The following is a 56761-nucleotide window of genomic DNA, read 5'->3' on the forward strand; positions in this document are numbered from 1 at the left end:
GCTTGGGCGTAAGCCCAAACGCACCGGGCGGGTGGCAGATGTTTTCCAAAGGGAAACTTCGAGAACCCGCCCCCTCTCCAGTATAGACACCGTTGGGTGGCAGGCGATTGCGGAGCAATCACCGAGAACCCACCCAGGCGTTATGAATAACAAAGGCCGCTCCAGAAATGGGGCGGCCTTTTATATTGATGAATTGCGCGATGAGGCTGAATTTATTCAGTCAGAGTTTTAGAAAGTAAATGAAATGGATAGCATTCCTAATCGTTGCGGCTCTACTTGGCCAACAAAACTTGGAGAGAGCCAAGCTTGACCAATAAAATAATTGGCAAAATTGGTGCTATTTTGGAAGCCCACTCGTGATCGATATTGAATTTCTTCAAGTTCTACTGCCGAATGCGCGGGAAAATGGACTGATGTATTTACAGAGCGGACATCCCAGCCAGCGATGAAGCTCAGACCTTGTATTTCATTAACTTGCGGCGTCAGCAAACGACCGGTGACAACATCCCTGGTCCAAGTGTCAGCTGAAACCATTGGTCCAATGACAAGATCAGCTCCTACACTGGCCGCTTGATCCGCACCGAGTGTCACTTCTGTATAGGGCCTCAACATACTTTGCGCGGTGATATTGAAAGACCGCCCTACCTCTGCTTCAAACCGAAAAGCAACCCCGTTTCCAACACGCTCAAAGTCGCCTCTTGAGGGATCAAAACTTTCATCCATTCCCAAGCTATCATGAGTAGTGCGTTGGATCATTTCCATCCCACTAGCGTCGCCCATCAGTAAAACTTCGCCGCCGATCCGCGTGTCAAAACCTAAAATACTGTTGTGTGCAAACGCAGCAAAAGCTAATGATGTAGAATATGGAACATCACCCTCCGGCTGATTAGATGGTGTCCAAGGTGTTACAATTTCTGATCTGGCGCGCAATTCAAGGCCTTCGGCCCACTTCAATTTGGGACCTTCAGAGTAGTAAGATCGTTGATATGAGCCACTTCTCCAGCGATCGTGGCCATCCCCAAAAAAGTCATTTGTAAAACTACCCACTTCTCCTCGGTAGCTTTGAGCATTTTCTGCAGATACTTGACCGCTCAACGCAGTAGAAAGAGATAAAAATATCAGACCGAATACGGTGCATCGGCCGAATCCATTGTAAAGCACGATCAAACCCCCTAGCATTTTCGATAAAGTTATGGCGCTAGCTGCAGCTGATTTCTTAGTGATTGGTGGTTAATATTGAGTTTGACTACGTTTTTTTTTTAGTTGCCACGCTTGGCAATGGGTTGGTGTGCGATACTTCAATAATAAATCTGCTAGTAGTCGTGTCTGAAGACAGAGTACTGATGGGTGAATATCATACGACTAAGTTTTACAATGCTTGCGATTATAGGTACGTAAGAGAGTGTCAGAGACGTCCGCCAAAATTTAGCTGTACATGCTCTCTACCCTTTACACCCCATCCGACTCCCCCTATAGCACCCCAATCCAACTAGGGTGCGCATTGCCGCGCCCTTTATACGTTGGACCAAAGACGCGATGAGGGTGCCGGATGAGCCGGTATCATCCAATCCGATCTTCACCCCAGTATAAGGGGATGACTTATGGCCGCTCAGAGCCAAAACATCCGTATCCGCCTGAAGGCGTTTGATTACCGGGTGCTTGATGCAAGCACACAGGAAATCGTCAGCACAGCCAAGCGCACAGGCGCTTCTGTTCGTGGTCCGATCCCACTTCCAAACAAGATCGAAAAATTCACTGTTCTGCGTGGCCCCCACGTTGACAAAAAATCCCGCGACCAGTTCGAGATCCGCACGCATAAGCGTCTGCTCGACATCGTGGACCCCACACCGCAAACCGTGGACGCGCTGATGAAGCTCGACCTGGCTGCCGGTGTTGACGTCCAGATTTCGGTATAAGGAGGGTTCTTGATGCTCCGTACCGGACTTATCGCAAAGAAAGTCGGGATGACCCGGCTGTTCATGGAAGACGGCAAGCAGATCCCTGTGACCGTTCTTTCGCTCGAAAAACTGCAGGTCGTGGCACAGCGGACTGCGGACAAGGACGGCTATGTCGCCGTTCAGCTGGGTGCTGGCAACGCCAAAGCCAAGCGCACAAGCCAAGCCATGCGCGGCCATTTCGCTGCGGCCAAGGTCGAACCCAAGCGCAAGGTCGCTGAGTTCCGCGTCGCCCCTGAAAACCTGATCAATGTCGGCGAAGAAATCCTCGCCAACCATTACTTCGAAGGTCAGTATGTGGACGTGTCCGGCACATCCATCGGTAAAGGTTTTGCCGGTGCGATGAAGCGGCACAACTTTGGCGGTCTGCGCGCCACGCACGGTGTGTCGATCAGTCACCGTTCGCACGGTTCCACAGGCCAGTGTCAGGATCCAGGCAAAGTGTTCAAGGGTAAGAAAATGGCCGGCCATATGGGCGCTGCCAAAGTCACGACCCAGAACCTGCAGGTCATCAAGACCGACACCGACCGTGGCTTGATCATGGTCAAGGGCGCTGTTCCCGGTTCCAAAGGTGGCTGGGTGACGTTGAAGGATGCGGTCAAGAAACCGACCCCTGAAAACGTGATCTACCCTGCCGGTTTGCGGTCCATGAAAGAAGAAGCCGAGCGTCTGGCCGAAGAAGCCGCCGCCGCTGCCGCCGCTGAAGAGGAAGCCGCCGCAAAGGCCGCTGCCGAGGCAGAACAGGCTGCACTGGAGGCCGCTGAAGCCGAAACCGCCGCTGAAGAAGGAGGCGAGAACAATGAAGGCTGATGCAATCAAACTGGACGGTGCCAAAGCCGGTTCCGTCGAACTGAACGACGAAATCTTCGGTCTGGAGCCTCGCAAGGACATCCTGCACCGCGTCGTGCGCTGGCAGCGGAACAAGGCCATGGCGGGTACACACGATGTGCTTGGCCGGTCCGAAGTGTCCTATTCCACCAAGAAGATCTATCGCCAGAAGGGCACCGGCGGCGCACGCCACGGCTCCCGCGGGGCGCCGATCTTCCGTTCGGGTGGTATCTACAAGGGCCCAACGCCGCGCAGCCACGCCCACGACCTGACCAAGAAGTTCCGTAAGCTGGGACTGAAGCATGCGCTGTCCGCGAAAGTGGCCGCAGGCGAGCTGGTGATCGTCGACTCGATTGAGGTGAAGGACGCCAAAACCGGTGCTCTGGCTAAAATGGTCGGTGCATTGGGTTGGAAACGTGCGCTGATCATCGACGGGGCCGAAGTGAACGAAAACTTCAAGCAGGCCACCGCCAACATCACAACCATCGACGTGCTGCCCAGCCAGGGTGCCAACGTCTATGACATCCTGAAGTCGGACACGCTTGTCCTGACGAAGGCAGGTGTCGAAGCACTGGAGGCTCGTTTGTCATGAGCGCGAAAGCAGAACATTACGACGTGATCCGCAAGCCGATCATCACCGAGAAAGCGACAGTGGCGTCTGAAAACAACGCCGTCGTTTTCGAAGTGGCCATCGATGCGAACAAGCCGATGATCAAACATGCCGTCGAAGGCCTGTTTGGCGTCAAGGTGAAAGCGGTCAACACTACGATCACCAAAGGCAAAGTCAAACGCTTCCGCGGCCAGCTGGGCAAGCGGAACGACGTGAAAAAGGCCTATGTGACGCTCGAAGAGGGCAACACGATCGACGTCTCCACAGGTCTTTGATCGCATAGACTTGTAGGTTTCAGGGCCCCTGGCGTATGCTGGGGGCCTTTTTTGTTTGCCGGTATAGCTAGAGCAGTTGTGTGTGAACCCTTACGGACGGCCGCTTATTGCGATTGGCTGCCCGTCTGCCAGACGATGATCTTATCAAAATCTCGCCTCCTGTCCCACCCGGGGTGGGAATATCGTAGGTGTTGACAAGTTATGGTTGTTTTTCTGACAATGTGACAGCTTGTGGCTTGCATGGGGGGCATCAAGGTGCATGGAGATAGAATTTCTCAAAAAGACCAAGCGTTGACGCAGATACTACAAGGGAGCTCGGGGTTTTCCATTGAGTATCTGAAAACAAAAGTCGAACAACGAAAGGATCCAAATTTTGATGGATCGGATTGGTCGGACTGGGTCACGTATATTCACGAGCTCATTGATAAAGGCGAATTATTTTTAAATGAAGAAATGCAAATTATGATGGGAGATAATTTTGGGGGTAAATAGTAAGTATGATCGCAAGGGTTTTTTCGCACAATCAGATTACAGAAGCGGACCGGAGCGTGATCGCGACAGAATTCTGTTTTCGTCTGCGCTGCATAGGCTAGCGGGTGTCTCGCAAATTGTGAATGCGTCGGATCTGTCAAACTTTCACACCAGATATCAACATACAATAAAAGTTGCACAAGTTGGACGGCGGCTCGCGGAAGCGCTTTGCGCCAAAGACGAAGACAGATGCATGAAGCTTGATCTAAATGCCGATATTGTTGAAGCGGCCTGCCTCGCGCATGATTTGGGACACCCGCCTTTCGGCCATGTGGGTGAACATACGCTGAACGACCTTGCCCAACGGACGTCTTTCGATCCGTCAGGTCAGCTTAGGGTCGGTCCCATTCAAGAAAGCGGCACGGCGTTTTCAGTGACCAACTGTTTTGAAGGGAATGCACAGACCTTTCGCATATTAACCAAGCTGGCGGTCAGGTTTCCCGATCGAGGCATGAATTTGATGCGCGCGACGCTTGCCGCCTGTCTGAAATACCCGTGGTTGCGGGACGGAAACGATCATAAGAAAAAAGGTAAATGGGGTGCGTACCATTCGGAGAAAGAGCAGTTTGAATTTGCAAGAGAGCTCGAAACCGGGGAAGCGCAGACGATAGAGGCGCATGTCATGGATTGGGCCGATGACATTGCTTATTCTGTACATGATCTGGAAGAGTTTCACCGGTGCAATTTTTTCGACTGGCGTGAGATCTTTCATCCAAGGGGGCGGTCGCGCATCGTCGAGGCGGCAGAGCGCCGTTGGTTCAATAGCCCCGCAGATGCGCGTGACCGGCTCAGTCGCGCCTTTGACAGGGTGGAAAGCCTGTCTTTGCTATACCCAAGGGTTTTCTGCGAACGATATACGGGATCAAGATGGCAACGATATGAGCTTCGTAACCTGAATTCGCTTTTGGTTTCCAGATATATTGAAGGTGCTTACCTCGTCGACACGTCAGACTCCCCGACAGGTATGCTGGTTCCCGACAATCATCAGGAAGAGGTGCTGATACTGAAAGAATTGACCAAACAATTTGTTTTGACGGATGCATCAATCCTGTCCCAGCAGCGCGGGCACAAGCGCATCATTTCCAAGCTATATACGGCCATGGTTGAAGACGTTAACGCCTATTGGATCGGTCGGGATGAAAATGACAGCCTCGAAGACTATCGGATGCTGAACAGCATCGTTCCGGAGCGGCTGCGCTATCTGTGGGCCTTTTGTGATAACAACCCGGTGCGCTTTATTCTGGATTGTATTGCATCGCTGACAGAAGCCGAAGCCATGGAATGGCATCGACGGCTGGAAGGCACGTCTTCGAACTCGATTCTAGACCCGATAATGCAGTGACGCAAAGGCCGGTGATGATGGCCGATAGGATTTGCGTTACAGCCCATCCTCTTCGCTAAGCGAATCTTCTACTCCGACTAAACGGCCGTCGTGCTGTCCAGAACGACTGATATGCGAGCGGTATCCTAGATGCTTGTGCTTTATACAAAGGCGGCAAAATCCATTCTTAACCGACAAAGTTGCCAACTCTCGCTGGATAAGTTCCACTGTCACCGAATATCACACATTAGGAGAAATATGGCTGGGATGGTAGGATTCGAACCTACGGTACACTGTACCAAAAACAGTTGCCTTACCACTTGGCTACATCCCAGCAATGCAGCGCTGCATAATCGGATGATCGTCGGTGATCAAGGTCGGAATAGCAAAAATTTCATTCTTTTGGTGCGTCTTCTGACAACAGGTCGCCGCCGGTGTCTTGTTGGCGTTCCGCGTCGATCATGTTCTCGAGTTGTTCGTCCCCTGTTGCGGTCACATCGGCGGGCTGTGCGGTGGGTTTGGTTGGCGGGGATGGATGCGGGGCTCTGTCGCTTTCGGTCACCTGCGCAGTCGTCGCGCCAAGCATTTGGACACGGTATGTGGTATCTGGTACTTCGACGCCGGCGGCCTCGATCGCCTCTTTCACCAGCCGCAGGGTCTCGCCCCGCGCGCGTTGTAGGTCGGTGTCCCGCTGGTCAATCCAGCCGGTCACGGTGAGAAAGATTGCACCATCGCCGATCCGGTCGATCCATACGGCCGGGGCGGGGATTTCTAATGTGAAAGGCTGGCTTGTGACCGTCCGTTCTGCCAGATCGCGTACGGTGGAAAGGTCCGCATCCGAGGCAACGCCGATTTGGAAATCAAAGCGCCGTTCGGGGTTTCGGGAATAGTTGATGATTCGGCTTTTGAAGACGGTCGCATTGGGGATTCGGATATGGTTGCCGTCAAAGGACAGCAGCACGGTTGCCCGGCTGGTCAGTTTGATCACCTTGCCGGTGTCACCATTGATCTCTACCGCATCATTGGGGCTGAAGGGCTGCCGGATCGACAGCATCACCGACGCAATATAATTTTCCACCGTGTCCCGTACCGCAAAGCCAAGGGCAAGACCGATGATCCCTGCAGCCCCCAGAATGGTGCTGAGCAGCGCTGTCGCGTTCAGCACGTCCAATGCGATCACGATCCCGATGATCACAAAGACGATCCGGATCAGCTGCCGGTAAAGCTCTGCGATAAAGGCATTGGGCGCGAGCCTGTCCCACGGCTGCCGCATCCGGGCAAGGATGAAGCCGACAAAGACGATCAGCGCAAAGAGAGCGACGGCAATCAGGGCGAGCGGCAGGAAGGCGATCAATTGGTCCAGCCTTGCCTTGAACCGGGCGATTGCGGGGTCCAGCCGTGCGCTGATATCGGCGGTTTCCACCACAGAATTGCGGACAGCGACCACGCCTTCCAGTCGGTAGGCCAGCGGCTCTAGCGCGGCGGCCTCTATCGATGACGTCGCGGTACCGCGTAGGGTGACGACCCCTTCGTTCACGGTGACGGTGACGTCGTCGTAATTGCCTAGCTCATCAAGGATTTCGCGCAGTCGCACCGCGATATCGGCATCCTGCTGCGCAGAATTCACCGTTGCGATAGAGGCGGCGTTGTCCTGCGCGAAAACAGGCAGCGCTAGGTGCAAAACGAGAATCAGAAGGGCAATAAAACGCATGGGTCAGTCACTTTGGCTCGTTTCGTGGGACTGTAGGTCGGGCCGCCGCGTGATCCAAGGGTTAAACCCGCAGCGGATCTGCCTTGGCCAGCGCGTCGAACGCGATCAGGCTTTTCACCAGCGCGCCCATCCGATCCAGCGGGATCATATTCGGACCGTCAGAGGGGGCATTGTCCGGGTCCTCATGCGTTTCGATGAAGACCGCAGCAATCCCCAGCGACACCGCCGCCCGCGCCATGACCGGTGCGAATTCGCGCTGCCCGCCCGATGATCCGCCTTGGCCGCCGGGCTGTTGCACGGAATGGGTCGCGTCCATCACCACAGGGTAGCCGGTGCGCGCCATGGTCGGCAGCGACCGCATATCGGCGACCAGCGTGTTATAGCCAAAGCTCGCCCCGCGTTCGGTCAGCAGGATACGCTTGTTGCCGGTGCTTTCGATCTTTGCCACCACATTGGGCATATCCCACGGGGCAAGGAACTGCCCCTTTTTGACGTTGATGACAGCCCCGGTTTCACCAGCAGCCAGTAACAGGTCGGTTTGGCGACAGAGAAAGGCGGGGATCTGCATCACATCACAAACCTCTGCCACGGTAGCGCAGTGGTCGGGGGCATGAATGTCGGTGAGCACTGGACACCCGATGGCCTGTTTCACCGATTGAAGGACCTTTAGCCCCTCATCCATGCCAAGACCACGCTTGCCGCCCAGCGACGTACGGTTCGCTTTGTCATAGCTGCCCTTGAAGACAAACTGCGCCCCTGTGGCGGCACAGTCTTCGGCCATTCGGCCTGCGATCATCTGGGCGTGATCCACGCTTTCCAGCTGGCAGGGGCCAGCGATGACTAGAAGTGGGCGATCATTGCTGACTGTCAGTGATCCGATTGTAACGTCTTGCATCAAGAGCTTACCTGTTCGCGCAGGATCGAAGCGGTCAGCGAAATCATCAGGTAGATGCCTGAAAAGATCAAAAACGCCAGGATCGTGTTTTCAAATGCGCGTGGATAGGTCGCCTCGTCCGGGGCGATGGGCCGCACGCTTTGCGACAAGTAGCGTACCTGACGGTTGGCTTCAATCTGGGCTGTTTCCATTTGGGTCAGCGCCTGCTGCACCAAAAGCGTCTGGAAAGTATAGTTTTCTTCGGCAGTACGCAGAGCGGTATTTTGTGCGGCGAGCGATGTGACCGAGGTCGAACCTGCGGTCATCTGTTCGCGTAATTCGGCGATCAGCCCGTCGATATTGGAGATTTGGGCGCGCAGCGCCTGCACCTGCACCTCGCTGGGGCGCTGCGCGTTCAGGCGTGATTGCAGGATCAATTCTTGTCGCTGCTTTTCGCTTTCAAGCGAGGAAATCTGCCCCATGAGCGCGCCGACCTCACCTGCCGCGTCGATCTGTTGATATTCTTCCTGAATTTCCAGCCATGCCGCCAATGCCGCCGCGCGCCGCGCTTCTGCGGCCTCATAGCTGTCGCGCGCGCCGCTCATCTGGTCACTGCGCAACCGGCTGGTTAACTGATCCACCTGCTCTTCAGCGTAGCCGATCAGCGCCTCCGAAAAGGTGTGACTTGTTTGCGGATCGGCGGCGATGACTTCCATCCGAATGATCCCCTCGGTCGGGTCATAGCTGATCCGCACGTGGTCCGTGTAAAGGTTAAAGGCATCTTCATTGGTGGCACCCGTGGGTAGGCGCTGAATTTCGTCGATTGCAGGGTCACTGAAATGATCTTTGAAGCCGTAATCAGCGTCTAGCCGCAACATGGCTTCGCGCGAGGCAAGATAGGATTGCACCGAGATGCTATCCTGCTGCGTGGCCATAGATGTGCCCTGAAACAGGCTGGCAAAGCCGCCCCCGCCCTGCTGTGGTTGGGCCTGCTGGATCACGATTTCTGATTTCGTCGCATACATGGGCGTGGCGATTGTGTAGTAGTACCAGCCCACCAGCGCCGTTGGCAGAAACACAAAGAAGGCCAGCCGGGTGAACAGCAAAAATAGTTTGCGCCGCCTGCGCCGCGCGATATCGCGCTGGATCGCGGTAATTTCGGACACCCGTTGATCCAAGCCGTCAGTGGCGCGCCGAGCTGGCACATTCGTTGGTTGGCTTGGCTTATCGGGGAGCTGGACCATACCCGGTTTGCCCGCATGCTGGGCGTCGGGCGGGGTCATCACTTCAAGCACTGAACTGCGCTGGAACGGGTCGACGCCTGCGTTGCGCAGCTGGCGGACGGCGTCATAATCTGACGCAACGGTCAGACCCTGTTTTTGTGCGGTGCGCCGGGCGATGCGAAGCTGGCGGGCGGTCAGCCCTTCCTGCGTGATTGCAGCAATCTCGGCCTCGACCGTGGTCGCGGTGGTCGTGTCTTCTGCCTTAGGCGCAGCGCTTTCGCTGGCCTCTGGCTGTACAACGCCACCCCGGCGGATGCGGAACTTTTTAACCCTCGGTTTCGTAGTCATAGAGAACTTTCGCTTCTTCCAAGGTGTCGAACATATAAAGTTGGCCGTTGCGCAGCACGGCGGCGGAGCGGGCGAACCGTTCCAGCGTGGCAGGCTGGTGCGACACGATGATCACCGTGGTGCGTTCCAGCCGTTCGCGCAGCAGATCCCCGGCCTTGCGGTTGAATTCGGCGTCTGTGGCGCTGGGCATGCCTTCGTCGATCAGGTAGATATCGAAATCCAGCGCGAGCATCAGGGCAAAGGTAAACCGTGCTTTCATCCCGCTGGAATAAGTACCAACAGGCATATCGAAATATTCTTCCAACCCGCAAAGCCAGCGGCAAAACGCTTCAACATAATCGGGGTCGATTCCATAGAGCCGCGCGATGTAGCGGCAGTTTTCCATCGCCGTGTGTTTCCCAACGACCCCGCCCATAAAGCCCAGTGGGAACGAGATTTTGCAGTTGCGCGTGATCGTCCCCTCATCCGGCTTTTCCAACCCGGCCATCATCCGGATCAGGGTGGTCTTGCCGGTCCCGTTTGGGGCAAGGATCCCCAGAGAATGGCCAACCTCCACCCGAAAGGACACGCGATCAAGGATCACCTTGCGCTGTGTGCCCGTCCAGAAGGACTTGCTGACATTTGCGAATTCCAGCATCTCGTTACCATTTACGCCCAAAGAGCGGGCACGCCTTTCATGACGTTGATTAGTTAACGGCCTGTCATGACAGGCCATTTTTACCCTATTATCGCGAAAATAGGACCTGAATACAGTCCCATCTGCGTGAGAACGACACAATTGCCACAGCGTGCGCCCTTTCCGGCCCGGCATAGCGGCACTATCTGACCGCCCATGCAGCTTCAGGACCGGATTTCAAAATGCCGTCTTTGTGCGCCGCGCTTTGCTGCGACGGCGACACGCCATGCGCCGCGTCCGGTCGTATGGTTCGAAGACGCGCCGCGGCTTTTGATCAGCGGTCAGGCACCGGGTTTGCGCGTTCATGAAGCGCAGACACCTTTCTGGGATAGGTCTGGCGACCGTCTGCGGGACTGGCTGGGCATTGATAAAGACAGATTTTACGACCGCGCGCAGGTCGCGATTGTGCCAATGGCGTTCTGTTTTCCCGGATATGACGCCAAAGGGTCCGACCTGCCGCCGCCCCGTATCTGCGCCGAAACCTGGCACGACAGCGTGATGGCGGCGATGGGGGATGTGCCCTTGACGGTCATAGTGGGCGGCTATGCGCATCGCTGGCATCTGGGGCGCCAATCCAGCGTGACCCAGACCGTGCGGGATTGGCGTAACCATGCCCCGCGCGTGTTTCCCTTGCCTCATCCGTCGTGGCGCAATACCGGGTGGCTGAAAAAGAACCCTTGGTTCGAAACCGATCTGCTGCCCGCATTGCGGGCCCGCGTGAAAGAGGTACTGCAATGACCGATCTGGATCAGGCCCATGCCGCGATGGAGGCCGCGCCAGAGGATGACGCCGCCCGCCTGCGTTTTTATGAACGGCTGGCGGATACGGAACTGTTCATGCTGCTTAGCGCAGAGGCCGCCGATGATCAGGTCTCGCCAGAGCTGTTCGAGATCGAGGATCAGCGCTTTACCCTTGTCTTTGACCGCGAGGAACGGCTGTCACAATTTGTTGGCCGTGTTGCCCCATATGCCGGTGTGTCGGGCCGCGCGCTTGCCGGGATGCTGGCAGGGCAGGGGATTGGGCTGGCCCTGAATCTAGAGGTGGCACCGTCTGCCATGTTGATCCCGGCAGAGGCGGTGGATTGGCTGGTGGCCACCCTGTCCAACGCCCCTAACGAAACAGAGGCGCGGCTGACAGAGGTTCTGCCCCCGCATGTGCCAGAGGCCGTGGTGACCGGGCTTGACCGCAAACTGGCGATTGCCGCAGGGCTGGCGCGCTCGGCCTATCTGACAGCGGCGCGCTATGATGACGGGGCCACAGGCCATGTGCTGGCCTTTGTTGATGCGGTCCCCGGTGCGGAAAAGGCGCTGGCCGCAGCAGCGGGCGAGGCGCTGACCTTTTCAGGGATCGAGGCAGGGGTGATGGATGTGCTTTTCCTGCGCGCCGCAGACCCGATGGCCGCTCGACTTGCGCGGGTCGGGCTACGCTTTGATTTGCCCGAACCCGTGGCCCCGCAAACCCCCGGCGCGCCGGGCATGGATCCGGCCAAACCGCCGAAGTTGCGCTAAAGCTTCGCGCCCATCCCTTCCAGCATATCCAGACAGCGCGCCAGTTGGGCGATCTCTAGGTATTCATCCGGCTTATGCGCCTGTTCGATAGAGCCGGGGCCGCAGACGACCACATCCATACCGATCTTCTGAAACAGCCCAGCCTCGGTCCCGAAGGCAACAAGGTCGCAGGCATTCGCGCCGGTCAGTTCCATGATGATGTCGCGCGCTTCGTTCGCATTGGTCGGGGTCAGGCCTGCGATCTCGCCGATGGTTTCGGTCACGATGGCCGCATCACTGGCGACAGACCGCATGGCGGGCAGCAGCACGTCTTCCACATGTCGCGTCATAGCGTCATGCACGAAATCGGCGTCACTGTTTTGTACGGGACGTATTTCCCACTGCACCTGCGCATGATCCGCGATCACATTATGAGCCACGCCACCATAAACAGAGCCGACGTTCAGCGTGGTCCACGACGGGGTAAAGCGCCCCTGCGCAGGCGCGCGGGCGATCAGATCATGGCGCAGTTCCAGCAGGCGCGACACATAGCGCACCGCGTATTCCACCGCATTCACCCCCTGCGCCGGGTCAGAGCCATGACCGGCCAGACCGGAAAAATGCGTGGTATATTCGTTGCATCCTTTATGGCCTTCGATGATCCGCATCTCAGTCGGTTCGCCGATGATCGCGACGGCTGGTTTCGCCTCGCGTGTGGCCAGCAGCGCGGCGAGCGCTTGACCGCCCATGCAGCCAACTTCCTCATCATAGGTAAAGGCCAGATGGATCGGACGGTTGCGGGCAGCCGCACCCAGAACCGGGGCCATTGTCGTGGCGGCGGCAATAAACCCCTTCATATCGCAGGTGCCACGTCCATAAAGCCGCCCGTCGCGCTGCACCATTTTGAACGGATCATCCGTCCAATCATCACCGGCTGCTGGCACGACATCGGAATGGCCTGATAGCAGGATGCCTCCGGGCCGTTCCGGGCCGAAAGTGGCAAAAAGATTTGCTTTTTGCCCGGTCGCATCTGACTGCAGTTCGATCTGCGCGCCGTGATCTTCCAGCCGGTTGGCAAGGCTTGCGATCATACCCAGATTGCTATCTGCCGAAACCGTGGGATAGGCGATCAATTCGTCCAGCAGGGTGATTGTGTCGGTCAGGTGGTCGGTCACACTTAGTCTTTCACAAAAAGCTGACGGGGCACTTTGCACAGCTCTTCGGGTGCGCCGTCACGGATCACGATGGATTCGGTTGTCTCTAACCCCCAGTTATCCATCCACAGGCCCGGCATAAAGTGGAAGGTCATCCCTTCCTCCAGCACGGTTTCGTCGCTGGGTCGGAGCGAAATCGTGCGCTCGCCCCAATCTGGCGGATAGCTCAGCCCGATGGGATAGCCGCAGCGGGCGGCGCGGGTCAGCCCGGCTTTTTCTATCACATCCCCCAGCGCATTGGCGATGTCACAAGCGCGGTTGCCAGCGCGGGCTTTTTCGATCCCGGCAGCCAGTCCGTCAAGGATGGCTGCGTTGGCGTCGATGATATGATCAGGCGGCGTGCCCAGAAACACGGTCCGGCATTGCGGCGCGTGGTAGCGGCGGTAGCAGCCTGAGATTTCAAAGAACGTGCCTTCGCCTTCTTGCAGCGTTTCGCCGTTCCAGGTCAGATGCGGTGCGGCAGCGTCAGAGCCAGAGGGCAACATCGGTACAATCGCCGGATAATCGCCCCAATCATCGCCCACGCCGGTGATCATTGCGCTGTAGATATCGGCGACCAGCTCATTCTTGCGCAGCCCCGGCTCGGCGCGATCAATGGCGGTCAAGATGACCTTGTCGGAAATGGCAGCGGCCTTGCGCATGAAACCCAGTTCTTCGTCAGATTTCACCGTACGCTGCCAATTGACTAATGCGGTGGCGTCCACCAGCGCCGCCTTGGGTAGTTGCGCTGTCAGCACCTGATGGGCGCGGGCGGTGTAATAGTAATTCTCCATTTCCACGCCCACACGGGCGGTCTCAAACCCGCGCGCGATGATCTGGACGGCCAGATCCTCCATCGGGTGGCACGTTGTGGACTGCACAAAGTGGTCAGCATAGCCGACGGTGTTGTCATCCCGCATCCACACGGTGCGCAGCGCGCCGTTGCGGTCCATGCTACGGCCCCACCAGACCGGTTCGCCCTCATGCCCCAATAGCACCGCCTGATGAGTGTAAAAGGACCAGCCGTCATAGCCGGTCAGCCAACTGATATTTGACGGGTCAGTGACAACAATCGCATCCAGCCCGGCCGTGTCCATCGCGCTGCGGGTTTTGGCCAGTCGGCGCGCATATTCCTGCGTTGAAAAGGGCGCGCGAAAATTTTCCACGTTAAAATTCTCCATTGATCAACAGGTCCACCATGCAGGGGAATGGCACGTGAACAGTTGTTAAAATCGTCATTGGGGGGCACAGAAACGACAGTCGATCCAGTGAAAAATGGGGGATGCGTTCCGGGCGCGAATCCGCGATGGTCACGGCAGAACACCAGCCCGGACTGGCCTGCACCCATTAGTCAAAAGAGGAAACGAGATGCTGCAAAACGATATGCTGGAAAGCTGGGATCGCGAGAATTTCTTTCACCCCTCCACCCATCTGGCGGCTTTTGCCCGGGGTGACGCCCCGCAGCGCGTCGTGACCGGCGGATCGGGCAGCTATATTGAAGACCGCGAAGGCAACCGCCTGCTGGATGCTTTTGCAGGGCTCTATTGTGTGAATGTCGGCTATGGTCGCACTGAAATCGCAGAGGCGATTTCCGCCCAAGCGCATGAGCTGTCTTATTACCACGCATATATGGGCCACGGGACCGAAGCCTCGATCACGCTGGCCAAGATGGTGCTGGACCGCGCCCCCGATCACATGTCCAAGGTCTATTTCGGGCTGGGCGGATCGGACGCCAATGAAACCAACGTCAAGATGATCTGGTATTACAACAATATCCTTGGCCGTGCTGAAAAGAAAAAGATCATCTCGCGCTGGCGCGGGTATCACGGGTCGGGGCTGGTATCAGGCTCGCTGACCGGGTTGGAGCTGTTCCACCGCAAATTTGATTTACCCCTAACGCAGGTGCTGCACACCACGGCCCCTTATTATTTCCGACGCGAAGATCGCAACCAGTCCGAAGCGCAGTTCGTCCAGCAATGTGTGGATGATCTGGAGGCGCTGATTGAGCGCGAAGGCGCAGATACCATTGCGGCGATGATTGGCGAGCCGGTGCTGGGTACAGGCGGTATTGTACCCCCGCCCGCAGGCTATTGGGCAGCAATACAGGCGGTGCTGGACAAGCACGATATCCTGCTGATCGCAGATGAGGTCGTGACCGGGTTTGGGCGTCTTGGCTCGATGTTCGGGTCCGATCACTATGGGATTAAACCTGACATCATGACCATCGCCAAGGGGCTAACCTCTGCCTATGCACCACTGTCGGGGTCGATCTTCTCTGACAAGATGTGGAAAGTACTGGAGCAAGGCACCGATGAATTCGGCCCAATCGGCCATGGCTGGACCTACTCCGCCCACCCGATCGGGGCAGCCGCCGGGGTCGCGAACCTGAATTTGGTCGACAGTATGGGGTTGGTCGAAAACGCGGGCAATATGGGCCAGTACCTGCGCGACGGTCTGACCGATGCGCTGGGTGGCCATATAAACGTGGGTGATATCCGGGGCGACGGGATGCTGGCCGCGGTCGAACTGATGGCCGATGTCGATGCGCATCGCTTCTTTGATGCGGATGACAAGATCACCTATCAGATCGTGGCAGCCATGGCCGAGGATGGCGTGATCGCTCGCGCGATGCCGCAGGGTGACATTCTAGGCTTTGCACCGCCCCTGTCGCTCAGCCGGGAAGAAGTCGATGAAATCGTTAGTAAAACTGCGAAAGCCGTGACGGAGGTGCTGGGCTGATCCCGGTGGGCAGCGCATATCCGCGCTGCCCCATAAACTGAGCCAATGGCTGTATTGACCCGGACACCCCGCTTGGGTGCAAATGCTGGGTAACAGCTTTGCAGAAACCATGCAGAGTGATCAGCGGCGCTTTTTCGTAACCGGTACAAAGCGCAAATAGGAACGCAAACGGAGCATCAGAATGAAACTGACAGGTAGCCGCACAATCAATGCTGACATTATCACCGTCTGGGCCGGGCTTCTGGATGCAGAGGTGCTCAAGGTTTGTGTGCCGGGCTGCACCGAAATGTCAGGATCGGCCGAGGACGGGTTCGAGGCGACGGTGGTGCAAAAGGTCGGCCCGGTAAAAGCGACCTTCAAAGGCCAAGTGACGATCAGCGATATGATCGCACATGAAAGCCTGACAATCACCGGTGAAGGCAAAGGCGGGCCCGCTGGTTTCGCCAAGGGCGGTGCGGATGTGCGGCTGAGACCCGAAGGTGACGGCACCCTGCTTGAATATGATGTAGAGGCAAAGGTCGGCGGCAAGCTCGCGCAGCTAGGATCGCGCATCATTGATGGCTTCGCCAAGAAAATGGCCGATCAGTTCTTTTCCAACTTCCAGGAAGCGGTAGAACCACCCAGCCCGGAAGACGCGGAAATCACTGACGCGGACGGCCCGAAAAAAGGCTGGTTCAGCAAGCTACGCGGTTGACCGTTTCATTTGAACTGCACTAGGTCCCACAGATTGCCATAAAGATCGGCAAAGACGGCGACCGTGCCGTAGGGGGCCTCTTTCGGGGGGCGGATAAATTCCACACACCGGTTTTTGTATAGCGCGTAATCCCGTTCGAAATCATCGGTTTGCAGGAACAGAAAAACCCGGCCACCAGTCTGGTTACCGATAAATCGTTCCTGTTCAGCGTCAGAGGCGCGGGCAAGCAGGACAGCGGTGGTGCCGTCACCTTGCGGCCTCACAACGACCCAACGTTTGTTCTGTTCCGGCTGATAGGTGTCTTCAACAAGGTCAAAACCCAGGGTTTCGGTGTAAAACGCGATTGCAGCGTCATAATCGCGCACGAGCAATGCGACATGGCACAGTGACTGTTTCATTCGTGATTCCTTTGTCCGTCCGGCGTTGAGGCTGCAAAGCCATATGGCATACTCTCTCGCTCGGCGGGTGCAAAATAGTATATTCAAGGGGGTGGTTCAGGGGGGGGCACATGAAAATGCCCCCGATATCGGCTCGTGACCAATCTCGGGGGCGATGCTTATAGCTATGTATTTTTAAAAAGTTCTGTCCTCGGGCCACTCACCCCCAAAGTCAGGTTCAAATTTTTTCGGACGAATGTTCCCCAAATATTTAAGCCGGAACGCAAGTGATTACAGGGCCATCATTGTGGTGAAAATTGCTGACAATCATGTTCTCCGTTCACGTTTCGGTTGTGCGGCAAGACGAGCGGGCCGCTGTTTCTACGATGAAGAAATATGCACATCGCACCACCAGATTGTGCTAAAAATTGCTAAACGTCCTGAAATCAATACGAAAAAAATCCGAAACCGAGATGGGTAATATTCAGAAAAATTTCAGAAAAAATATGAAAATTTATCGGAAGGATTTCAGGAATTTCAGATCTAGCTGATCTAGGGTATTCGCAGGGGAGTTCTGTCCATTATGAGTGCCTCGGTCGGGCATTCACGTGCGTACATGCCTTTTAGCACGGGCGCGACCAAACGGAGGTGAAGTACAGACATCGGCATTTTGGCCGGAACGCAAATCAAGGCGACAAGGTGAATGCATGTCATAAAAATTTTGAAACGATGAATATTACAGCGCCCGAAATATTTCTTCGGCACAGCTCGTCAGACCATCAACAGCTTCGTTTGTTTGGTGTAAATTCCGATTTTTTTGTTGAATACCCTCGTAATATTCTGAATGCTGAACTGGTAAGCGCTGAAGCTGACCGGGGAAGTGAATTCAGTGTGAGGGCGGAGACAAAAATCGAGAAAGCAGTTGCGTTAGGGCTTGCGCATTACTTGCCCGAGCAGGACCAATTATGTGGCGCTGACGGAGAAAGAATTTTTCTGCGTGCGCAATCGGCTCGCGTGCTGCGCTATATGGCCCGGCGATTGGGCGTATTGGTGACCCGCGACGAACTGATTGACGAAGTATGGCGGGATCTATCCGTCACCGATGATAGCCTCACGCAATGTATTTCGGATGTGCGCCGTGCAATCGGTGATAAAAAACGCGTCATTCTCAAGACAATTCCAAAGCGCGGATTCATCCTCTACGGCGAACCGCGTGCGGATGATCCGGCGCCCGCCCCCCACGCCGCATTGCAGCTACAAAAGACGCGCCATGCAGATCCTGCCGATCTTTCGCAAGAAGAGGTCGTCGCATATGTCCGCGATCCGAACGGGGCGCTGGACATGGATATTCATGCGCAGAACTCCGATGGCCATACGCAGACAGTCGATTCACACGGGGCAGTGGTTCAAAAACTGCGTTTTCCATCCGTTGCAGCTGCTGTGGATGCCTGTCTGCCTTTGGTGAGACATCCGGACGTTGCGGCGGCCATCGACACATCAGGGGCTGCGTGGCGCGGATTACTCGATGCGGCACGGTCGGGGGACATCCTCGCAAGCGTCGATGCGCGCGATTTGGCGCAGTCCTATCCACAGTTGCATTTCGAAGATTTAGGGCAGGCGGGCGATCAGAATATCACGCGTGCCTTCCGACTTTCGCGAAATGGGAGGGGCGGAGACGCCGTCATGCGGCTTTCCGATCAAACTTTACTGCCCACGATCTCTGTCTTGCCGTTGCAGAATATCAATCAGGACGGGTCGGATATCCTTGGTTCTGTCTTTGCTGATATCATGACGGCCGCACTAGGCAGCTCAGAAGAGATTAATGTCACCTCGCGCCTGTCAACTGCGGCCTTTGGCAGCGGCAATGCCAGTCTGATGGAAATCGGACGGCGGTTGAGTGCGGAATTCGTGCTATCGGGTTTCTTCGCCCGGCGCGACGACACTTTGCAGATTAATCTGGAATTCGCTGAGGTCGCCAATCAGCGTATGCTTTGGGCGCATAGGCTGACTGTACCAGTTGATGAATTGCTGGGTGATTTCGAACCGGCTTACGAAATCATGTCGCGGATTCGTCAGTCGATCCTGATCAGTGAAATTCGGCGCGCAAACACCACGCCACTGTCCGACATGCAAAATTACTCACTGATGTTCGCCTCCGTCGGGTTGATGCATCGGTTCTCGCCGAGCAATTTCGCTAGGGCGCACGACATGTTGGGTGTCTTGTCAGAGCGTATGCCCAATCATCCGGTGCCTCTTGCCTGGACGGCACGGTGGCACCTGCTGCGCGTGGTGCAGGGGTGGTCGGAAAACCCCGATGCGGATGCCCGCGCTGCGCTGGGCTGTACGGGGCGGGCGCTGGACCTTGATCCGGAAAACGTGCTGGCCTTGGCCTGCGAGGGGCATGTGCTGACCAACCTTCTGCACCGGCTCGACGACGCCGAAGACCGGTACGATCTGGCACTTCAAATCAACCCCAACGACGCAAATGCGCGATCTCTGCGCGGGATGATGCTGGGGTTTCAGGACCGAGGTAAGGAAGGAGTGCGCGATACGGAGCGGGCGTTGCATCTCTCGCCACTTGACCCGCACAGATTCTTTTACTTGGCCATGGCCGCCGGTGCGTGGCTCACACCCGAAGATAATGGTTATGAAAAGGCAGAGCATTATGCAAAGGCCTCTCTGCGACTGAACCGGGGGCATACATCATCGCTTCGGATGCTGGCGGTCGCACAGCAATTATCGGGGAAGGTGGAGGCAGCGCGCGAAACCGTGGCTGAACTGATGCAACTTCAGCCAGATCTCCGGGTGAGCAATTGGCTCAAATCCTCTCCCAGCGCAGATTACAATACCGGGCGTGTGTTTGCACAAGCCATGCGCGATGCAGGAGTCCCGCGCTAATTTTAAACAAACTATAAGGAGAATATTGTATGTCAGCAGAGAATTTTGGAGGCCCAGAGGGAGCATATGGTGCCTATGGGGCGTACGGTGCATATGGGGCGTATGGCGGTGCTGGGGCGTATGGCGCTTACGGGGCCTATGGCGCTTACGGGGCATATGGTATCCCTGCTGGCCCGGTATCCGCAGAGGCGCTCATCAGAAACCGCGATGGTATCGTGGGTGCGCCGCTCGGCAGCATGCCCTCGCCCAATCCGGGCGTTCCGAACGATGTCAGGAACCTTTCACGGCTTTCGCGGGAAGTGCGCGCAGCGATCTTCTCCTTCGCGCTGAACCAGGATATCTCCTTAACTGCGGACGGATCCGGGACCGGGAAGGCAATCCTCTGGCGGCGTAAGAGCGATAATCCCCATTCCGGCCCGCATGGCTATGAAAAACTGGTGAAGATGAAATCGCCTCATTTGTCGGTCTTCGAAGAACAGATGGGTTTTCTGGCCGGCTATGCCGACCTACGTCAGGACCGGGCGGCTGAAATCCTGTCCCAAATCGGTGCACCTGTACAATTCTACCAAACCATTGCTTTTATTGATCCGGCCCGTACGCCCTTCACGCTGGAACTGCTGGCCGTGGGACTGCGCTTTGCCAATTATTGCGAACAGCAGTTGAAATACGCGCTAGCGGTCAAACGGCCTATCGAGCTTTCGCCGCAGGTGCAGCCGATGATCCCGACACCGACCCATGGATCTCTTCCAAGCGGTCACGCTACAGAAGCTTTTGTCATGGCGCGGCTCATCTGGAAACTGCTGCGCGGGTCGGGCGCGCCGCAATATAGCAATGACGATTATTGGGGCGAAATGCTGATGCGGCTGGCTGCGCGTATCGCAATCAACAGAACGGTCGCCGGGGTGCACTATCCCGTGGACAGCGCTGCCGGGGCTATGCTGGGCCTCACACTTGCGGATTTCGTTGCCGAAAAGTGTACCGGCTGCGACTGGACACGGGCCAAGTTCAACGGCCACCACTACAGCGGGTCCAGCGATTTCAACTGGCATGACCTCTATACTGTCGACGATGACGAACAAAACGCAGTGTCGACCGGACCTGCTGGAGACTGGGCAAAGACCTCGCAACACTCCACTGTCCTGGGGGCGACACCCGCGCTCGAATGGCTTTGGAATAAGGCGGCTGCGGAGTGGGTGGATTTCAGCTGATGACAAAGAAATCGAAAATGGAATTCGAATGGGTTAAAATCCATGAAGACGGGTCTCTTAATGCGATCACCGCTGCGCGCAGGAAAGGGTTGCCTGGCGACAAATTGTGGTCGGTCATGATCGAACTGAACGAGCCGACCTCTATCAATGCTGTCTTAGAAAAACTCCCAGCTGAAGCTCAGGAAGCCCTGCTGTTTCCTGAAGTCTATGAAGCAGAGAACGCATACCAGTTTTTATCTGTTCACGCACCTCTTGCGCTCATCGAAGACCTGAACACTACAGGCGTGAGTCCACATATCGCCAATGTACACTTGGGATTGGAGTCATCTGAGCATCGGCTGGAAAACGTTGAAGATCTGCCGCCTATTGAAGTTTCTGAAGACACGGTCATCGTTGGGGTAATTGATGATGGCGTGGGTATCGCGCATGAACTGTTCCGCACGGAATGGAACAAATCGCGTGTCGAATATTGCGCGATTTTGCCTTATGATCCGATTGACGGGGGTAAGGCCCCTTCACTAGGGCGCATCTTACGAAAGAGCGAGATCGATGGCTATCTGAATGATCTAACTTGGTCCGGTCTGCTGGATGAAGATCTCTTTTACAAAGCAACCGGACAGGTGGACCTGCGCGATGGGTATTTCTCTCCGGTTAGTTTGCGAAAATCTCACGGGACCCATGTGTTGGGCCTAACTGCCGGCTTTTCGCAGGAGGAGAAGGTGGAAAACCGCCCCATTATCTGTACGGTGATGCCGCCACGTGTGGTGCATGACACCTCTGGTATCAGCCTGATCCCTTCGCTGGCCCTGTCGTTGGAACTGCTAAGGGTAGAAGCGTTGCGATATCAGTGTAACGGTAAACCCGTACCCTTCGTGCTGAATTTTTCTTATGGGAATTTTGCGGGTCCTCACGACGGGACCAGCGAGGTATCGCGTCTGATTGAGAATTTTATTCATTACGATCTCGATCATCCCACCAAGCAAAAACGCTGGGTGACCTTGCCATCTGGCAACGGCAATCTCGCTCAGGCGCACGCCGTGCTGAAGTTCCCCAAGCCCGAGCCAGCACCTATCGTTCTGGACCTACGTGTATTGCCCGATGACAGGACAGACAGCCATGTGGAAATGTGGATGCCGTACTCTGACGTCGAAACGCCGCCTGATTTTGTCTCGGTTACAGTAACGCCACCCTTCGGGCAGAAAAGCCCGCCTGTCAGCGCAGTGTACGGGGAGCACTATGAGTTAAGGAATACAAATGACCAAGTGATTGCGACCCTGCGGTACACATTCAACAAAGAAGTGCCCACGAAGCGTGGGGTGATTACGCTGGCGATTGAGCCGACCGCCAGTCACGATCCCGATATTCCATTAGCACCCTCAGGGCGGTGGGAAATCACGACGACGCCGAAGGACATCAAAGACGGCGAAGAGGTCGAGGTGTGGATTCGGCGGGACGAGACATTACCGGGGTATCGGCCGGGCGGGAGGCAGTCCTATTTTGACAATGCATGCTACCAGCCTTTTGATTCCTATGGTGGGCTCAGCCCAGTCGATCCGCCAAACGATAGCTGCCCGGTGCGCCGCGCGGGAATGATCAGCGGTTTTGCTGACGGGCCATCACCCATCGTGGTCGCAGCGTACACAAATAAATATAAAGACAAAGATGGGGAACAAGTGGCCAGACTGTCGAACTATTCCGCAGCTGGTCCGCTGACCCAAACACCGATGACACCTGAGCCCGCGCGAAACGGTCCGGATGTATCAGCCAAGGGCGACGATTCGATCGTCCGCCGGGGTGTCTTCAGTGCGGGATCCCGCTGCGGGACTTATGTGCGCATGAGCGGGACCAGTATGGCCGCACCCGCAGTGGCGCGCATGGCGGCTGATGGGATCAAGGCTTGGGACAAGACAGCGCGTGAGTGGGCGGTGAAGGCGGTGGAGGATTATCCGGTTGAGCTGGACCCAAAGCCGGGCCCGACACGCACCGGCGCTGGCGCGCTGAACGCACAGGTGGATTTTCACAAGAAACCCTGAGCGGGGCTGCTCAGCGGGGTTTCTGAATACCTCTGATGTCTCCCGCGGTCAAAACGGGGGAGGCGTCAAGCGCATCCGCATCCAGCATCGCCGCAACTCGTTCGAGCGAGGCGACAAGCTGCGCCTGCTCCCAAGCATCCATCTGGTCGAACGCCTGAACAAAGCGCTGTTGCAGGGCATCGGGGGCATCCTCGACGACGGCGCGTCCGTTGCTGGTAATCATGACATTGGTCTGGCGGCGGTCAACCTCTGACCGCTGGCGCATGATCAACCCTGATATCTGCAATTTGTCGATGATCGCGGTCACGGTCGCCTGCGTGATCCCCATCTGCGTGGCCAGCGCCTTGGGTGTCGCGCTACCATCAGACCGGCTCTCAAGGATTTGTAACACCCGAAACTGTGCTGATGTCACGCCAGCGGCCTGCGCCAGATCACGTTCGTAAAGCGCCGTGGCGCGCAGAATCCGCCGCAAGGCGATCAGGCTGTCATTGGCACGTATATTGTCAGGATGCATCATGGCTGCGGTATCGCATGAATGATCTCCTCGTATCAATCGCTCTTGGTAATCTCGCAATATCCTTCGTCTACCGAAGTATGAGCATCTCCAGATTGCCCTGCATTTTAAGGAAATTATCGCGAATATCACGCTATAAGCGGATTTTTGGCAAAAGTTAATTCAGGAGTTGAAGTTTTTTGGGGCTGGTTATAATTAGACACACGAAGCAAAAAGCGAGGTGGATATGCCCAGAGACATGACAGAGTCCCCAACGCCATTACCTCAACTGCGTAAACCTGATCCAACGGATGGGGCAGATATCTGGGCGCTCATCCAAAGCTGCAAGCCGCTGGACGAGAATTCCATGTACGCTAATGTGATTCAGGCGGACCATTTTCGCGAAACCTGCGTTCTGGCAGAGCGGGACGGTGAAGTGCTGGGCTGGATCTCGGGCCATATGATCCCGGATGAGGATACGCTCTTTGTCTGGCAGGTCGCTGTCAGCGAAAAGGCACGCGGCCTTGGCTTGGGCCGCCAGATGCTCTCCGAACTGATCGGGCGGGGCGCCTGCGCCGATGCGGCCAAGTTGAAGACCACCATCACCAAAGACAACAAAGCTTCCTGGGCGCTGTTTCGCAGCTTCGCCCGTGGTATCGGCGGCGCATTAAGCGATGCACCGCATTTCCAACGCGACGCACATTTTGACGGACAGCACGCGACCGAACATATGGTCACGATCACATTGCCCGCACGCGATACTTTGGCGCAAGCCGCCTGATCTAACCCACTTCCTGACAATCATCACCAGCGCACGACTGTGCGAAAGGATAGAGATATGCCTAAGGATATCACCCACACCCCCACGATTTTCGAACGCCGCGAAAGCGCTGCCCGCTCTTACTGCCGGGGCATGCCTGCCATTTTCGCGACGGCCACAGGCTCAGAGCTGACCGATACGGACGGTAAAACCTACATCGACTTTCTGGCAGGCTGTTCGTCGCTGAACTACGGCCATAATGATCCAGACATGAAGGCCGCACTGATCGACCATATTTCGTCAGATGGGATCGCCCACGGGCTGGATCTGCACACCGACACAAAGGCCGCCTTTCTACGCGCCTTTGACACCCATATTCTGGCCCCGCGCGGAATGGATCATCGGGTGATGTTCACCGGACCCACAGGTGCAAATGCGGTTGAGGCCGCGATGAAAATCGCGCGCAAGGTGACGGGGCGGACCAATATCATCGCCTTCACAAACGGGTTTCATGGCGTCACGAACGGGGCGCTTGCCGCCACTGGCAACGGCTATCACCGGGGCGGGGCGGCGATCCCACTGCAAGGCGTCACCCGGATGCCGTTTGACGGCTTCTTTGGTGCAGATACGGATACAGCGGCGCAGCTTGACGCGATGCTGTCGGATGCCTCTGGCGGTATCGACGCACCCGCCGCGATCATGCTGGAAACTGTGCAGGGCGAAGGCGGGTTGAACGCAGCCCGCGCTGACTGGGTGCGGCGCATTGCAAAGGTCGCAAAAGATCACGGCGCGCTGCTGATCATCGACGATATCCAAGCGGGCTGCGGCCGCTGCGGCACGTTCTTTTCGTTCGAGGATATGGGGATCACACCAGATATCGTGACAATGGCAAAATCGCTTTCAGGCTTCGGCTTGCCGATGGCCGCACTGCTGGTGCGCCCTGAATATGACGTCTTTGGCCCGGCCGAACATAACGGCACCTTCCGGGGCAATACCCATGCGTTTGTCACTGCCCGAGTCACGATCGAAAAATTCTGGGCCGATGATAGCTTCCAGAAGGGCCTGAACGAAAAGGCTAATCTAATCAATGATCGGCTGGGCACATTGGCCGCACTTATCCCCGGCAGCACACAAAAGGGTCGCGGCCTGATGCGCGGTGTCGATGTGGGCTCTGGCGCGCTGGCCGGTGCCATCTGCGCGCGCGCCTATCAAAACGGGCTGATTATCGAAACTTCGGGCAGCGAAGATCAAGTGGTCAAGGTGCTGGCACCGCTGACCACACCCACTGCTACTTTGCGCAAAGGGTTCGATATCCTGCTGTTCGCCGCCCGCGAAACGCTGGCCGCCCAACCCCAAAAAACCGTGGAGTAAAACCATGATCGTCAGAGATTTCAACAAGATCGTCGAAGACCAGCGCGACCGCGTGGTATCGGATGCAAATTGGACCAGTGTGCGGATGCTGCTGGCCGATGACGGGATGGGGTTTTCATTCCACATCACCTTTCTGGACGCCGGGTCGGAACACACGTTCGAGTATAAGAACCACTTCGAAAGCGTCTACTGCATGAAGGGCAAGGGGGCGATCACCGACCTCAAGACCGGCGAAACCCATGATATCGTCCCTGGCGTGATGTATGCGCTGAACGAACATGACCGGCACGTGCTGCGCGCAGACGAAGAACTGGTCATGGCTTGCTGCTTCAACCCGCCCGTCACCGGCAACGAAGTGCATCGCGAGGATGGATCCTACGCGCTTGCAGAAACGGCCTGATATGGCTCACACCGTAGAAAAAATCGGCGGTACCTCGATGGACCGCATTGATGAACTGCGGGATACGCTGATCATCGGGGACCGCAGCGGCGCTGCCCTTTATGGGCGGGTCTTTGTCGTATCGGCGTTCAGCGGGATCACCAATCTGCTGTTGGAGCATAAGAAAACCGGCGAGCCGGGGGCTTTTGCCGCCTTCACCAGTGAAGCAGACGGGCATGGCTGGCATGGGCGGCTTGATGATGTGGCGCAGGCGATGATCGTCGCGCACCGCCGTGTGCTGGACAATCCGGCGGATATTGAACGCGCCGATGCCTTTGTGCATGATCGGATTTCCGGGGCGCGTAATTGTCTGACCGATCTGCGGCGGTTGTGTGAATACAGCCACTTCCGCCTGACCGAAAACATGAGCCAGACCCGCGAATTACTGTCAGGACTGGGCGAGGCGCATTCCGCATTTGTCACTACGCTGATGTTGCAACGCGCCGGGGTGAATGCCCGTTTCGTCGATCTGTCCGGCTGGCGCGACGCTGGTGAGGCATGTTTGGACGAACGGATCAAAACGGCCATGGCGACTGTGGATCTGACATCTGAAATGCCCATCGTTACCGGCTACGCACAATGCGCCGAAGGGCTGATGTCCGAATTCGATCGGGGCTATTCCGAGGTGACCTTTTCCCGCATTGCCGCCCTGACCAGCGCACGCGAGGCGATCATCCACAAGGAATTCCACCTGTCATCGGCGGACCCGAACCTTGTCGGCGCGCAGAATGTGCACAAGCTGGGCCGCACCAACTACGATGTGGCCGATCAGCTGTCGAACTTAGGGATGGAAGCAATCCACCCCAAAGCCGCCAAAACTCTGCGACGCGCGGAGGTGCCTTTGCGTGTGGCGAATGCGTTTGAGCCGGAGAATCCGGGGACTTTGATCGATGAGCAACCGGTGGAAACGGCGGCGGTGGAGATTGTCACGGGGCTGGATCTCTACGCGCTGGAAGTGTTCGAACAGGACATGGTCGGCGTGAAAGGGTATGATGCGACGATCCTTGATGTGTTGACGCGCCACAAGGTGCGGATCGTGTCGAAAGTGTCGAACGCCAACACGATCACCCATTATGTGGACACCTCGATGAAGGTGCTGCGCCGGGTGGAAAAGGACCTGACCGCGCTATATGCGTCGGCGGAAATCTCTTTCCGGGCGATTGCAATGGCGTCGGTTGTTGGCCGTGATCTCAAGGGGTTATCGGTTTTGACACGCGGGTTGCAAGCCATGGCAGAGGCCGGTCTGGAATCCATCGGCGCCAGTCAGGGGCCGCGTAATGTAGACGTGCAGTTTATCTTGGAACGGGACGCGCTGAAACCCGCCATCGTGGCACTGCACGGCGCGCTGGTGGGGAACGCTAAAGTGAAATTATCGCGCGCCGCCTGAGGGCGCGCGCAACGTTTACTTTACCGGTGTACGCGTTCCAATCAGATCACGCGGCACAATGAAATCCACGATCCGACCCTGATACGGCTGAATCGCATTCCAGCGGTCTGCGTCAAAATCCAGCACCGTGGTCGCGCAGGTCGGATAATCGCCGAACCGGGCGTGATCGGGGGCCGTTTCCACCAACCCACGCGCGAGCATTCCAATGCCCGGATTATGCCCGACCACCGCGATGCTCGCTGCTTCTGAGCGACGGATCAGATCCAGGATAGTATCGGGTGCGGCATGATAGAGCGCTGATGATAGCTGTAATCTGGGCTGCGGATGCAAATGCGGTATAATTAGCGCAGCCGTCTCCTGCGTGCGGGTAGCGTCTGAGCATAAGATCAGTTCTGGCATATAGCCCTGTTTTGCCAGCCATTCGCCAATCGCTATTGCCGATTCATGCCCACGTTGGTTTAGCACACGTGCATGGTCATCTGCGCCGGGATCGTTCCAGCCTGATTTTGCGTGGCGGATCAGGATCAGGCGTAGACTCACAAAAATGCCTCCATATGAAACGCCGCCTGTTGGGGTTTTCGGCGGCCCTGACCCACGGGGCAGGCGCGGCGTGCGGCACAACCGTGCGTCATACAGCCGGTCCCCTTTGCGCCGCGCAAATAGGTTTTGCAGACCGCAACGTCATACTCATCGACCAGCGCATCGACGGGGCAGGCGGTCTGGCAGGGTTGTGTGACGCAGATGTCGCAGGGGGAGGGTGATCTCGCCGCATCGCCGCGACCCGGATGCCGGATCGCCGCACGAAAGGAGACGAACAGCCCCGCGTCGTCATGCACCAGAAATCCAACTGGTGACGTCCAGCAGCGGCCTGTGGCAAGCGCCCAACTGTAGAACGGTGCATAGGGTGGGCCGTCTGAGGGAAAGATCGCCTCACCGTCCATCGCAGCAGCGATGGGCGTGATGACTCGCACCGACCAGCGGTCCAGCGGATTGGGTAACCCGTCAACATATTCCGGGCTTGCCGTGAAATGAGACCAGAAACGGGGCTGATCCGGTCCAATCAGCGTGATGACCTGTCCCGCGTCCTGACATTGTCCCAGTTCGCGTAGGCCGCGCTGGTGCAGATGCTCTGCTAAAGGCATTCAAAGCACACGGCGCCAACTTGGTGGGATCGAACCTGGCTCTGTTGGTTCAAAGGTCAGCGTATCGTCCGTGCAACGATAGGTACCGCGCGATTCACCCCAGCCGGCCCCACCAGCGCTGGTCACGGGAATATCCATCCGCGTGCCCATCATTTCGGCAGAGCCCAGTAGTGCATAATCGGAGACCTCGGCCACGTAGTTTTCGCCATCGTCGGCTGTCAGAGACGCGCTGGACATGCCATTGATGGTGACAGGCATGGCTGGGGCACCGGGGATTTGTGTCGCGATGATCAGATCGTCAACGCGCATCAGCATCTCACCACTATCTGATATTTCAAGGCTGACAGAGCCACCTTGGTAGGTCGCAGTGCCCCCCATTTGTGCGCCCATTGTATCGGCTAGTTGTTGACCGTCGACGTCCCATGTACCGGGCAGGCAAGCGCCCATCGCCGCCGCAGAGGTCACTGAAAATGTTAGAATTAAGGTCGCAAAACGCAGCAAGCTCATCTTAATCTCCGGACAAGGAACAGATGATCTATAGCACAGCTTTGTGAGCGATGCAGCGTTTCAGTCGCGGGGTTCGCGGATGATCGACCCGGCGCCGTGCTCTGTAAAGAGTTCCAGCAGGCAGGCATTGGGCAGGCGGCCATCCAAGATGACCACGGCGCGCACACCTTTTTCCAGCGCGTAAAGCGCGGTTTCGGTCTTGGGGATCATGCCACCCGCAATGGTGCCATCCGCAATCATCGCGTGGACCTGATCCGGGGTGATCTGTGTGATAACTTCTCCGCTGGCGTCTTTCACACCGGCCACATCCGTAAGCAACAAGAGCCGGTCAGCTTTCAGCGCCCCGGCGATCGCGCCGGCAGCAGTGTCGCCATTCACATTAAACGTTTCCAGCATATCCATGCCGGTTGCCACCGGAGCCACCACAGGGATGATGCCCGCACTATACAGGTCGCGCAGCACCTGCACGTTCATTTCAACTGGTCTGCCCACGAAGCCCAGTTCTGGGTCGTCCACCTCGGCCACCATCAGATCGTCATCTTTGCCCGACAGCCCGACAGCGCGGCCGCCTTCATCCATGATTGCCTGTACAATGCGCTTGTTGACCAGCCCGGTCAGCACCATCTCGACCACTTCGACAGTGCGCTGATCGGTCACGCGCTTGCCGCGCACGAATTCAGATTTGATGCCTAGCTTATCCAGCATCTCGTTGATCATCGGACCGCCGCCATGCACGACAACGGGGTTCATGCCGACCTGTTTCATCAGCACGATATCACGGGCAAACGCGGCCATTGCATCGGCGTCACCCATGGCATTCCCACCGAATTTCACCACGACCACCGCGCCGGAATAGCGTTGCAGGTAAGGGAGTGCCTCGGACAGAGTGCGTGCGGTTACGATCCAGTCACGATTCATGTCGGGGGTCCTTTTCTTCATGAAATACCAGCGATGATGGCGCGCAGGGTTGGAATGCCCTCGGCCTTCTCTGACGATGTCAAAAGCAATTCGGGGAATGCTGCGGGGTGTTTGGCCAGTGCCGCGCGGGTGCGGGTCAGCGATTCTTCCAGTGCCGCGCCCTTCACCTTGTCGGTTTTGGTCATCACCACCTGAAATGTCACCGCGGATTTGTCCAAAAGCGACATGATCTCTTCATCTACCGCCTTGGCACCGTGGCGCGCGTCGATCAGCACAAAGACCCGGCGTAGTGTCTGGCGTCCGGACAGATACTGTTTCAACAGGCGCTGCCATTTTTCCACCACAGCGACGGGGGCATTGGCAAAGCCATAACCGGGCAGGTCGACCACGTAGATATCGCCTGCGGTGAAAAAGTTGATCTCTTGCGTCCGGCCCGGCGTGTTCGAGGCGCGGGCAAGACCCTTACGCCCAGTCAGCGCGTTGATGAGAGAGGATTTTCCCACATTCGACCGCCCGGCAAAGCAGATTTCTACCCGGTCAGCAGGGGGCAGGCCGTTCATGGCCACGACGCCTTTTAGGAATTCGGTTTCGCCCGCGAAAAGCTTGCGCCCTGCCTCGATTGCAATGTCATCCGGGGTCTCAGCTTCGGGAAAACGCAGTTCCATCATATTACCTCTACCAGGCTGTCTACAGAGATTTGCCCGCCTTGTGTCACCGTCGCATAGACGCCGAAATTCTGATGATCCCAACCATCGCGCAGCGCAGCGAGTGTATCGACATCACGGACACCGGTCTGTGGATTGACCATCGTATGTTTGCACCGCTTGATCGGTTCTTCGATATGCAGCACAGCGTCACCGATGCGCAGGTCACGACCGATCCACGCGCATTCTTCCCACGGCGCCGTGCCGTCCAGCCAGATATTGCCGCGCCACCGTTCAGGCTCCAGTGGTAGGCCCAGCTCGTCTTCGACCGCTTTGTGACTGGCGCGAGTCATAATCGACAGGCTGGGAAATTTGCTGTCCGTCATCCCGCGCGCGGGTACATGCGCGATGCCTGTAGGCTGAAAGCTGGCGTCGGCGCAAAGCGGACGCTGCCAGTCAAGGAAGCGTTCCACATCGGCGGGGTCATCGGGACGAAATTCTAGTGTGCCCAGGTCCTGATGGCGCAGCGTGACCGTGCGGGTCTCTTCATCCAGCTGTGCCCAAATCCCTGCCAATGCAGGGGTGCTGCTGCCGATGACAAAGTTACGGCAGCCGACCCATGCGGGATCCGCAGGATCGAATTTTGTCCGCTCATGCGTCACAGCCCAATGCCTGTCCCACGGCATTGTCTGGCCGGTGACAAGGGTCACCGTATCCAATGCTTCGCGCCCGTGGCTCTTGATCGGGTGACGCCAGAGAGCCGACACGCGGATCATCTACTTCCCTTTCGGCTTGTCGAGATCGACCGGTTTCTTGCGGGTCACGCTTCGCTTGATATTCCCGAACACATCCGGTTTCGCCCCATGGCTGCGCATGATCGCATATTGCTGGATGAAGGTGATCAGGTTGTTGGCAATCCAGTAGAGCACCAGACCGGATGCGAAATTGCCCAGCATGAACATGAAGATCCACGGCATCCACGCAAAGATCATCTGCTGTGTCGGATCGGTCGGGGCCGGGTTCAGCTTTTGCTGCAACCACATGGACACACCCAGCATCAGTGGCAGAATGCCGATGGCGATCAGGGCCAGCAACGTCCCTTGTTCAGGGGCCGCGAACGGAAGCAATCCGAACAGGTTCAGGATTGAAGACGGATCAGGCGCGCTCAGGTCGCGAATCCAGCCGATCCATGGCGCATGACGCAGTTCAATCGTGACAAAGATCACTTTGTAGAGCGAGAAAAAGATCGGGATTTGCAACAGGATCGGCAGGCAACCCGCTGCGGGGTTCACCTTGTTGTCCTTGTAAAGTTTCATCATGCCCTGCTGCATCGCTTGACGGTCATCGCCAGCACGCTCTTTCAGGGCCTCCATTTCAGGCTGCAATTCCTTCATCCGCGCCATGGAGACATAGGATTTATAGGCAAGCGGCAAAACGATAATTTTCAGGATCACGGTCAAGGCAAGAATGGACCAGCCCATATTGCCGATGGCTTTGTTCAGAAAATGCAGCAGCGCAAAGATCGGCTTTGTCAGAAAAAAGAACCAGCCCCAGTCAATAGAGTCCAAAAAGCCGGTCACGCCCTCTTCGTTCTGGTAGTGGCGGATCGCTTCCCATTCTTTGGCACCTGCGAACAGGCGGGTTGTGACGGTTGCTGTGTCGCCAGATGCAACCGTCGTGATCGGCATCACGGCCTCGGCCTGATACAGATCACGCGAGTCATAGTATTTCGACGTCGACCGGAACGGCGATGACTGGTCGGGGATCAGGGTCGTCATCCAGTAGTGGTCGGTGTATCCGATCCAACCGGATGTGGTTGCATCCAGCCGTTCGGCCTGCGTACGTTCGCGCGGATCAATCGGGTAATCCGTTATGTCGTCATAGCTGGTTTCTTCCAGCTCGGCATCGGTCATCCGCACCAGACCTTCGTGCAGGATAAAGAAGTTTTTTAGGTCTGCAGGCTCACCATGGCGGCGCAAAAGACCAAAGGGGCGGGTGGAAATCGCTGCGTCACCACTGTTGTCGACCGACTGGGTAAACGTGAACATAAAGCTGTCATCGACAGCAACGGTTTGGCGAAAGACCTGTCCTGCGCCGTTATCCCAGATCAGTGTTACGGGGGTTTCAGGCGTCAGCGTATCGCCATTTTCCAGCGACCAGATCGTATCGGGGCCTGGAACCTGATCTGCAGTTAGCCCATCGGTCGCGGTCCAGCCAAAGGTGGCGAAATAGGCATCAGGTTCGCCCACAGGTTTCAGCAGACGGACGATATCGGCGTCGGGTTCGTTTGTTTCGCGATATTGGGTCAGTGCCAGATCATCAATCCGGCCACCACGCAGCGACAGAGAGCCGACAAGCTGCGGCGTTTCAATCGCGATGCGCGCAACTTCCGCTTCAGGCTCTGCGGCCGGGGCATCGCCCGGCGCGGTGCTGCCTGTGCTGACCGGGTCGGTCGCAGGCAAAGCAGGGTCTTCGACGCTGATTGTGGTTTCCTGTGCGGGATCAACCAGCGGTTCTTCCTGCGGGAACAATACAGTCCATGCCATGATGACGGCAAAGCTTAGCACCGTCGCCAGGATGAGGTTCTTGTTCTGGTCGTCCATTTGACACCGCCCGTATCCAGCTAAAAATCTGAAGGTTCTTCAACCTGTCAGGCGGCGAAAGGTCAAGGCGTTTTCAGAAAATAAAGGGCTTTGGCCGCAGTTGTGATCCGGCCAGTGATCCCGTGGCGGCTTTGATGCTGAACTTGTTTGGGGCAGACAGATAAAAATGTCGCCAAATGGCCCACAATTATTCTAAGCTTTGCCAAGCAAAGGCTCAGTTCGCTGAACCGATGCATCAATATGGACATTGGGTCTAGTTGTCTTGGAGGACGGTACCGCCCGCGCAAATAGCGTGACGGTACTAAGAAGACAGCCCGCCAATGCCATCCGTAGCCAACGGTTACGGTGCGAAGGGGCTGACAATTGTCAGCCTTATGTCTGACAGCGGCGCTTTGGTCACGCGCCGTCATTAATTTATCGACCATCGGCCCCGCGGGGCCACAAGGGAGGAATATTATGAAGAAAACGCTGGTATCAGCTGCGTTCGGCGCTGCGGTCATTTCGACGCCTGCCGTCGCGCAGGAAACCTTTGAAATGACATCTGCATTCGGGAAAAACCTGCCCATTCTGGGTACTGCCGCCGTGACATTTGCCGAAAAGATTAACGGTATTTCGAACGATGTTGAATTTGAACATTTCGACCCCGGTGAGTTGGTGCCCACGCTCGAAGCGCTTGATGCGGTCTCCAATGGTTCGGTCGATGCGGCCTATACGACTTCGGGCTATTGGCAGGGTAAAATCCCTTCGGCATCTCTTTTTGCCGCGGTGCCATTCGGGCCAGAGGCGGGCGAATTCCTTGCATGGATTCTCTATGATGATGGCTGGGCGCTTTTCCAGCGCATGTATGACGAGGCAGGCTATGACGTGCACGTTATCCCCTGCGGGATCATCGCACCCGAAACCAGCGGTTGGTTCAAAAATGAAATCACCGCGATTGAAGATCTCGAAGGGCTGAATATGCGCTTCTTCGGTCTCGGGGCCGAGGTGATGCAAAGGCTGGGCGTCTCCACGTCATTGCTGGCATCGGGCGATATCTTTCCAGCGCTGGAACGCGGTGCAATTGATGCGACCGAATTTTCCATGCCTGCGATCGACCAGCGGCTGGGTTTCCACAACATCGCGTCGTTCAACTATTTCCCCGGATGGCACCAGCCCGCCACTATGTTTGAACTGCTGATCAACAAGGATCGCTGGGAAGACCTGGATGATGTCAGCCAACGGCAGATTGAGGTCGCCTGTCTGGCCAATATCACAGACAACTATGCCGAAGGCGAAGCGATCAATTATAGCGCGATGGTTCAGAACACCGAAGAGCACGGCGTAACCATCAAGCAGTGGCCGCCGGAAATGCTGGACGCGTTTGAGGCTGCTTGGAACGAAGTCGCTGCGGAACTGGCTGCCGAAGACCCGCTCTTCAACGAGGTCTGGGCCGATCTTCAGGAATTCCGCGCAGGGTACAAAGTCTGGTCTGACAACATCTACCTGCCACGCCCGCGCAACTGATCCAATACCCACTGGATAAATAAGCATCTGGGCGGCACTGCCGCCCGGATGCCCATGCACGACGCACAAGACCGCAGGAAGAGACCAGAATGGAAGAGATCAAAGAAATCGCCGCGATTTCCGACCCCGGAGAGATCGGCCGGAAAAATCATAACCGCGCCGACCGTTTCGTCATATTAGTCGCGAACATTGCGGCATGGCTCTTTCCGATCTTGATGCTGGCGATCTGCGCACAGGTGGTGCTGCGCGGCATTGGGATGAATCAGGCTTGGCTTGATGATTTGCAGTGGTGGCTTTACGGTGCTGCGGTGTTGGTCGGTGTCGGCTATGCGGTGACAACCAACAGCCATGTCAGGGTCGATATCCTGTACGATCACTTCCCGCAGGACAAGAAAAGCCGGATCGACATCTTTGCGCTGGGCTGGTTGTTTCTGCCCTTCATTATCCTGTGTTGGGACGTGACGCTGGGCTATGCAATTCAGTCAATCGGCGCGGATGAAGGCTCTTCCAGCCCTAACGGTCTGCATAATCTGTGGATCCTGAAAAGCTTTGTGAACATCAGCTTTATTTTCGTGGGTATCGCGTGTTGGGCTGCGATCTATCGGAGCCTTCGCACGCAAGGGCGCTCGGCGCTTTGGCAACAAATGCTTGCGGCGCTGCCCGCTACGTTCTTTCTGATCAACCTGACGATCTATTACTGTCTTTGGGTCATCATCTGGCTGACGAGCCCGGCGGGTACACGCGGTCGACAGATCGGGCGGCACGCGGTTTTCGATGAGGTCGAAATCGGCGTCTACGAATTCACATACACGGTTGTTGCGGCGCTTATCCTGACTCCCATCATTATCTTGACACTACGCGCGCTGGACCAGCGCCGACAGACGCTGCGCTAGGACCCACTGATGCTTACAATTTCCGGCCACGCTATCTCTCTCAATGAAATCGCCGTGCTTGCGATGTTCGGCACCTTCATCTGGATGCTTTTTCGAGGCATTCCTGTCGCTATGGCGCTGGTGGGCGTCAGCCTTGTATTCGTGCTGATTGCCGAACTGGCGCTGGACCCGTATCGCGGTTTCTTTCGCGATATCATCCCCTTCGACCGGACGGGGATCGACTATCAACGGCTGAATGTCCTGTCGAGCCGACTCTTCGGGAACACAGTTCAGAATCCTGTGCTTGTCGCCTTGCCCATGTTTATCTTTATGGGGCTGATGTTGGATCAGTCGGGCGTTGCCCAGCGGATGATGCATGCGATGCAGAAACTCTTTGGGGGGCTGCGGGGTGGGCTGTCGCTGACTGTGTTGCTGATCGGTATTATCCTTGCCGCCTCTACCGGGGTGATCGGGGCTTCGGTCACATTGCTGGGCGTTATGGCACTACCCGCGATGATGCAGCAGAATTATTCCAAGCCCATTGCCACAGGGACCATCGCCTCTGCCGGGACGCTGGGCATTCTGATCCCCCCGTCGATTATGCTGGTGATTATGTCTGACCAGCTGGCGATTTCGCTGGGTGATTTGTTCATGGGCGCGCTCTTTCCGGGGTTGATCCTCGGCGGGCTTTATATCGGCTTTATCGTGATTTATGGGTTGATCAATCCCGACGCGATGCCCGCGCCCGAACGGGCCGAACATGTGGGCTGGCATGAAATCAGCGAAGTTCTGATCGCGGTCATCCCGCCGATGATCTTGATCCTGCTCGTGCTGGGCTCGATTTTTGCGGGTTTCGCCACCCCGACAGAGGCATCGGGCTTGGGCGCTTTCGGTGCGACATTGCTGGCGTTCGCCAACCGGCGGCTGTCTTTCAAAGTCCTACGCGAAGTCAGCCGCTCCACCCTGAACACCACCGGCTATATCGTTGGTATCTTTCTGGCGGCTAACTTCTTTGCCTTGATCCTGCGGCGCTATGGCGGGGATGAAATCATCGAAGGTATGGTGCTGGCGGCATTTGATGATCCCTATGCGATCATCATCTTCATCCTGTTCATCGTATTCTTGCTTGGGTTCCTGCTCGACTGGATCGAGATCACGATCATCATCATGCCGCTGATGCTGCCAATCGTTCAAGGGCTGGGAATCGAAGGGGATATCAACGGCTATAACCAAGTGGCAGAGCCCGTGGTGACATGGTTTGCCATCCTCGTTGCAGTGACTTTGCAGACGTCGTTCCTGACGCCACCGGTGGGCTTTGCATTGTTCTATCTGAAAGGTGTCTGCCCACCCGGCGTGAACATCAGCCATATTTACCGGGGGGTTGTGCCCTTCGTGCTGCTGCAATTGCTGGGATTGTACATCGTGTTCGAATACCCGTCGCTGGTCACATGGTTGCCGTCGGTGGCATATGGCAACTAACGCGTTTGGCAACATCGCCGACCACCAAAGGCGAAAGGCAGCAATTGGTGATTCAGCTAGCAATCGAAATGCGTAAGATCATTTGGTATCTTCGGTCGGCACATCCAGTGCCTGCATCGGTGGGGCTTCGGGATCGCGGATCGCCTGAATTGCGGCCTTCGCCAAAAACGCGCCTGCGGTGCCGACCTGTTCGGACATTGTCAGCATATCGGCACGGAACAGCTTCATGAACGGAACCGCCTCCTTGGCGAAAACGTCGATCTGCTGTCCCACCTGCGCGCCCTCTTGTTCCAACGCGGCGACGGCGGCCATAGCGGACGATGTCGATGCGGTGATGATCGCATCAACGTCGGGATGGTTGCGCAGTGTCTCTCGGATAAATGCAACGACCTCTTCGCTGCTGCTGTCGCTGGTTACACCACCTGCGACATCCAGCGCTGCGGCGTAGCGAATCGCTGAATCACGGGCACCCGCGATCATGTGCTGGGCATAGTTATGGGCCTGCGGCGGCGCGATCAGCAGGATATGCTTGCGTCCGCGTTCGGCCAGTTGCTTGACCGCTAGCCGTCCGAAACATTCATTATCGAAATCATAATAGGGATGTTTATCCGCCCAATCCGTGCGACCGTGGGTGGCAAAGGGAAAGCCTCGTTCCATCAGATAGGCGACACGTGGATCCTGCGCCTGTATCTGGTTCATGATGATCGCATCTGCTGATCCGGTTTCAACGATATAGCGGACCGGCTCCATCGGGTCCTGATCAGGGAAAAACGGCGTGACGACCAGATGAAATGGCGTATTGCGTAACCCACCCGCGACCGAGGCGATCAGACGTGCGGTGTGACTCATCAGATCGTGCTGCGTTGACATGACAAGTGTAATCACATTGGTCCGCCCGGTGCGCAGGCGCACGCCAGCGCGATTCGGAACATATCCGATCTCGCTCGCGATTTTGCGGATCAGCTTTTTGGTTTCACTTCCAATATCAGGGGCATCATTCAACGCGCGCGATACGGTCGGAACGGCCAGACCGCTGATCCGGGCAATCGTCTTCAGCGTCGGTTTTGTGCGTGATGACGAGGGCGCCGCTGCGTTGTCATTGCCTTTTGTATGCGCCATTTGATCGTCTCTCCTGTTCCGGCCGCCGCACTGGCACAAATCTTGCGACTGTTCCAGTGTCAGATGCCGCGAAAAATATATACCAACATTGCGGTGAACCTATCGAAGACACGTTTGTCCTTACGACCCGAATAGTTCTTGCGAGGTTAATCTAAATCGTTATAGGATTTTCTACAACGATTTAGGTCAGGGAGGATAAAATCGTGAGACATATCGCAAAACTATTGTCCGCAACGGCATTTGTGAGCGCATCGGCGGTCTCGGCTGCTGAGCTGGAGGTCACGCATTGGTGGACATCCGGTGGCGAAGCCGCCGCTGTCGCAGAGTTCGCCAAAGCATTTGATGCAACCGGCAATACTTGGGTGGACGGTGCGATTGCAGGCTCCGGCGGCACGGCACGTCCAATCATCATCTCGCGCATTCTCGGCGGGGATCCGATGGCGGCAACCCAGCTTAACCACGGTCGTCAGGCCGAAGAGTTGATCGAAGCGGGGATGCTTCTTGATATTACCGATGTGGCTGAAGCCGAAGGTTGGAAAGATTCGGTTTTTCCATCCTCGCTTTTGGACGCTTGCACCCTTGATGGGCGTATCTATTGCGCGCCAGTCAATATCCACTCGTGGCAGTGGATGTGGCTGAGCCACAAAGCCTTTGACGACGCCGGTGTTGCTGTTCCGGCCAATTGGGATGAATTTGTCGATGCGCGTGACGCGCTCGAAGCGGCGGGTAAAATCCCCCTTGCCATGGGGCAGCAGCCTTGGCAGGCAAACGGCGCCTTTGGTGTTATGGCTGTGGCCATCGCCGGAACGGACGCATGGCGCGAAGTCACCGTGAATAAAAACGCCGAAGTCGCCGCCGGACCAGATTACGCACGCGTCTTCGAAGCCGCCGAAAGCGCGCGTTCTATGGCTGAAAATTCAAATGTGCAGGATTGGAACCAAGCGACAAACCTTGTGATTACCGGCCAAGCCGGTGCGCAGATCATGGGTGACTGGGCGCAGGGTGAATTCCAGGTTGCTGAACAAGTTGCCGGTCAGGACTACACCTGCCTGCCAGGTCTTGGCGCGAATGAAATCCTCGATACCGCCGGGGATGCGTTCTACTTCCCCAAACAGGATGATCCTGAAATCGAAGCGGCACAAAAAGAGCTTGCCGCGCTGCTGCTCTCTCCTGAGGTGCAGGTCGCGTTCAACCTGAAAAAAGGCTCTTTGCCTGTGCGGGGCGATGTCGATCTGGCCGCAGCAAATGACTGCATGCAAAAAGGTCTTGAGATCCTTGCATCCGGCAATGTGCTACCTTCGGGTGACATGTCGCTGAGCCCTGATACGCAAGGCCAGATCGAAGACCTGATGGTCGAATTCTGGAACGACCCGTCGATCACCGCTGCGGATGCGCAAGCCCGCTACGCCGACATCATCGCAGACGCTGACTAAGCAAGTTTCACGCCGAGGGTCCGGGGTGTGTTTCAGCCTCGGGCCTTCGGGCGAAACAGGATCGGCGCGCGATAGCTGCAAACTGCAGATATCCTGACGCATTGATCAAAATCAGCATAGCTTGGAAAGGCCGCGTGATGGCGATAACAGATGCCGGACAGGTAGCCGACAGACGCGTTGTGGAAAAACGCCCGTCGCGCTTGTTCAAAAACATGACCGCCAAGATCGCGTCCATACCGATGGTGTTCACTGCAGTGGTGGTGTTCATCGGTTGTACGTTGTGGACAGTCTATCATTCTTTCACCGGATCTCGGCTTTTGCCGGCGCCCGATAAATGGGTCGGGCTTGATCAATATGAACGGCTTTGGGGAACAAGCCGCTGGCTGATCAGCGTGGAAAACCTTGCGATCTATGGGTTCTGTTCCATGATCCTGTCGCTGGTGATCGGTTTCACGCTCGCCGCATTGCTTGATCGCAAAATTCGGTTTGAAAACACGATCCGGACTATCATCCTTTATCCGTTCGCTTTGTCCTTCATCGTGACCGGGCTGGCGTGGCAGTGGATTCTGAACCCCAGCCTCGGCCTTCAGAACGTTGTGCGCGAAGCTGGCTGGACAAGCTTTACCTTTGACCCGCTCAACAACCCCGATATCGTCATCTTTGGTATCCTGATTGCGGGGATCTGGCAGGGGTCAGGCTTTATCATGGTTGTCATGCTTGCCGGGCTGCGGGGCATTGATGAAGACATCTGGAAAGCCTCGCGCGTCGAAGGCATCCCGGCGTGGAAAACCTATATTTTCATCATCATACCAATGATGAAGCCAGTCTTTGTGACCGCGCTGGTGCTGATCGCATCCGGAATTATCAAGGTCTACGACCTTGTCGTCGCCCAGACATCCGGCGGACCTGGCATCGCGTCAGAAGTCCCCGCCAAATATGTGATCGAAAAAATGTTCCAGTCGCAAAACCTCGGACAAGGGTTTGCCGCATCCACCATGATGCTTGTCAGCGTGCTGATCGTGCTGATCCCTTGGGCCTATCTCGAATTCGGAGGCAAGAAACGTGACTGATGCGACAAGTGCAGGCGTCGGGTTGGACGCGGTCAACAAGGAACTGACCGGGCCACGCGGGCCAAAGCCGAAAAAGGCATTCTCGACCAATAATATCATCATCTACAGCGTATTATTCGTAGTCTGCCTTTACTACCTGCTGCCGCTTTACGTGATGATCGTCACTTCGCTGAAGGGCATGCCGGAAATCCGGCTGGGCAATATTTTTGCTCCCCCAGTAGAGGCGACATTCCAACCTTGGGTGAAAGCATGGGCAGAGGCATGCACTGGCATCAACTGCGAAGGGTTGAGCCGCGGCTTTTGGAACTCTGTCTGGATCCTAATTCCGTCTGTCTTTCTCTCTATCGCGATTGCTTCGGTAAATGGCTATGCGCTGGCCAACTGGCGGTTCAAAGGGTCCGAGGTGTTCTTTACCATCCTCATTTTCGGCGCCTTCATTCCGTATCAGGTGATGATCTATCCCATCGTGATCTTGCTGCGCGAAAGCGGCGACGGGATCACTAATGTCCTGCAACTGGCCAATCCAATGCTAGAGGCGATGGGTTTCGAAGGCTTTGGCAGGGTACGCCTGATGGGGTCGCTCGCGGGTCTGGTCATCGTGCACACGATCTTTGGTATGCCGATCCTGACGCTGCTGTTCCGGAATTACTTCACCTCGGTGCCGGAAGAGTTGTTCAAGGCGGCCCGTGTCGATGGTGCCGGGTTCTGGCGGATCTATTTCCAGATCATGCTGCCCATGTCGCTGCCGATCTTTGTGGTGGCAATGATCCTGCAAGTGACCGGTATCTGGAACGACTTCTTGTTTGGGGTGATCTACACCAAGCCCGATACATATCCGATGACAGTGCAGCTCAATAACATCGTGAATTCGGTGCAGGGGGTGCGGGAATATAACGTCAATATGGCGGCAACTCTGCTGACCGGGCTTGTGCCTCTCGTGATCTACTTTGCCTCTGGCAAACTCTTTGTGCGCGGCATCGCAGCCGGCGCCGTCAAAGGGTGATCCATGAGGCTGCGCAATAGAACGAAAGGCACCCAAGGTGCCTTTCCAAGACTAAATACAGCGGGCTGCGGCTCGCTGCCGAGGAGATAACACCAGTGAGCTATTCTGTCGAAATCAAAGACCTCGATCTCGCTTTCGGGTCGGTGAAGGTGCTGCAAGAGCTGAACCTGAACATCCATGAGGGCGAATTTCTGGTGCTTCTGGGCTCATCCGGATGCGGGAAATCCACGCTTTTGAACTGTATCGCCGGGCTACTAGAGGTCACGGACGGGCAAATCTACATCAAGGATAAGAACGTCACATGGGCCGAACCATCCGAGCGCGGGATCGGCATGGTGTTTCAATCCTACGCGCTCTATCCGCAGATGACGGTGCGCGGAAACTTGTCCTTTGGGTTGAAAAACGCGAAATTGCCAAAGGATGAGATCGAAAAGCGGGTCGCACGCGCCGCAGAGATTTTGCAGATCGAACAGCTGTTAGACCGCAAACCCGGTGCGCTGTCAGGTGGCCAGCGGCAGCGGGTCGCAATCGGGCGGGCGCTGGTGCGCGATGTGGATGTTTTTCTATTTGATGAACCGCTGTCGAACCTCGACGCGAAACTGCGGGTCGATCTGCGGGTGGAACTGAAACGGCTGCACCACCAGCTTAAGAACACCATTGTCTATGTGACCCACGATCAGGTGGAGGCGATGACCCTGGCCGACCGGATTGCGGTGATGAAGGGCGGCAAGATCATGCAGCTTGGCACGCCGAATGAAATCTATCATCAGCCGCGGAACCTTTATGTGGCCGATTTCATCGGTAGCCCTTCGATGAACTTTCTTGAGGGCACATTGGACGGTACGAATTTCAAGGTCGATGATATGGTGATGCCCATGTCGGGCTATGCGTTTGCAGCCCCGCAAACGGCGGGCCGTCCGGCGGTTATCGGGATCAGGCCGGAACATGTGGTGACCGGCGAATTGGTCAGCAAAGCGCCGCTGCAGTATGATGTCACCGTCGATCTGGTAGAGCCGATGGGCTCTGACACGCTGGTCTATGCCAAGCTTGGCAGACATCTGTTTCGCGTCCGGATGGATGGCAAAGCCCGCGTGGATGAGGGCGACATCCTGCAAATCGGGATTGACCCCTCGCACGCCTCGCTGTTCGACAAAAAGACCGAGGACCGTTTGTGACATATCTCGACTTGGCGGGAAAATGGACCCTTGCCGACGCGCAGGGCGAGTATACCTGCGACATGCATCTGCCGACAGACGGGATCACCGCGCTGCACGCGGCTGGTCTGATCCCGGATCCCTATTGGGGGCGGAAAGAATACGGACTGCGCTGGATTTCCGAACGCGACTGGGTGATCACCCGTGATGTCACATTGACGAACACAGACGTCGATCTGGTCTTGTCAGAGGTGGACTGCGTCGTAACCGTGCGCGTCAATGAACAGGTGGTGCTAACCGCCGAAAATGCTTTTCGTACGTATCGAGTGTCACTGCGTGACGTGGCACGGTCGGGGCAAAACACGATCAGCGTGACCTTTCATTCTGTCGTGGCCGCCGGTGCGGCGAAACAGGCGGCGCATCCATTTCCTTTGCCCAATAGCGACAATTGCCCGATCCCGAACGGCAACATGCTGCGCAAACCCGCCTGCGATTTCGGTTGGGACTGGAATATCGCACTTGCGCCATTTGGCATCTATGGGGCGATGCGGATCGAATCATCCGCCGCACCACGGATCGACTGGATCATAGTGGCACAGGACCATTCGGATCAGGGGGTGAAGCTAGATGTCACCGTGCATGTGGCGGGCGACTCGGGCGAGGTAAGCGCAACCATCGCCGGGCAGCATGCACAGGGCAACACCAAAGATGGCATTTGCACGCTGTCGCTGCTTATCCCGGATCCGGAGCTCTGGTGGCCCGCAGGGCAGGGGGCGCAGCCACTTTATGATCTTGAGGTGACCTTCGCCAAGGCAAAGACCACGCGACGGATCGGTTTGCGCCAGATGGAGCTGATCACAGAGCCTGATGAAGCCGGGTTGGGCTTCAAATTTCGGATCAATGGCCGGGATATCTTCTGCAAGGGTGCGAACTGGATCCCTGCTGATGCACTGCCGGGGCGCATTACCGATGCCAAAACCCGCGATCTACTGCAATCCGCTGTCGACGCAAACATGAACATGATCCGAGTCTGGGGCGGTGGGCGCTACGAACCTGATAGCTTTTACGATACCTGCGATGCGCTGGGGTTGCTGGTTTGGCAGGACTTTATGTTCGCATGCAACCTTTACCCCTCAGACGACGCTTTTTTGGACGAGGTGCGCGCGGAAGTGGCGGATAACGTGGCGCGGATTCAGCATCATGCAAGCGTCGCACTTTGGTGTGGCGATAACGAGTTGATCGGTGCGCTGGGCTGGTACGACTGTTCGCGGCAGGATCGGGACCGCTATCTTGTTAACTACGACCGGCTGAACCGCTGCATTGAAACGGCCCTGAAAGATACCGACCCACAAGCGATCTGGTGGCCGTCGTCCCCATCCCCTGGCCCGATGAATTTTGGCGATGCCTGGCATGACGACGGATCAGGCGACATGCATTTCTGGTCAGTCTGGCACGAAGGTCGGGACTTTGAGCATTACCGCGATGTCAGCCCGCGCTTTTGCTCTGAATTCGGTTTTCAAAGCTACCCGTCGATGCAGGAGATCAACCAATTTGCGGCGCCCGCCGATCACAACATCGCGGCGCCGGTGCTGGAAAGCCATCAAAAGAACGCAGGCGGAAATGCCCGGATCGCGGAAACCATGTTCCGCTATTTCCGCTGGCCGGAAAAATTCGCGGATTTTGTCTATCTTTCGCAAATCCAGCAGGGGCTGGCGATCAAGACCGCCGTCACCCATTGGCGCAGCCTGAAGCCACATTGCATGGGCACCCTGATCTGGCAGCTCAATGACACCTGGCCCGTCTGTAGCTGGGCCTCGCTGGATTATGGGGGCGGTTGGAAATTGATGCATCACATGGCGGCAGCGTTCTACGCGCCGCTTCTTGTGACCGCCGTACCTGTCGATGGGAAATATGTGCTGCGCGCAGTCAATGACGCGCCGACCCCCGTGGGCGTGACTGTGACTGCGCATGCGATCGGCATGGATGGCACGATGCGCGATCTGGGCCAGACCACGGGAGAGGTCGCTGACACCGCCGTAGACTTGCTAACTATTCCGGGCGACAGTCTGCACACGCAGGAAATGCTGCATTTTCGCTGGGAAGACGACGCGGGCAACAAGGGGAGCGATACATTTGCCCCGCTGCCCTACAAAAGCTATGACCTGCGACCCGCTGGTCTGCATATGCAAGTTTCTGGCACGGGTGAGATCACGATTAGCGCCACCGGCCTTGCCCATTTCGTCAGCGTAGAGGCTGACGTGCCCGGCCGGTTCGACAAGAACGTCCTGACCTTGCTACCGGGTGAGGAAATCACCCTGCGTTTCACGCCCGCTGACCCTGACGCCAACCCACAATTCACGCTGCGCGACCTGCACGGCGCCACACACACCTGAACAAAGGACAGTGCTATGACACATATTTCTTATCAGCTTTACTGTTCCCGCAATTTCCCGCCGCTGAATGATACGCTGAAAATGCTAGCGGACGCAGGTTACAACGAGGTCGAAGGCTTTGGCGGGTTGCTTGACGATCCTGATAGCCTGAAGTCAGGGCTTGCAGAAAACGGGCTGCGCATCACCAGTTGTCACATGGGGTTCGACATGGTCGAAGGCGATCCGTCGCAGGCGATCGCACTGGCGAAATCGATGAATATTCCCAAGGTCTTTGTGCCTTTCATAGCCTCTGACGCGCGCCCCACTGACAGCGCGGGTTGGTCGGCATTCGGGCAACGGCTCGCTGCGGCGGCAAAGCCATTGCAAGATGCGGGGTTGATTGTCGGCTGGCACAACCACGCGTTCGAATTTGATCCGACGCCTGAAAACGACCTGCCGCTTGATCTGATTGCTGCGGCCTCTGACGACCTGAAGCTGGAACTTGATCTGGGCTGGGTCCGCGTCGCCGGCCATGATCCTGTCGATTGGATAAACAAATATGCAGGCCGGATCAGCGCGGTACATATCAAGGATATCGCGCCCGACGGCGAATGTACGAATGAGGATGGCTGGGCCGATGTAGGCCATGGGATCATGGATTGGGCCGCGATCCATGCGGCACTGCAAGGACATGGTATCGACCATTATGTCGTCGAACATGACAATCCCAGCGATCACACCCGCTTTGCCACGCGCAGCCTTGCTGCGATCAAACAGTTTTAAAGGCACAAAATATGACACAGCTTGGCGTTGGCATCATCGGATGCGGGAACATCTCTACCAGCTACCTGCGGCTTGCACCGTTGTTCAAATCGCTGTCGATCAAGGCCGTGGCCGATATCAACATGGACGCGGCACAGGCGCGGGCGGCAGAATTTAATGTGCGAGCCGAAACGCCCGAAGATTTGCTGAAGGCCGGTGATATCGACGTGGTGGTCAACCTGACCATCCCGGCGGTACATTACGAGGTCACGCGGCGCATCCTTGAGGCAGGCAAGCATGCCTATTCTGAAAAACCGCTCGTGCTTACCTTGCAAGAAGGCGAAGCGCTGCGCGAGTTGGCCGCCGCGAAAAACCTGCGCATCGGGTCCGCGCCCGATACCTTCCTTGGTGGTGCGCATCAGCAAGCGCGTGCGGCGATTGATGCGGGCGACATTGGGCGAATCATCGGCGGCACCTGCCACGTGATGAGTCACGGGATGGAAGCATGGCACCCGAACCCGGATTTCTTTTTTCTGCCCGGCGCCGGGCCGGTTCTTGATATCGGGCCTTACTACGTCACAAATTTGATCCAACTGATCGGACCGGTCAAATCGGTGGCCGCACTTGCCTCGGCCACTTTCCCGACGCGGACCATTGGGAACGGCGCGCGCGAGGGTGAAACCGTGCCTGTCGAAACACCGACAAATATCCATGCGCTACTGGAATTCGCGAATGGTGCGACCGTGACACTGGGCGCAAGCTGGGATGTCTGGGCGCATCGGCATGCCCCGATGGAGCTTTACGGCGAAACCGGTTCGCTCTTTGTGCCGGACCCGAACTTCTTTGGCGGCACCGTGGAGGTGGGCGGTGCCGACAAAGAGATCACGGGATTGGATACGTGGGATCACCCTTTTGGTATCGCGAATCAAGGCGAGCGGGCCAATTATCGGTGCGCCGGACTAGCCGACATGGCCACCGCAATTGCAGAAGACCGGGCGCATCGGTGCAATATCGACCTAGCGGTGCATGCGGTGGATGTAATGACCAGCATTCTGAAAGCAGGCGAAGACCGGCGCTTTGTCGCAACAAGCACAACCTGCGAACGCCCGTCCGCCCTGTCACCCGAAGATGCCCTCGCCCTTTTGGCGTAGGTTGTTAAGGCAGCATCGCGCTGAAGAACCTTTAATCACGGCATCATTTTTGACGCTTCTGCCAAAGACTGCGAACACGTCATTCAGGCTTTCCTGAAACGTTTCACGATCACGTTGGGCGCGAATGACCAAGCACGTGATTGCCACGGTCATCCCGTCACCGCACAAACAGGCGGATGCATGGCCCCATTGTGACACCAACGCTTGTCAGGCCACCTTGGACTTCGCTTGCCGTTGTGATGGGATCGGACAGCCGAACCTGCGTATCAGCCGGGTGTGACTATGGCCAAGCTCTGCCAGATTACAGATATGTTGGCCGGCAAGATCACGCAGGCTCAACCCACCGCCAATGCGGGTAAGCTGGTATCCCTGATTAGCCAGCCTATGGGTCAGGTCAGGCCAGTCAGTCGCCTGTTCAAGATCACTGACCAGACATTCGCGCAAAGGGGCCAAAAGCGCCTTTGACTGAGGGTTGCGGGACCGTGTTCGACGGCGCAAATCATTGCGCAATGCATCGCGCAAGATATTTTCAATGGCTTGCTCGTCGCGCCCGGCAATATGTTCCAAGGCATCGGCAAGTTCTGGAGGTAAACAAACAAAGAACTCTTTCATGCGGCAAGTATCAGCCGTTATTGGTAAACAGGCTGTTAACAATAACTATAAATTGTCCGAAAATGTTTCCACCGCGTCGTCTGCATTCGAAACGCAATCAGCAACAATATTGGCCCACAGCGCGCGTCAAATGCGCACGTTTACAGGCCGGTTTCTGCCGCGATCTGGGCGCGTGATTTGCGAGCCCGTTCAGTCGCCGATTTCAACTGACCGCAGGCGGCCATGATATCTTCGCCACGCGGCTTGCGGACCGGGGACGCATATCCCGCCCTGTAAATAATATCGGCAAAGGCGCGGATGCGGTTGTTCGACGACCGTTTGTACGGGGCACCCGGCCATTCGTTAAACGGGATCAGGTTGATCTTGGCGGGGATGCCGTCGATCAGCTTGATCAGGCGGCGCGCATCATCATCGCTGTCGTTGATCCCATCCAACATCACATATTCGAACGTGATCCGTTCAGAGTTCGACACTTTGGGATAAGCTCGCAGCGCATCCAAAAGCGTGGCGACATTCCAGCGTTTGTTGATCGGCACCAGTTTATCGCGCACCTCATCGGTGGTTGCGTGAAAAGAGATGGCCAATTGGCAGCCGATCTCTTCCGCCGTCCTGGCAATCTCGGGGACCACGCCAGATGTCGACAAGGTGATCCGGCGGCGGGATAGCTGGATGCCATCCGGGTCCATGGCGATCTTCATTGCGTCACGGACATTTTCGAAATTATAAAGCGGCTCGCCCATACCCATCAGCACAATGTTGGACAGCAGGCGGGTTTCGACGTTGCGCGCGCCGGGCACAGGCCATTCTTCCAGATCGTCGCGGGCCACCATCACCTGACCGATGATCTCGCTGGCGGTCAGGTTACGCACCAGTTTTTGGGTGCCGGTGTGGCAGAAAGAACAGGTCAGCGTGCAGCCCACCTGACTGGACACACAAAGCGTTCCGCGGTCGGATTCGGGAATGTATACGATCTCAACCTCGTGCCCACCGGCGATCCGCACCAAGTATTTGCGGGTGCCATCTTCAGACACCTGCCGGGTTACGACCTCGGGCACAGCGACCACAAACCTCTCGGTCAGTAGCGCGCGATAATCTTTGGAAAGATTGGTCATCTCGGCAAAATCGCGGACACCCCAATGATAAATCCACTGCCAGATCTGGCCCACACGCATCTTGGCTTGCTTTTCCGGCGTACCTGCACTGATCAGCGCTTCACGCATCACCTCGCGCGTCATGCCGACAAGGTTCTCTGGCCCGTCCGGCAGCTTGCGCGGAATGGTCAGCACATCCTGTGTGATCGGGGCTTTGGCGTTCATGGGTCTGCTCCGGAAAGGGGTCAAGCCTGCCATATAAGAGAAAGAGCCGGTTTCCACAAGAAAACCGGCCCCAAATGGTCAATGAAAACCAATAATCAGCTTGTGCAGCGGCTTGCAGCTTCTTCCACGGCGGCAGTGAAGCCAAGCAAGCTGAACGTGTCCTGCGTCTGCGTACCGCGACCAGAGCGACCGCTCACAACCGCATTGGCCCCGCGTTTCATGGCAGCGACGAATTTCGCGTCATCCTCTGCCGTGGCGGGCCAGGCGAATTCACCTTCGGTGAACATTTCAAAAGTGGTGTCACCCACCGCCAGCGAAACCGTTGTGCCGCTGGCAAAAGGATAGCCGCCTGCAAACATCACCTGACCAGCGACATTTTCGTCTGGGCGATAAAATACGATCAGTCGGATATCGCCACGGCGTACCGATACGACACTGCCGTCACGCGTATTTACCGTCTCGACCGGGGCGGATACAGCCCAGCATTCATTCGGGTCGCTTTCGACAAACACGTTCCAGTCAGTTTCAACGGCGACTCGGTTGTCGCTTTCTTCCTGCGCTGTGGCGGCACCTGCCAGCCATATCGCGGCGACAAACGCCAATCCCCGTGAGATATTCAAAATCATTCTACAGCCTCCAAGCTGTCCTTGCCTCTTGATGTTCCCAGTTGTCACCGGATGCGTCTGACGGCATCCTTTCGGCTGGCGGGAACTGTTTCAACTCGATACCGATTACGCTAGCAAAAAACCGCCCGCATGGGAAAGCCCTAACGCGACCGGTGGTCGGTATGACGTATACAAGCCAAAAAGGCAAAAAAATGACAAATCCTGTTGATCTGGTCGAAATCTGGCGTGGTGACATGGTAGAATGTGTTCATCGCGGTCACGTCGTCGTGTGCGATGACGCGGGCCAGATCGTCAGCGCCTTGGGTGATCCGGACAAGGTAATCTATCCGCGTTCGTCCTGCAAAATGGTGCAGGCATTACCGCTACTGGAAAGCGGGGCAGGGGCGCATCTGTCAGTGGAGCAGCTTGCGCTGGCCTGTGCTTCGCATAATGGGGCGGCGATTCATACGGATCGGGTTGGCGCTTGGCTGCGTGATCTGGGGATGACGGATGATAATTTCCGTTGCGGCCCGCAATTGCCCGACGATATTCCGACGCGTAATGCCCTGATCCGCGCCAATGAAAAACCCTGTCAGTTCCACAACAACTGTTCAGGCAAACATGCGGGATTTCTGACCCTGAACAAGCATTTGGGTGCCGGGCCGGACTATCAGGAGCCTGATCACCCGGTGCAGCAGGCCTGCAAGGCAGCCTTTGAAGAGGTCACGCAAGAAACCAGCCCAATGTTCGGGATCGACGGCTGCTCGGCCCCCAACCATGCCTGCACCGTGCATGGTTTGGCGAGGGCGATGGCGTTCTTTGCCAGCGCGCAGGACCGGTCCGACAGGCGCAGCGCAGCGGCTGTCAAGCTGACCCATGCGATGGGCGCGCATCCAGCGCTGGTTGCGGGCGAAACCCGCGCCTGCACCGATCTGATGCGAGCTATGAATGGCAAGGTGGCGGTCAAAACCGGGGCAGAGGGTGTTTTCATTGCGATCATTCCGGAAAAACGGCTGGGCGTTGCGATCAAGATCGTGGATGGGGCAACACGGGCGAGTGAGTGCGCGATTGCAACGATCTTGGTGAAACTTGGGGTACTTGATCCTGCGCATCCTGCAGCCATCGCACGGATGCAGCCGCCCATCGTGAACCGGCGTGGTATCGTGACCGGATCAATCAGACCCGCTGCCGCGCTTCGCTAGGGGGCGGGTCCGTGCGGCTAAACCGCATGCGCGTGGTTGAATAACTTCGCCTAAACAGGCAAACATATCGTGAACAAGGGCGCTTTGCGTCCCGGCCCCTGACACGCACCCAGCAGAAAGCGTCGCATCACATGTCCTTTACCCTTGCCACATGGAACATCAACTCTGTCCGCTTGCGCGAAAACATCGTCGCCAAGCTGATGCAGGAAGAAGCCCCCGATGTGCTCTGCCTGCAGGAATGCAAAAGCCCGGTAGACAAGATCCCGTTAGAGCAATTTCAGGCACTGGGTTACACACATATGGTTGCCCGTGGGCAAAAGGGGTATAATGGGGTCGCGATCCTCTCAAAACTGCCAATGCAAGAGGTCAGCGCCTATGATTACGCCAGCCTTGGCCATGCCCGCCACATCGCCGGGCAGCTGGAAAACGGGGTGACAATCCACAATTTCTACGTGCCTGCAGGCGGTGACGTTCCGGATCGCGAAGTGAACGAGAAATTCGGGCAAAAGCTCGACTATCTGACCGACATGCGCGACGCTTTCCACGCCGACAAACCGCAGAAATCCATCCTCGTGGGTGATCTGAATATCGCCCCGCGTGAAGACGATGTATGGAGCCATAAAAAGCTGCTCAAGGTCGTCAGCCACACCCCGATTGAGGTGGAGCATTTCGGGCAGGTCATGGATTCGGGGGACTGGTCGGACGTCACCCGCAATGATATCCCCGAAGGCCAGCTTTATAGCTGGTGGTCCTACCGGGCGCGGGACTGGGATGCGGCCGATAAAGGGCGCAGGCTGGACCATATTTGGGCCACACCGGATATCACCAACGCCGGTCACTCAAGCCGTATTTTACGTGATGCGCGCGGCTGGGAAAAACCCAGTGACCACGCGCCCGTCTTTGCCACTTTTGACCTTTAGGAGCCAACGATGCCAGATATGATGAAAGCGTTGATCCAGCTACAGGATGGCTATTCGAACACACAAACCGGCCCTACGGTCGATGACCTTTCACCCTATCTGGCCTATCAGGACCACCCCGTTCCAACGCCCGGCGACGGGCAAGCACTCATCAAGGTGCATCTGGCCTCGGTCAACCCGTCTGACATCCATTTTATCAAAGGCGAATACGGCCAGCCGCGGATCAAGGGCATGCCCGCAGGGTTCGAAGCTGTGGGCGAAGTTGTCGCCGGTGATACGCCACTGATCGGGCAGCGGGTCAGCTGCTACGCGCGCGGCTCTGGCACTTGGGCGGAATATGCGCTGGCTGATATCAGCGGGCTGATCCCCTGCCGCCCGGATTTGGCTGAGCCGGATGCCGCGGGGCAACTGGTGAACCCGCTCACGGCCATCGCCATGTTCGATCTGGTCAAAGACAGCGGCGCAGACAGTTTCATCCTGAACGCTGCCGGATCGCAATTGGGCAAATTCCTGATTGCATTGGGGCGCGATCAAGGGATCAAACCGATTGCGGTGGTCCGACGGGCGGCACAGGCGCAAGTGCTGCGCGATCTGGGCGCGGCAGAGGTGATCGTCACTGGCGATGGGAATGGGCTGAATCAGGCGAAAAGCATTCTGAAGACGCTGAAGCCATTGATCCTGCTTGACGCCGTAGGGGATCAGTTCACCGCTGATTTGTTCTTTGCTATGCCGAAATATGCGCGCTGGGTGAACTACGGTAAGCTATCGACAGAACCACCGCAGCTGACGCAGTTAGGGCAGTTGATCTTCCAGCACAAAGTGATCGAAGGCTTCTGGCTGACCCAGTGGATGCAACATGTCGCGCCAGAACGGATCGCGGCGGCCTTTGGCGAGATTCAAGAACGGTTTGTCTCCGGCAAATGGACCACCGACGTGGCGGGGATCACGCCGCTTTCAGAAGCGATGGACAAGCTTCCTGCCTTGCTAGAACAGCCCGACGGCAAGGCGTTCATCGATCCACGCAAGTAGGGCGCGCGCAAAAAAAAAAGACCGCCGGATGTACGCAAATGATGCGATATCCGACGGCCCAGGGGGGAGGAGAGTGTTCGCCGCTAGTGCGCGCGTTCGGCGTATTCCTTGTAGTCGTGAAGCAGCCCGTCAAATGCTGCGAGGCTGACCTCGATGTTTTGGTAAACCATAGCGCTCTGCGCTTGGTTCAGCTCATCACTGCTCAGCAATGCTTCGCTGTTTGATTTGATCGTGACCCAACGGTCCAGCAAGCCGTCCAGATCGGCGCGGATCTTCGCGTTCGGGGCACCATGCACGCCAGATTCGGGCATGCCGTGGCGCAATGCGTTCAGAGATGCCTCAAACAACTGCATTGTCTCGCGCAGGGAATCGCGGGATTCCGCGGTGCCATTCTCATGCCAGACCAGACAGGCCACATGTGCCATCTTTTGGCTCAGCATCTGCTGACGCCCGGCAAATTCAATCATCAGCGCATCGGCCGTGGTGATCTCATGCGGATAGGCATACTGACTGGTGATGACCGCGGCCAGAAGGTTGGTCAGTTCCAGCAACTTGGCGGTGCGATCTTCGACGACCTGACGGTGCATCGCTTGATCTTCGGAAGCAAGGATACCGGCAGCGGCAATCTGCACCACATTCCACTCATCGCGAATTTCGTCGAGCTGCGCCAGAGTCTCATAGCGGCTTTCGGGGGCCGCAATATCCAACTGCGCATCACCATCGCGCAATGCAGTCAGGTTGCGGTTGAAATCGCTGATCGACTGGCGCAGCACGTCTCGTGTGCTGTCTGTTTCGATTTCGGTGGCCAATGCACAAGAGGCCGCGGCGATTTGTTGCGTCAAGGTACGCAGCTCGCCTGCGATCTGCATACGTTCCGCGCTATCCGAAACAATGCCGAGCCCGTCCGAACGGGTACCAAGATCGGCTTTGGCCAAGCGGACGGTCTCAATAGCAAGATCATCGGCCACGGCAGGCGTAGCTGCGGTAAACAATCCAAGGGCGATAAAGGTAGCGGCGGCACAAGTGCTGGATTTCAGTTTCGTGAGTGGCGTCATCAGAGTGAGTGACATAGGCTAGACCTCCTTAAGTATCTGAATCCCATTATTATTTAGGGGTCGCGACCACGCAATATACCCACAAATTCTGCGCACTTCACCGCCACTGATCCGCTAAGTATGCCCAAACAAACACCTTTTTCTTGCCGATCTTCACGGCGTGGAATCGGGTCGGACGAAACCCGCTCAGGGTTCCGCCTGCGTTGCCGCTAATTGCAGAGGGGTATTGGGCAGCCGGCCAACACTAGCCCAATTTTCGCTAATGGTACGAAGTGACTGCTTTTGACCGGTCATGGTGTTGGGATCTGACGTTCAAATGAAGGGGGTGGCATTCCTGTGGCCGGACTGGACCATGCACCGCGCATTACATCCCATCCCTGACGGAAATGTTGAAAATCTCCGCCTGCATTGCTATTTTCAGGATATGCCCTGCGCCGGGGCCATGACGGCGCGTTTTAAGGAGGACAATGCACTGTCTCTTTCCAGCTCGGCCGCACCAGCGGCCAACACCGGGGCCCACGCTGTGAGCGCTCCGAAAATGGCGACCAGCGAAGGTCTTTTGACCGCCGTGCTCAAATCTCTCGACGATGACAAAGGCGAAGACATCGTGCAGATCAATCTGCGCGGCAAGTCTGAGATGGGCGATTACATGGTCATTGCGTCGGGCCGTTCGACACGTCAGGTCTCGGCGATGGCGGAAAAGCTGACCGACCGGCTCAAACAGGAATTCGGCGTCATCTCCAAAGTCGAAGGCAAAACCGCAGGTGATTGGGTCCTGATCGACACAGGCGATATCATCGTGCATATTTTCCGGCCGGAAGTGCGCGAGTTCTACCAGCTTGAAAAAATGTGGCAGACCGGGGCGGCCTCGACCGCCTGATGCGCATTCATATCTGCGCTGTGGGCCGATTGCGCAAAGGCCCGGAGCGCGAGCTGTTGGACGAATATCTGACCCGGTTCGACCGGACCGGGCGGGGTTTGGCCCTTGGTCCCGCGCAACTTTCCGAAGTCGAAGACAAAAAGGGCGGCGGCATGGCGGCAGAAGCTGCGCTGCTGCAACGTGCGATACCGGATGGGGCGCTGATCTGCACGCTGGATGAACGGGGCAAGGTGATGTCCTCCCCGTCTTTCGCGGATAAGCTTGGCACATGGCGTGATCAGGGGCGACAGGATGTGGCCTTTGTGATCGGCGGAGCGGACGGGATCGACCCGGCCTTGCGGGCACAGGCTGATGCTTCTCTCAGTTTCGGGAAAATGGTCTGGCCGCATATGCTGGTCCGAGTGATGCTGTCCGAACAGCTTTACCGGGCCGCGTCCATTCTTGCCGGCGGACCCTATCATCGTGCTTAACGGTTGCACCGCCCATGTGATGCGCTACACCTCAAGCCAAAGCAAAGGAGCCCACCATGACCACCCCCAAGCCCGTTGTCCTGTGCATTCTTGATGGCTGGGGTCTGCGCGATGACAGCACCGCCAACGCACCAAAGCTGGCTCACACTCCCCATTTCGACGCGATCATGCAGGGCCCGCACGCGCAGCTAATCACCCATGGCAATGATGCGGGCCTGCCCACCGGGCAGATGGGCAATTCCGAGGTCGGACATACCAATATTGGCGCCGGTCGTGTTGTCGCGATGGACCTTGGACAGATTGAATTGGCCATCGAAGACGGATCGTTCTTCAAGATCGACGCACTTCAGGCCTTTATCCAAAAGATGAAAGCTTCCGGCGGCATGGCTCATTTGATGGGCGTCGCCTCTGACGGCGGCGTGCATGGGCATCTTAATCATATCATCGCTGCGGCCAAAGCGGTCACGGATGCTGGCGTGCCGGTTGCGATCCACGCCATCACCGACGGGCGGGATGTGGCCCCAAAATCCGCAGATGATTTTATGGCGCAGCTACAAAGCAACCTTCCTGACAATGCGCGCATCGTTACGGTGGTCGGGCGCTACTTCGCCATGGACCGCGATAACCGGTGGGAACGTGTGCAAACCGCCTATGACGCGGTGATCGAAGGCAAGGGTGACAAATCCGATACGGCTGATGCAGCCGTCGCGACCGCTTATGATATGGGCAAAACAGATGAATTCATCCCTGCCACCGTTATTGGAGACTACACCGGGCTGGGACAGGGGGATGGGTTTTTCTGTCTGAATTTCCGCTCTGACCGGGCGCGCGAAATCCTCGCTGCCATCGCCGATCCGGATTTTGACGGGTTCGCACGGACCCAGCCGACTTTGGCTGCGACGCTTGGCATGGTCAGCTACTCTGACAGGCATGATGCTTGGTTCGACACTGTTTTCCCGAAACGGGATATTCAAAACACGCTGGGCGCATGGGTGGCCAAACACGGGCTGCGCCAATTCCGGCTGGCCGAAACCGAAAAATATCCGCATGTGACGTTCTTCCTGAACGGCGGGGTCGAGACGCCGGAAAAAGGCGAAGACCGCTATATGGCCGCATCGCCCAAGGTCGCCACCTATGATCTGCAACCGGAAATGTCCTCGGCCGAGGTCACGACCCGTTTCATCACGGCGATTGAGGATGGCTATGACATGATCATAACCAATTACGCCAATCCCGATATGGTCGGTCATACGGGTGATCTGGACGCTGCGATCAAGGCTTGTGAAAGCGTGGATATCGGTCTGGGGCAAGTGCTTGCGGCGCTACAACGGGCCGGTGGTGCAATGATTGTGACCGCTGACCACGGCAATTGCGAAACCATGGTCGACCCCGAAACCGGTGGGCCGCATACGGCGCATACAACCAACCCCGTGCCCGTCGCCATGATCGGCGGACCCGAGGGCGCAAATCTGCACGACGGGCGGCTGGCTGACCTTGCACCCACAATTC

General features: G+C 56.8%; 55 protein-coding genes and 1 tRNA gene (1 of these 56 cut by a window edge). 34 read left to right on the plus strand and 22 right to left on the minus strand.

Translation table 11 applies throughout. The annotated features are described in order from the left end of the window. A partial coding sequence (locus tag ACJ5NV_RS16720; protein WP_411645533.1) for a hypothetical protein occupies positions 1-232 on the plus strand: 232 nt, incomplete at its 5' end. On the opposite strand, the gene ACJ5NV_RS16725 is transcribed toward ACJ5NV_RS16720, so the two are convergent. After that, positions 229-1161 carry a lipid A-modifier LpxR family protein gene (locus tag ACJ5NV_RS16725; RefSeq protein WP_411645534.1) on the minus strand — a complete coding sequence of 311 codons (933 nt, stop codon included), beginning with the start codon at positions 1159-1161 and terminating at the stop codon, positions 229-231. The two genes, ACJ5NV_RS16720 and ACJ5NV_RS16725, sit on opposite strands and share 4 nt — an antisense overlap. Before the next feature lie 440 nt (positions 1162-1601). Between ACJ5NV_RS16725 and rpsJ the strand changes: the two genes are divergently transcribed. The 6 genes from rpsJ to ACJ5NV_RS16755 all read left to right on the plus strand — a co-directional run bounded on the left by rpsJ (position 1602) and on the right by ACJ5NV_RS16755 (position 5541). Then, entirely contained in the window at positions 1602-1916 is a 315-nt protein-coding gene (gene rpsJ / locus ACJ5NV_RS16730) for a 30S ribosomal protein S10 (RefSeq protein WP_341368335.1), read from the plus strand. Between the two features lie 12 nt (positions 1917-1928). Next, positions 1929-2765, plus strand: coding sequence for a 50S ribosomal protein L3 (gene rplC, locus ACJ5NV_RS16735; RefSeq protein WP_411645536.1), 837 nt, complete (start codon positions 1929-1931; stop codon positions 2763-2765). Next, positions 2755-3375, plus strand: coding sequence for a 50S ribosomal protein L4 (gene rplD, locus ACJ5NV_RS16740; protein ID WP_411645538.1), 621 nt, complete (start codon positions 2755-2757; stop codon positions 3373-3375). The genes rplC and rplD overlap by 11 nt, the downstream gene beginning before the upstream one ends. Next, positions 3372-3668, plus strand: coding sequence for a 50S ribosomal protein L23 (locus ACJ5NV_RS16745; RefSeq protein WP_411645540.1), 297 nt, complete (start codon positions 3372-3374; stop codon positions 3666-3668). The genes rplD and ACJ5NV_RS16745 overlap by 4 nt, the downstream gene beginning before the upstream one ends. Before the next feature lie 240 nt (positions 3669-3908). Beyond that, the gene (locus ACJ5NV_RS16750) at positions 3909-4160 is read left to right on the plus strand and encodes a hypothetical protein (protein ID WP_411645542.1); all 252 of its coding nucleotides are present in this window, start codon (positions 3909-3911) and stop codon (positions 4158-4160) included. Further along, on the plus strand, positions 4147-5541 hold the full coding sequence (locus tag ACJ5NV_RS16755; RefSeq protein ID WP_411645543.1) for a deoxyguanosinetriphosphate triphosphohydrolase family protein: 1395 nt from the start codon (positions 4147-4149) through the stop codon (positions 5539-5541). The genes ACJ5NV_RS16750 and ACJ5NV_RS16755 overlap by 14 nt, the downstream gene beginning before the upstream one ends. A gap of 238 nt (positions 5542-5779) precedes the next feature. Here the strand turns inward: ACJ5NV_RS16755 and ACJ5NV_RS16760 are convergent. The 5 genes from ACJ5NV_RS16760 to ACJ5NV_RS16780 all read right to left on the minus strand — a co-directional run bounded on the left by ACJ5NV_RS16760 (position 5780) and on the right by ACJ5NV_RS16780 (position 10313). Then, positions 5780-5854 (minus strand) — tRNA-Gln (locus ACJ5NV_RS16760). 60 nt (positions 5855-5914) lie between these two features. After that, entirely contained in the window at positions 5915-7231 is a 1317-nt protein-coding gene (locus ACJ5NV_RS16765; protein ID WP_411645545.1) for a mechanosensitive ion channel domain-containing protein, read from the minus strand. Between the two features lie 61 nt (positions 7232-7292). Next, positions 7293-8126 (minus strand): 3-deoxy-8-phosphooctulonate synthase, encoded by an 834-nt coding sequence (kdsA, locus tag ACJ5NV_RS16770; protein WP_411645547.1) that lies wholly within the window; start codon positions 8124-8126, stop codon positions 7293-7295. Further along, positions 8126-9676, minus strand: a complete 1551-nt coding sequence (locus tag ACJ5NV_RS16775; protein WP_411645549.1) for a capsule biosynthesis protein — start codon at positions 9674-9676, stop codon at positions 8126-8128. Before ACJ5NV_RS16775 ends, kdsA begins: the two co-directional genes overlap by 1 nt. Continuing rightward, positions 9654-10313, minus strand: coding sequence for an ABC transporter ATP-binding protein (locus tag ACJ5NV_RS16780; protein ID WP_411645550.1), 660 nt, complete (start codon positions 10311-10313; stop codon positions 9654-9656). The genes ACJ5NV_RS16775 and ACJ5NV_RS16780 overlap by 23 nt, the downstream gene beginning before the upstream one ends. 195 nt (positions 10314-10508) lie before the next feature. On the opposite strand from ACJ5NV_RS16780, the gene ACJ5NV_RS16785 reads away from it, so the two are divergent. Then, on the plus strand, positions 10509-11090 hold the full coding sequence (locus ACJ5NV_RS16785; RefSeq protein WP_411645552.1) for a uracil-DNA glycosylase family protein: 582 nt from the start codon (positions 10509-10511) through the stop codon (positions 11088-11090). Beyond that, positions 11087-11860 carry an SseB family protein gene (locus tag ACJ5NV_RS16790; RefSeq protein ID WP_411645554.1) on the plus strand — a complete coding sequence of 258 codons (774 nt, stop codon included), beginning with the start codon at positions 11087-11089 and terminating at the stop codon, positions 11858-11860. The genes ACJ5NV_RS16785 and ACJ5NV_RS16790 overlap by 4 nt, the downstream gene beginning before the upstream one ends. Here ACJ5NV_RS16790 and argE read toward each other — a convergent pair. Both argE and ACJ5NV_RS16800 read right to left on the minus strand, forming a co-directional pair. Beyond that, positions 11857-13014, minus strand: coding sequence for an acetylornithine deacetylase (gene argE, locus ACJ5NV_RS16795; protein ID WP_411645555.1), 1158 nt, complete (start codon positions 13012-13014; stop codon positions 11857-11859). The genes ACJ5NV_RS16790 and argE overlap by 4 nt on opposite strands. A gap of 2 nt (positions 13015-13016) precedes the next feature. Further along, a complete protein-coding gene (locus ACJ5NV_RS16800) occupies positions 13017-14198 on the minus strand; it encodes a M24 family metallopeptidase (RefSeq protein WP_411645556.1) in 1182 nt (393 codons plus the stop codon). 202 nt (positions 14199-14400) lie between these two features. Here ACJ5NV_RS16800 and ACJ5NV_RS16805 point away from each other — a divergent pair, with 202 nt between their 5' ends. Together ACJ5NV_RS16805 and ACJ5NV_RS16810 are read left to right on the plus strand one after the other, a co-directional pair. After that, positions 14401-15771 (plus strand): aspartate aminotransferase family protein, encoded by a 1371-nt coding sequence (locus tag ACJ5NV_RS16805; protein WP_411645558.1) that lies wholly within the window; start codon positions 14401-14403, stop codon positions 15769-15771. Between the two features lie 181 nt (positions 15772-15952). Continuing rightward, a complete protein-coding gene (locus ACJ5NV_RS16810) occupies positions 15953-16465 on the plus strand; it encodes a CoxG family protein (RefSeq protein WP_411645559.1) in 513 nt (170 codons plus the stop codon). 5 nt (positions 16466-16470) lie between these two features. On the opposite strand, the gene ACJ5NV_RS16815 is transcribed toward ACJ5NV_RS16810, so the two are convergent. Further along, positions 16471-16863, minus strand: coding sequence for a VOC family protein (locus ACJ5NV_RS16815; protein WP_411645561.1), 393 nt, complete (start codon positions 16861-16863; stop codon positions 16471-16473). Positions 16864-17571: 708 nt separating this feature from the next. On the opposite strand from ACJ5NV_RS16815, the gene ACJ5NV_RS16820 reads away from it, so the two are divergent. From ACJ5NV_RS16820 to ACJ5NV_RS16830, 3 genes are read left to right on the plus strand one after another with little or no spacing between them, the layout of a single operon-like run. Beyond that, positions 17572-19740 carry a winged helix-turn-helix domain-containing tetratricopeptide repeat protein gene (locus ACJ5NV_RS16820; RefSeq protein WP_411645563.1) on the plus strand — a complete coding sequence of 723 codons (2169 nt, stop codon included), beginning with the start codon at positions 17572-17574 and terminating at the stop codon, positions 19738-19740. A gap of 29 nt (positions 19741-19769) precedes the next feature. After that, complete coding sequence (locus ACJ5NV_RS16825) at positions 19770-20948, plus strand: phosphatase PAP2 family protein (RefSeq protein WP_411645564.1); 1179 nt, start codon at positions 19770-19772, stop codon at positions 20946-20948. Further along, entirely contained in the window at positions 20948-22981 is a 2034-nt protein-coding gene (locus ACJ5NV_RS16830) for a S8 family serine peptidase (RefSeq protein WP_411645566.1), read from the plus strand. The genes ACJ5NV_RS16825 and ACJ5NV_RS16830 overlap by 1 nt, the downstream gene beginning before the upstream one ends. Before the next feature lie 10 nt (positions 22982-22991). Here ACJ5NV_RS16830 and ACJ5NV_RS16835 read toward each other — a convergent pair whose 3' ends face one another. Next, positions 22992-23498, minus strand: a complete 507-nt coding sequence (locus ACJ5NV_RS16835) for a MarR family winged helix-turn-helix transcriptional regulator (RefSeq protein ID WP_411645568.1) — start codon at positions 23496-23498, stop codon at positions 22992-22994. A gap of 223 nt (positions 23499-23721) precedes the next feature. Between ACJ5NV_RS16835 and ectA the strand changes: the two genes are divergently transcribed. The 4 genes from ectA to ACJ5NV_RS16855 are packed head-to-tail and all read left to right on the plus strand — an operon-like array spanning position 23722 to position 27431. Then, a complete protein-coding gene (ectA, locus tag ACJ5NV_RS16840; protein WP_411645569.1) occupies positions 23722-24255 on the plus strand; it encodes a diaminobutyrate acetyltransferase in 534 nt (177 codons plus the stop codon). Positions 24256-24312: 57 nt separating this feature from the next. Then, positions 24313-25605: a diaminobutyrate--2-oxoglutarate transaminase gene (gene ectB / locus ACJ5NV_RS16845; protein WP_411645571.1), complete on the plus strand. Its 1293-nt coding sequence runs from the start codon at positions 24313-24315 to the stop codon at positions 25603-25605. Positions 25606-25609: 4 nt separating this feature from the next. After that, positions 25610-26005: an ectoine synthase gene (locus ACJ5NV_RS16850; protein WP_411645573.1), complete on the plus strand. Its 396-nt coding sequence runs from the start codon at positions 25610-25612 to the stop codon at positions 26003-26005. Between the two features lies 1 nt (position 26006). Beyond that, positions 26007-27431: an aspartate kinase gene (locus ACJ5NV_RS16855; protein WP_411645575.1), complete on the plus strand. Its 1425-nt coding sequence runs from the start codon at positions 26007-26009 to the stop codon at positions 27429-27431. 15 nt (positions 27432-27446) lie between these two features. On the opposite strand, the gene ACJ5NV_RS16860 is transcribed toward ACJ5NV_RS16855, so the two are convergent. Genes ACJ5NV_RS16860 through yidC form a run of 7 tightly spaced genes read right to left on the minus strand, consistent with a single transcriptional unit; the run spans position 27447 to position 33245 of the window. Continuing rightward, positions 27447-27971 carry a SixA phosphatase family protein gene (locus tag ACJ5NV_RS16860; RefSeq protein ID WP_411645576.1) on the minus strand — a complete coding sequence of 175 codons (525 nt, stop codon included), beginning with the start codon at positions 27969-27971 and terminating at the stop codon, positions 27447-27449. After that, entirely contained in the window at positions 27968-28573 is a 606-nt protein-coding gene (locus ACJ5NV_RS16865; RefSeq protein WP_411645577.1) for a ferredoxin, read from the minus strand. Before ACJ5NV_RS16865 ends, ACJ5NV_RS16860 begins: the two co-directional genes overlap by 4 nt. Continuing rightward, on the minus strand, positions 28574-29080 hold the full coding sequence (locus ACJ5NV_RS16870; RefSeq protein WP_411645578.1) for a hypothetical protein: 507 nt from the start codon (positions 29078-29080) through the stop codon (positions 28574-28576). It abuts the gene before it with no gap. A 60-nt stretch (positions 29081-29140) separates the two neighbouring features. After that, positions 29141-30019 carry an acetylglutamate kinase gene (gene argB / locus ACJ5NV_RS16875; protein ID WP_411645579.1) on the minus strand — a complete coding sequence of 293 codons (879 nt, stop codon included), beginning with the start codon at positions 30017-30019 and terminating at the stop codon, positions 29141-29143. Next, complete coding sequence (yihA, locus tag ACJ5NV_RS16880; RefSeq protein WP_411645673.1) at positions 30016-30663, minus strand: ribosome biogenesis GTP-binding protein YihA/YsxC; 648 nt, start codon at positions 30661-30663, stop codon at positions 30016-30018. Before yihA ends, argB begins: the two co-directional genes overlap by 4 nt. Then, positions 30663-31418, minus strand: a complete 756-nt coding sequence (locus tag ACJ5NV_RS16885) for an MOSC domain-containing protein (protein WP_411645581.1) — start codon at positions 31416-31418, stop codon at positions 30663-30665. Before ACJ5NV_RS16885 ends, yihA begins: the two co-directional genes overlap by 1 nt. Beyond that, positions 31419-33245, minus strand: a complete 1827-nt coding sequence (yidC, locus tag ACJ5NV_RS16890) for a membrane protein insertase YidC (RefSeq protein ID WP_411645583.1) — start codon at positions 33243-33245, stop codon at positions 31419-31421. A 456-nt stretch (positions 33246-33701) separates the two neighbouring features. Here yidC and ACJ5NV_RS16895 point away from each other — a divergent pair, with 456 nt between their 5' ends. The 3 genes from ACJ5NV_RS16895 (at position 33702) to ACJ5NV_RS16905 (ending at position 37099) form a co-directional block, all read left to right on the plus strand. After that, entirely contained in the window at positions 33702-34748 is a 1047-nt protein-coding gene (locus ACJ5NV_RS16895; RefSeq protein WP_411645584.1) for a TRAP transporter substrate-binding protein, read from the plus strand. Between the two features lie 89 nt (positions 34749-34837). Further along, the gene (locus tag ACJ5NV_RS16900) at positions 34838-35641 is read left to right on the plus strand and encodes a TRAP transporter small permease subunit (protein ID WP_411645586.1); all 804 of its coding nucleotides are present in this window, start codon (positions 34838-34840) and stop codon (positions 35639-35641) included. Between the two features lie 9 nt (positions 35642-35650). After that, the gene (locus ACJ5NV_RS16905) at positions 35651-37099 is read left to right on the plus strand and encodes a TRAP transporter large permease (protein WP_411645588.1); all 1449 of its coding nucleotides are present in this window, start codon (positions 35651-35653) and stop codon (positions 37097-37099) included. A 78-nt stretch (positions 37100-37177) separates the two neighbouring features. Here ACJ5NV_RS16905 and ACJ5NV_RS16910 read toward each other — a convergent pair whose 3' ends face one another. Continuing rightward, on the minus strand, positions 37178-38218 hold the full coding sequence (locus tag ACJ5NV_RS16910; RefSeq protein ID WP_411645589.1) for a LacI family transcriptional regulator: 1041 nt from the start codon (positions 38216-38218) through the stop codon (positions 37178-37180). A gap of 200 nt (positions 38219-38418) precedes the next feature. On the opposite strand from ACJ5NV_RS16910, the gene ACJ5NV_RS16915 reads away from it, so the two are divergent. The 7 genes from ACJ5NV_RS16915 (at position 38419) to ACJ5NV_RS16945 (ending at position 47163) form a co-directional block, all read left to right on the plus strand. Next, positions 38419-39651 (plus strand): ABC transporter substrate-binding protein, encoded by a 1233-nt coding sequence (locus ACJ5NV_RS16915; RefSeq protein ID WP_411645675.1) that lies wholly within the window; start codon positions 38419-38421, stop codon positions 39649-39651. Positions 39652-39788: 137 nt separating this feature from the next. After that, positions 39789-40721: a carbohydrate ABC transporter permease gene (locus tag ACJ5NV_RS16920; RefSeq protein ID WP_411645592.1), complete on the plus strand. Its 933-nt coding sequence runs from the start codon at positions 39789-39791 to the stop codon at positions 40719-40721. Beyond that, complete coding sequence (locus tag ACJ5NV_RS16925; RefSeq protein WP_411645594.1) at positions 40714-41724, plus strand: carbohydrate ABC transporter permease; 1011 nt, start codon at positions 40714-40716, stop codon at positions 41722-41724. Before ACJ5NV_RS16920 ends, ACJ5NV_RS16925 begins: the two co-directional genes overlap by 8 nt. A gap of 95 nt (positions 41725-41819) precedes the next feature. Next, a complete protein-coding gene (locus ACJ5NV_RS16930; protein WP_411645596.1) occupies positions 41820-42899 on the plus strand; it encodes an ABC transporter ATP-binding protein in 1080 nt (359 codons plus the stop codon). Continuing rightward, complete coding sequence (locus ACJ5NV_RS16935; protein ID WP_411645597.1) at positions 42896-45271, plus strand: beta-mannosidase; 2376 nt, start codon at positions 42896-42898, stop codon at positions 45269-45271. The genes ACJ5NV_RS16930 and ACJ5NV_RS16935 overlap by 4 nt, the downstream gene beginning before the upstream one ends. Positions 45272-45286: 15 nt before the next feature. Continuing rightward, the gene (locus ACJ5NV_RS16940; protein WP_411645599.1) at positions 45287-46033 is read left to right on the plus strand and encodes a sugar phosphate isomerase/epimerase family protein; all 747 of its coding nucleotides are present in this window, start codon (positions 45287-45289) and stop codon (positions 46031-46033) included. Between the two features lie 11 nt (positions 46034-46044). Further along, on the plus strand, positions 46045-47163 hold the full coding sequence (locus ACJ5NV_RS16945; RefSeq protein WP_411645601.1) for a Gfo/Idh/MocA family protein: 1119 nt from the start codon (positions 46045-46047) through the stop codon (positions 47161-47163). Between the two features lie 207 nt (positions 47164-47370). Here ACJ5NV_RS16945 and ACJ5NV_RS16950 read toward each other — a convergent pair whose 3' ends face one another. From ACJ5NV_RS16950 to ACJ5NV_RS16960, 3 genes are all read right to left on the minus strand, one after another. Beyond that, a complete protein-coding gene (locus tag ACJ5NV_RS16950) occupies positions 47371-47775 on the minus strand; it encodes a hypothetical protein (RefSeq protein ID WP_411645603.1) in 405 nt (134 codons plus the stop codon). Positions 47776-47915: 140 nt separating this feature from the next. Beyond that, positions 47916-49091: a dual-specificity RNA methyltransferase RlmN gene (gene rlmN, locus ACJ5NV_RS16955; RefSeq protein ID WP_411645605.1), complete on the minus strand. Its 1176-nt coding sequence runs from the start codon at positions 49089-49091 to the stop codon at positions 47916-47918. Between the two features lie 95 nt (positions 49092-49186). After that, the gene (locus ACJ5NV_RS16960) at positions 49187-49717 is read right to left on the minus strand and encodes an invasion associated locus B family protein (protein ID WP_411645607.1); all 531 of its coding nucleotides are present in this window, start codon (positions 49715-49717) and stop codon (positions 49187-49189) included. 191 nt (positions 49718-49908) lie between these two features. On the opposite strand from ACJ5NV_RS16960, the gene ACJ5NV_RS16965 reads away from it, so the two are divergent. The 3 genes from ACJ5NV_RS16965 (at position 49909) to ACJ5NV_RS16975 (ending at position 52847) form a co-directional block, all read left to right on the plus strand. Further along, complete coding sequence (locus ACJ5NV_RS16965) at positions 49909-50898, plus strand: asparaginase (RefSeq protein ID WP_411645609.1); 990 nt, start codon at positions 49909-49911, stop codon at positions 50896-50898. Positions 50899-51029: 131 nt separating this feature from the next. After that, positions 51030-51818, plus strand: coding sequence for an exodeoxyribonuclease III (gene xth, locus ACJ5NV_RS16970; protein ID WP_411645610.1), 789 nt, complete (start codon positions 51030-51032; stop codon positions 51816-51818). 9 nt (positions 51819-51827) lie between these two features. Next, complete coding sequence (locus tag ACJ5NV_RS16975) at positions 51828-52847, plus strand: alcohol dehydrogenase catalytic domain-containing protein (RefSeq protein WP_411645612.1); 1020 nt, start codon at positions 51828-51830, stop codon at positions 52845-52847. A gap of 83 nt (positions 52848-52930) precedes the next feature. Here the strand turns inward: ACJ5NV_RS16975 and ACJ5NV_RS16980 are convergent, their stop codons facing one another. After that, positions 52931-53917 (minus strand): type IV pili methyl-accepting chemotaxis transducer N-terminal domain-containing protein, encoded by a 987-nt coding sequence (locus ACJ5NV_RS16980; RefSeq protein ID WP_411645614.1) that lies wholly within the window; start codon positions 53915-53917, stop codon positions 52931-52933. 409 nt (positions 53918-54326) lie between these two features. Between ACJ5NV_RS16980 and rsfS the strand changes: the two genes are divergently transcribed. The 3 genes in view from rsfS to gpmI are tightly spaced (at most 56 nt apart) and all read left to right on the plus strand, a layout consistent with a single transcriptional unit that may run on beyond the window. Beyond that, positions 54327-54782: a ribosome silencing factor gene (gene rsfS, locus ACJ5NV_RS16985; protein ID WP_411645677.1), complete on the plus strand. Its 456-nt coding sequence runs from the start codon at positions 54327-54329 to the stop codon at positions 54780-54782. After that, complete coding sequence (rlmH, locus tag ACJ5NV_RS16990; RefSeq protein WP_411645615.1) at positions 54782-55252, plus strand: 23S rRNA (pseudouridine(1915)-N(3))-methyltransferase RlmH; 471 nt, start codon at positions 54782-54784, stop codon at positions 55250-55252. Before rsfS ends, rlmH begins: the two co-directional genes overlap by 1 nt. A gap of 56 nt (positions 55253-55308) precedes the next feature. Further along, positions 55309-56761 carry the 5' portion of a 2,3-bisphosphoglycerate-independent phosphoglycerate mutase gene (gene gpmI, locus ACJ5NV_RS16995; protein ID WP_411645617.1) on the plus strand. It continues 62 nt past the right edge of the window, so only the first 1453 of its 1515 coding nucleotides appear in the window; its start codon is at positions 55309-55311; the stop codon falls past the right edge of the window.

The sequence above is a fragment of the Loktanella agnita genome, assembly GCF_046640325.1.
Lineage (GTDB): Bacteria > Pseudomonadota > Alphaproteobacteria > Rhodobacterales > Rhodobacteraceae > Yoonia > Yoonia agnita.

Excerpts from the sequence above, each read along its gene's own strand:
- rplD (WP_411645538.1), top strand. The coding sequence starts at position 2,755 with ATGAAGGCTGATGCAATCAAACTGGACGGTGCCAAAGCCGGTTCCGTC.
- rpsJ (WP_341368335.1), top strand. The coding sequence starts at position 1,602 with ATGGCCGCTCAGAGCCAAAACATCCGTATCCGCCTGAAGGCGTTTGAT.
- ACJ5NV_RS16830 (WP_411645566.1), top strand. The coding sequence starts at position 20,948 with ATGACAAAGAAATCGAAAATGGAATTCGAATGGGTTAAAATCCATGAA.
- ACJ5NV_RS16920 (WP_411645592.1), top strand. The coding sequence starts at position 39,789 with ATGGCGATAACAGATGCCGGACAGGTAGCCGACAGACGCGTTGTGGAA.
- ACJ5NV_RS16765 (WP_411645545.1), bottom strand. The coding sequence starts at position 7,231 with ATGCGTTTTATTGCCCTTCTGATTCTCGTTTTGCACCTAGCGCTGCCT.
- ACJ5NV_RS16835 (WP_411645568.1), bottom strand. The coding sequence starts at position 23,498 with ATGATGCATCCTGACAATATACGTGCCAATGACAGCCTGATCGCCTTG.
- rsfS (WP_411645677.1), top strand. The coding sequence starts at position 54,327 with ATGCCCTGCGCCGGGGCCATGACGGCGCGTTTTAAGGAGGACAATGCA.
- ACJ5NV_RS16975 (WP_411645612.1), top strand. The coding sequence starts at position 51,828 with ATGCCAGATATGATGAAAGCGTTGATCCAGCTACAGGATGGCTATTCG.
- ACJ5NV_RS16910 (WP_411645589.1), bottom strand. The coding sequence starts at position 38,218 with ATGGCGCATACAAAAGGCAATGACAACGCAGCGGCGCCCTCGTCATCA.
- ACJ5NV_RS16960 (WP_411645607.1), bottom strand. The coding sequence starts at position 49,717 with ATGATTTTGAATATCTCACGGGGATTGGCGTTTGTCGCCGCGATATGG.
- ACJ5NV_RS16965 (WP_411645609.1), top strand. The coding sequence starts at position 49,909 with ATGACAAATCCTGTTGATCTGGTCGAAATCTGGCGTGGTGACATGGTA.
- rlmH (WP_411645615.1), top strand. The coding sequence starts at position 54,782 with ATGCGCATTCATATCTGCGCTGTGGGCCGATTGCGCAAAGGCCCGGAG.
- ACJ5NV_RS16785 (WP_411645552.1), top strand. The coding sequence starts at position 10,509 with ATGCAGCTTCAGGACCGGATTTCAAAATGCCGTCTTTGTGCGCCGCGC.
- ectA (WP_411645569.1), top strand. The coding sequence starts at position 23,722 with ATGCCCAGAGACATGACAGAGTCCCCAACGCCATTACCTCAACTGCGT.
- ACJ5NV_RS16780 (WP_411645550.1), bottom strand. The coding sequence starts at position 10,313 with ATGCTGGAATTCGCAAATGTCAGCAAGTCCTTCTGGACGGGCACACAG.
- kdsA (WP_411645547.1), bottom strand. The coding sequence starts at position 8,126 with ATGCAAGACGTTACAATCGGATCACTGACAGTCAGCAATGATCGCCCA.
- ACJ5NV_RS16815 (WP_411645561.1), bottom strand. The coding sequence starts at position 16,863 with ATGAAACAGTCACTGTGCCATGTCGCATTGCTCGTGCGCGATTATGAC.
- ACJ5NV_RS16900 (WP_411645586.1), top strand. The coding sequence starts at position 34,838 with ATGGAAGAGATCAAAGAAATCGCCGCGATTTCCGACCCCGGAGAGATC.
- ACJ5NV_RS16885 (WP_411645581.1), bottom strand. The coding sequence starts at position 31,418 with ATGATCCGCGTGTCGGCTCTCTGGCGTCACCCGATCAAGAGCCACGGG.
- ACJ5NV_RS16745 (WP_411645540.1), top strand. The coding sequence starts at position 3,372 with ATGAGCGCGAAAGCAGAACATTACGACGTGATCCGCAAGCCGATCATC.
- ACJ5NV_RS16895 (WP_411645584.1), top strand. The coding sequence starts at position 33,702 with ATGAAGAAAACGCTGGTATCAGCTGCGTTCGGCGCTGCGGTCATTTCG.
- ACJ5NV_RS16810 (WP_411645559.1), top strand. The coding sequence starts at position 15,953 with ATGAAACTGACAGGTAGCCGCACAATCAATGCTGACATTATCACCGTC.
- ACJ5NV_RS16905 (WP_411645588.1), top strand. The coding sequence starts at position 35,651 with ATGCTTACAATTTCCGGCCACGCTATCTCTCTCAATGAAATCGCCGTG.
- ACJ5NV_RS16950 (WP_411645603.1), bottom strand. The coding sequence starts at position 47,775 with ATGAAAGAGTTCTTTGTTTGTTTACCTCCAGAACTTGCCGATGCCTTG.
- ACJ5NV_RS16870 (WP_411645578.1), bottom strand. The coding sequence starts at position 29,080 with ATGAGCTTGCTGCGTTTTGCGACCTTAATTCTAACATTTTCAGTGACC.
- ACJ5NV_RS16850 (WP_411645573.1), top strand. The coding sequence starts at position 25,610 with ATGATCGTCAGAGATTTCAACAAGATCGTCGAAGACCAGCGCGACCGC.
- ACJ5NV_RS16790 (WP_411645554.1), top strand. The coding sequence starts at position 11,087 with ATGACCGATCTGGATCAGGCCCATGCCGCGATGGAGGCCGCGCCAGAG.
- ACJ5NV_RS16945 (WP_411645601.1), top strand. The coding sequence starts at position 46,045 with ATGACACAGCTTGGCGTTGGCATCATCGGATGCGGGAACATCTCTACC.
- rlmN (WP_411645605.1), bottom strand. The coding sequence starts at position 49,091 with ATGAACGCCAAAGCCCCGATCACACAGGATGTGCTGACCATTCCGCGC.
- xth (WP_411645610.1), top strand. The coding sequence starts at position 51,030 with ATGTCCTTTACCCTTGCCACATGGAACATCAACTCTGTCCGCTTGCGC.
- yidC (WP_411645583.1), bottom strand. The coding sequence starts at position 33,245 with ATGGACGACCAGAACAAGAACCTCATCCTGGCGACGGTGCTAAGCTTT.
- ACJ5NV_RS16940 (WP_411645599.1), top strand. The coding sequence starts at position 45,287 with ATGACACATATTTCTTATCAGCTTTACTGTTCCCGCAATTTCCCGCCG.
- argB (WP_411645579.1), bottom strand. The coding sequence starts at position 30,019 with ATGAAGAAAAGGACCCCCGACATGAATCGTGACTGGATCGTAACCGCA.
- rplC (WP_411645536.1), top strand. The coding sequence starts at position 1,929 with ATGCTCCGTACCGGACTTATCGCAAAGAAAGTCGGGATGACCCGGCTG.
- ACJ5NV_RS16865 (WP_411645577.1), bottom strand. The coding sequence starts at position 28,573 with ATGCCTTTAGCAGAGCATCTGCACCAGCGCGGCCTACGCGAACTGGGA.
- ACJ5NV_RS16775 (WP_411645549.1), bottom strand. The coding sequence starts at position 9,676 with ATGACTACGAAACCGAGGGTTAAAAAGTTCCGCATCCGCCGGGGTGGC.
- ACJ5NV_RS16855 (WP_411645575.1), top strand. The coding sequence starts at position 26,007 with ATGGCTCACACCGTAGAAAAAATCGGCGGTACCTCGATGGACCGCATT.
- yihA (WP_411645673.1), bottom strand. The coding sequence starts at position 30,663 with ATGGAACTGCGTTTTCCCGAAGCTGAGACCCCGGATGACATTGCAATC.
- ACJ5NV_RS16750 (WP_411645542.1), top strand. The coding sequence starts at position 3,909 with ATGGGGGGCATCAAGGTGCATGGAGATAGAATTTCTCAAAAAGACCAA.
- ACJ5NV_RS16820 (WP_411645563.1), top strand. The coding sequence starts at position 17,572 with ATGAATATTACAGCGCCCGAAATATTTCTTCGGCACAGCTCGTCAGAC.
- ACJ5NV_RS16825 (WP_411645564.1), top strand. The coding sequence starts at position 19,770 with ATGTCAGCAGAGAATTTTGGAGGCCCAGAGGGAGCATATGGTGCCTAT.
- ACJ5NV_RS16805 (WP_411645558.1), top strand. The coding sequence starts at position 14,401 with ATGCTGCAAAACGATATGCTGGAAAGCTGGGATCGCGAGAATTTCTTT.
- ectB (WP_411645571.1), top strand. The coding sequence starts at position 24,313 with ATGCCTAAGGATATCACCCACACCCCCACGATTTTCGAACGCCGCGAA.
- ACJ5NV_RS16980 (WP_411645614.1), bottom strand. The coding sequence starts at position 53,917 with ATGTCACTCACTCTGATGACGCCACTCACGAAACTGAAATCCAGCACT.